The organism is Kroppenstedtia sanguinis (assembly GCF_050433445.1).
In the GTDB taxonomy this organism is placed as follows: domain Bacteria; phylum Bacillota; class Bacilli; order Thermoactinomycetales; family DSM-45169; genus Kroppenstedtia; species Kroppenstedtia sanguinis.
This window is the reverse complement of the sequence record NZ_JBNPXF010000009.1, coordinates 1-57,671: the sequence shown is the minus strand read 5'-3', so window position 1 is coordinate 57,671 and position 57,671 is coordinate 1. Positions and strand designations below refer to the sequence as shown.

Annotated in this window: 52 protein-coding genes and 2 pseudogenes; 36 read left to right on the top strand and 18 right to left on the bottom strand. The window is 49.8% G+C overall.

Annotated elements, in window-relative coordinates; all coding sequences use genetic code 11:
• Positions 1-349: 349 nt before the first annotated feature.
• Together JOD24_RS07390 and JOD24_RS07385 are read left to right on the top strand one after the other, a co-directional pair.
• On the top strand, positions 350-2,407 hold the full coding sequence (locus tag JOD24_RS07390) for a catalase (RefSeq protein WP_429246660.1): 2,058 nt from the start codon (positions 350-352) through the stop codon (positions 2,405-2,407).
• Between the two features lie 399 nt (positions 2,408-2,806).
• Complete coding sequence (locus tag JOD24_RS07385) at positions 2,807-4,867, top strand: catalase (protein WP_380162756.1); 2,061 nt, start codon at positions 2,807-2,809, stop codon at positions 4,865-4,867.
• Between the two features lie 237 nt (positions 4,868-5,104).
• Here JOD24_RS07385 and JOD24_RS07380 read toward each other — a convergent pair whose 3' ends face one another.
• The 3 genes from JOD24_RS07380 to JOD24_RS07370 all read right to left on the bottom strand — a co-directional run bounded on the left by JOD24_RS07380 (position 5,105) and on the right by JOD24_RS07370 (position 9,064).
• Positions 5,105-6,178: an acyl-CoA dehydrogenase family protein gene (locus tag JOD24_RS07380; RefSeq protein ID WP_429246659.1), complete on the bottom strand. Its 1,074-nt coding sequence runs from the start codon at positions 6,176-6,178 to the stop codon at positions 5,105-5,107.
• Between the two features lie 286 nt (positions 6,179-6,464).
• A complete protein-coding gene (gene recQ / locus JOD24_RS07375; RefSeq protein ID WP_429246658.1) occupies positions 6,465-8,594 on the bottom strand; it encodes a DNA helicase RecQ in 2,130 nt (709 codons plus the stop codon).
• Between the two features lie 128 nt (positions 8,595-8,722).
• A complete protein-coding gene (locus tag JOD24_RS07370) occupies positions 8,723-9,064 on the bottom strand; it encodes an ASCH domain-containing protein (RefSeq protein WP_380162762.1) in 342 nt (113 codons plus the stop codon).
• A 403-nt stretch (positions 9,065-9,467) separates the two neighbouring features.
• Here JOD24_RS07370 and JOD24_RS07365 point away from each other — a divergent pair, with 403 nt between their 5' ends.
• On the top strand, positions 9,468-10,604 hold the full coding sequence (locus JOD24_RS07365; RefSeq protein ID WP_429246657.1) for a zinc-dependent alcohol dehydrogenase: 1,137 nt from the start codon (positions 9,468-9,470) through the stop codon (positions 10,602-10,604).
• Positions 10,605-10,799: 195 nt separating this feature from the next.
• Positions 10,800-11,495 (top strand): DNA/RNA nuclease SfsA, encoded by a 696-nt coding sequence (gene sfsA, locus JOD24_RS07360; protein WP_429246656.1) that lies wholly within the window; start codon positions 10,800-10,802, stop codon positions 11,493-11,495.
• 279 nt (positions 11,496-11,774) lie between these two features.
• Here the strand turns inward: sfsA and JOD24_RS07355 are convergent, their stop codons facing one another.
• Positions 11,775-12,653: a CPBP family intramembrane glutamic endopeptidase gene (locus JOD24_RS07355; RefSeq protein ID WP_429246655.1), complete on the bottom strand. Its 879-nt coding sequence runs from the start codon at positions 12,651-12,653 to the stop codon at positions 11,775-11,777.
• A gap of 603 nt (positions 12,654-13,256) precedes the next feature.
• Between JOD24_RS07355 and JOD24_RS07350 the strand changes: the two genes are divergently transcribed.
• The 6 genes from JOD24_RS07350 to JOD24_RS07325 all read left to right on the top strand — a co-directional run bounded on the left by JOD24_RS07350 (position 13,257) and on the right by JOD24_RS07325 (position 19,946).
• A complete protein-coding gene (locus tag JOD24_RS07350) occupies positions 13,257-14,021 on the top strand; it encodes an IclR family transcriptional regulator (protein WP_429246654.1) in 765 nt (254 codons plus the stop codon).
• A gap of 620 nt (positions 14,022-14,641) precedes the next feature.
• Entirely contained in the window at positions 14,642-16,207 is a 1,566-nt protein-coding gene (locus JOD24_RS07345) for an OPT/YSL family transporter (RefSeq protein WP_429246653.1), read from the top strand.
• A 20-nt stretch (positions 16,208-16,227) separates the two neighbouring features.
• The gene (locus JOD24_RS07340) at positions 16,228-17,289 is read left to right on the top strand and encodes an S-methyl thiohydantoin desulfurase family protein (protein WP_429246652.1); all 1,062 of its coding nucleotides are present in this window, start codon (positions 16,228-16,230) and stop codon (positions 17,287-17,289) included.
• A 14-nt stretch (positions 17,290-17,303) separates the two neighbouring features.
• Complete coding sequence (locus JOD24_RS07335) at positions 17,304-18,242, top strand: DUF1177 domain-containing protein (protein ID WP_429246651.1); 939 nt, start codon at positions 17,304-17,306, stop codon at positions 18,240-18,242.
• A 21-nt stretch (positions 18,243-18,263) separates the two neighbouring features.
• Positions 18,264-18,941: an AroM family protein gene (locus JOD24_RS07330; protein ID WP_380162778.1), complete on the top strand. Its 678-nt coding sequence runs from the start codon at positions 18,264-18,266 to the stop codon at positions 18,939-18,941.
• 57 nt (positions 18,942-18,998) lie between these two features.
• Positions 18,999-19,946, top strand: coding sequence for an aminopeptidase (locus JOD24_RS07325; protein WP_380162780.1), 948 nt, complete (start codon positions 18,999-19,001; stop codon positions 19,944-19,946).
• Positions 19,947-20,135: 189 nt separating this feature from the next.
• Here JOD24_RS07325 and JOD24_RS07320 read toward each other — a convergent pair.
• Positions 20,136-20,282 (bottom strand): annotated as a pseudogene (locus JOD24_RS07320) (DivIVA domain-containing protein); the annotation flags it as partial.
• Positions 20,283-20,324: 42 nt separating this feature from the next.
• Positions 20,325-20,435 (bottom strand): annotated as a pseudogene (locus tag JOD24_RS07315) (DivIVA domain-containing protein); the annotation flags it as partial.
• A 396-nt stretch (positions 20,436-20,831) separates the two neighbouring features.
• Here JOD24_RS07315 and abc-f point away from each other — a divergent pair.
• Positions 20,832-22,472: a ribosomal protection-like ABC-F family protein gene (gene abc-f / locus JOD24_RS07310; RefSeq protein ID WP_429246650.1), complete on the top strand. Its 1,641-nt coding sequence runs from the start codon at positions 20,832-20,834 to the stop codon at positions 22,470-22,472.
• 126 nt (positions 22,473-22,598) lie between these two features.
• Complete coding sequence (locus JOD24_RS07305) at positions 22,599-23,690, top strand: PQQ-dependent sugar dehydrogenase (protein WP_429246649.1); 1,092 nt, start codon at positions 22,599-22,601, stop codon at positions 23,688-23,690.
• 221 nt (positions 23,691-23,911) lie between these two features.
• On the opposite strand, the gene JOD24_RS07300 is transcribed toward JOD24_RS07305, so the two are convergent.
• Positions 23,912-25,267, bottom strand: a complete 1,356-nt coding sequence (locus tag JOD24_RS07300) for a (Fe-S)-binding protein (protein ID WP_380162786.1) — start codon at positions 25,265-25,267, stop codon at positions 23,912-23,914.
• Positions 25,267-26,676 (bottom strand): FAD-binding oxidoreductase, encoded by a 1,410-nt coding sequence (locus JOD24_RS07295; protein ID WP_429246648.1) that lies wholly within the window; start codon positions 26,674-26,676, stop codon positions 25,267-25,269. The genes JOD24_RS07300 and JOD24_RS07295 overlap by 1 nt, the downstream gene beginning before the upstream one ends.
• Before the next feature lie 436 nt (positions 26,677-27,112).
• Here JOD24_RS07295 and JOD24_RS07290 point away from each other — a divergent pair, with 436 nt between their 5' ends.
• The 3 genes from JOD24_RS07290 (at position 27,113) to JOD24_RS07280 (ending at position 31,463) form a co-directional block, all read left to right on the top strand.
• Entirely contained in the window at positions 27,113-28,477 is a 1,365-nt protein-coding gene (locus JOD24_RS07290) for a dipeptidase (protein ID WP_429246647.1), read from the top strand.
• Between the two features lie 696 nt (positions 28,478-29,173).
• Positions 29,174-31,075 carry an OPT family oligopeptide transporter gene (locus JOD24_RS07285; RefSeq protein WP_380162792.1) on the top strand — a complete coding sequence of 634 codons (1,902 nt, stop codon included), beginning with the start codon at positions 29,174-29,176 and terminating at the stop codon, positions 31,073-31,075.
• Positions 31,076-31,088: 13 nt separating this feature from the next.
• Entirely contained in the window at positions 31,089-31,463 is a 375-nt protein-coding gene (locus JOD24_RS07280; RefSeq protein ID WP_380162794.1) for a PqqD family protein, read from the top strand.
• A gap of 47 nt (positions 31,464-31,510) precedes the next feature.
• On the opposite strand, the gene JOD24_RS07275 is transcribed toward JOD24_RS07280, so the two are convergent.
• On the bottom strand, positions 31,511-31,879 hold the full coding sequence (locus JOD24_RS07275) for a DUF3899 domain-containing protein (protein WP_380162796.1): 369 nt from the start codon (positions 31,877-31,879) through the stop codon (positions 31,511-31,513).
• A 237-nt stretch (positions 31,880-32,116) separates the two neighbouring features.
• Here JOD24_RS07275 and JOD24_RS07270 point away from each other — a divergent pair, with 237 nt between their 5' ends.
• The 6 genes from JOD24_RS07270 (at position 32,117) to JOD24_RS07245 (ending at position 39,854) form a co-directional block, all read left to right on the top strand.
• On the top strand, positions 32,117-33,754 hold the full coding sequence (locus JOD24_RS07270) for a peptide ABC transporter substrate-binding protein (RefSeq protein ID WP_380162798.1): 1,638 nt from the start codon (positions 32,117-32,119) through the stop codon (positions 33,752-33,754).
• Positions 33,755-34,182: 428 nt separating this feature from the next.
• Positions 34,183-35,799, top strand: coding sequence for a peptide ABC transporter substrate-binding protein (locus JOD24_RS07265; RefSeq protein ID WP_380162800.1), 1,617 nt, complete (start codon positions 34,183-34,185; stop codon positions 35,797-35,799).
• 129 nt (positions 35,800-35,928) lie between these two features.
• Complete coding sequence (locus JOD24_RS07260; protein WP_380162802.1) at positions 35,929-36,858, top strand: ABC transporter permease; 930 nt, start codon at positions 35,929-35,931, stop codon at positions 36,856-36,858.
• Positions 36,859-36,863: 5 nt separating this feature from the next.
• Positions 36,864-37,790, top strand: coding sequence for an ABC transporter permease (locus tag JOD24_RS07255; protein WP_380162804.1), 927 nt, complete (start codon positions 36,864-36,866; stop codon positions 37,788-37,790).
• A gap of 19 nt (positions 37,791-37,809) precedes the next feature.
• Positions 37,810-38,844, top strand: coding sequence for an ABC transporter ATP-binding protein (locus JOD24_RS07250; protein WP_380162806.1), 1,035 nt, complete (start codon positions 37,810-37,812; stop codon positions 38,842-38,844).
• Complete coding sequence (locus tag JOD24_RS07245; protein ID WP_380162808.1) at positions 38,841-39,854, top strand: ABC transporter ATP-binding protein; 1,014 nt, start codon at positions 38,841-38,843, stop codon at positions 39,852-39,854. Before JOD24_RS07250 ends, JOD24_RS07245 begins: the two co-directional genes overlap by 4 nt.
• 127 nt (positions 39,855-39,981) lie before the next feature.
• Here the strand turns inward: JOD24_RS07245 and JOD24_RS07240 are convergent, their stop codons facing one another.
• Complete coding sequence (locus tag JOD24_RS07240; RefSeq protein ID WP_380162810.1) at positions 39,982-40,203, bottom strand: NifU family protein; 222 nt, start codon at positions 40,201-40,203, stop codon at positions 39,982-39,984.
• A gap of 421 nt (positions 40,204-40,624) precedes the next feature.
• On the opposite strand from JOD24_RS07240, the gene JOD24_RS07235 reads away from it, so the two are divergent.
• The 3 genes from JOD24_RS07235 to JOD24_RS07225 are packed head-to-tail and all read left to right on the top strand — an operon-like array spanning position 40,625 to position 43,035.
• Positions 40,625-41,551, top strand: coding sequence for a PLP-dependent cysteine synthase family protein (locus JOD24_RS07235; protein WP_380162811.1), 927 nt, complete (start codon positions 40,625-40,627; stop codon positions 41,549-41,551).
• Positions 41,552-41,556: 5 nt separating this feature from the next.
• Complete coding sequence (locus JOD24_RS07230; RefSeq protein WP_429246646.1) at positions 41,557-42,690, top strand: bifunctional cystathionine gamma-lyase/homocysteine desulfhydrase; 1,134 nt, start codon at positions 41,557-41,559, stop codon at positions 42,688-42,690.
• 18 nt (positions 42,691-42,708) lie between these two features.
• Positions 42,709-43,035: a DUF1462 family protein gene (locus JOD24_RS07225; RefSeq protein WP_429246645.1), complete on the top strand. Its 327-nt coding sequence runs from the start codon at positions 42,709-42,711 to the stop codon at positions 43,033-43,035.
• Positions 43,036-43,142: 107 nt separating this feature from the next.
• Here JOD24_RS07225 and JOD24_RS07220 read toward each other — a convergent pair whose 3' ends face one another.
• Positions 43,143-43,751, bottom strand: a complete 609-nt coding sequence (locus tag JOD24_RS07220) for a class D sortase (RefSeq protein WP_429246644.1) — start codon at positions 43,749-43,751, stop codon at positions 43,143-43,145.
• Between the two features lie 430 nt (positions 43,752-44,181).
• On the opposite strand from JOD24_RS07220, the gene JOD24_RS07215 reads away from it, so the two are divergent.
• The 4 genes from JOD24_RS07215 to JOD24_RS07200 all read left to right on the top strand — a co-directional run bounded on the left by JOD24_RS07215 (position 44,182) and on the right by JOD24_RS07200 (position 45,862).
• Positions 44,182-44,442 carry a YuzB family protein gene (locus JOD24_RS07215; RefSeq protein ID WP_380162819.1) on the top strand — a complete coding sequence of 87 codons (261 nt, stop codon included), beginning with the start codon at positions 44,182-44,184 and terminating at the stop codon, positions 44,440-44,442.
• 225 nt (positions 44,443-44,667) lie between these two features.
• On the top strand, positions 44,668-44,910 hold the full coding sequence (locus JOD24_RS07210; protein WP_429246643.1) for a Spo0E family sporulation regulatory protein-aspartic acid phosphatase: 243 nt from the start codon (positions 44,668-44,670) through the stop codon (positions 44,908-44,910).
• A gap of 118 nt (positions 44,911-45,028) precedes the next feature.
• Positions 45,029-45,385, top strand: a complete 357-nt coding sequence (locus JOD24_RS07205) for a HesB/IscA family protein (protein WP_429246642.1) — start codon at positions 45,029-45,031, stop codon at positions 45,383-45,385.
• Positions 45,386-45,619: 234 nt separating this feature from the next.
• Positions 45,620-45,862, top strand: coding sequence for a hypothetical protein (locus JOD24_RS07200; RefSeq protein WP_380162825.1), 243 nt, complete (start codon positions 45,620-45,622; stop codon positions 45,860-45,862).
• Between the two features lie 70 nt (positions 45,863-45,932).
• Here JOD24_RS07200 and JOD24_RS07195 read toward each other — a convergent pair whose 3' ends face one another.
• The 3 genes from JOD24_RS07195 to JOD24_RS07185 all read right to left on the bottom strand — a co-directional run bounded on the left by JOD24_RS07195 (position 45,933) and on the right by JOD24_RS07185 (position 47,492).
• The gene (locus tag JOD24_RS07195) at positions 45,933-46,190 is read right to left on the bottom strand and encodes a hypothetical protein (RefSeq protein ID WP_380162827.1); all 258 of its coding nucleotides are present in this window, start codon (positions 46,188-46,190) and stop codon (positions 45,933-45,935) included.
• A 3-nt stretch (positions 46,191-46,193) separates the two neighbouring features.
• Positions 46,194-46,385 carry a hypothetical protein gene (locus JOD24_RS07190; RefSeq protein WP_429246641.1) on the bottom strand — a complete coding sequence of 64 codons (192 nt, stop codon included), beginning with the start codon at positions 46,383-46,385 and terminating at the stop codon, positions 46,194-46,196.
• 102 nt (positions 46,386-46,487) lie between these two features.
• Positions 46,488-47,492, bottom strand: coding sequence for an NAD(P)/FAD-dependent oxidoreductase (locus tag JOD24_RS07185; protein WP_429246640.1), 1,005 nt, complete (start codon positions 47,490-47,492; stop codon positions 46,488-46,490).
• 405 nt (positions 47,493-47,897) lie between these two features.
• Here JOD24_RS07185 and JOD24_RS07180 point away from each other — a divergent pair, with 405 nt between their 5' ends.
• The gene (locus JOD24_RS07180) at positions 47,898-49,094 is read left to right on the top strand and encodes an NAD(P)/FAD-dependent oxidoreductase (RefSeq protein WP_380162832.1); all 1,197 of its coding nucleotides are present in this window, start codon (positions 47,898-47,900) and stop codon (positions 49,092-49,094) included.
• Between the two features lie 123 nt (positions 49,095-49,217).
• On the opposite strand, the gene JOD24_RS07175 is transcribed toward JOD24_RS07180, so the two are convergent.
• The gene (locus tag JOD24_RS07175) at positions 49,218-49,988 is read right to left on the bottom strand and encodes a chlorite dismutase family protein (protein WP_380162834.1); all 771 of its coding nucleotides are present in this window, start codon (positions 49,986-49,988) and stop codon (positions 49,218-49,220) included.
• A gap of 200 nt (positions 49,989-50,188) precedes the next feature.
• Between JOD24_RS07175 and JOD24_RS07170 the strand changes: the two genes are divergently transcribed.
• Positions 50,189-50,443: a YuiB family protein gene (locus JOD24_RS07170; protein ID WP_380162836.1), complete on the top strand. Its 255-nt coding sequence runs from the start codon at positions 50,189-50,191 to the stop codon at positions 50,441-50,443.
• A 66-nt stretch (positions 50,444-50,509) separates the two neighbouring features.
• Here JOD24_RS07170 and JOD24_RS07165 read toward each other — a convergent pair whose 3' ends face one another.
• Entirely contained in the window at positions 50,510-51,316 is an 807-nt protein-coding gene (locus tag JOD24_RS07165) for a cobalamin-binding protein (protein WP_429246639.1), read from the bottom strand.
• 67 nt (positions 51,317-51,383) lie between these two features.
• Here JOD24_RS07165 and JOD24_RS07160 point away from each other — a divergent pair, with 67 nt between their 5' ends.
• Entirely contained in the window at positions 51,384-51,941 is a 558-nt protein-coding gene (locus JOD24_RS07160; protein WP_429246638.1) for a GNAT family N-acetyltransferase, read from the top strand.
• A 15-nt stretch (positions 51,942-51,956) separates the two neighbouring features.
• On the opposite strand, the gene JOD24_RS07155 is transcribed toward JOD24_RS07160, so the two are convergent.
• Positions 51,957-52,445: a divergent PAP2 family protein gene (locus JOD24_RS07155; RefSeq protein WP_380162839.1), complete on the bottom strand. Its 489-nt coding sequence runs from the start codon at positions 52,443-52,445 to the stop codon at positions 51,957-51,959.
• A gap of 261 nt (positions 52,446-52,706) precedes the next feature.
• On the opposite strand from JOD24_RS07155, the gene JOD24_RS07150 reads away from it, so the two are divergent.
• The 3 genes from JOD24_RS07150 (at position 52,707) to JOD24_RS07140 (ending at position 55,652) form a co-directional block, all read left to right on the top strand.
• Positions 52,707-53,732, top strand: coding sequence for an asparaginase (locus tag JOD24_RS07150; RefSeq protein ID WP_380162840.1), 1,026 nt, complete (start codon positions 52,707-52,709; stop codon positions 53,730-53,732).
• Positions 53,733-53,882: 150 nt separating this feature from the next.
• Positions 53,883-54,032 carry an adenylyl-sulfate kinase gene (locus JOD24_RS07145; protein WP_380162841.1) on the top strand — a complete coding sequence of 50 codons (150 nt, stop codon included), beginning with the start codon at positions 53,883-53,885 and terminating at the stop codon, positions 54,030-54,032.
• 507 nt (positions 54,033-54,539) lie between these two features.
• Positions 54,540-55,652 (top strand): hypothetical protein, encoded by a 1,113-nt coding sequence (locus JOD24_RS07140; RefSeq protein ID WP_380162842.1) that lies wholly within the window; start codon positions 54,540-54,542, stop codon positions 55,650-55,652.
• Between the two features lie 92 nt (positions 55,653-55,744).
• Here JOD24_RS07140 and JOD24_RS07135 read toward each other — a convergent pair whose 3' ends face one another.
• Entirely contained in the window at positions 55,745-56,599 is an 855-nt protein-coding gene (locus JOD24_RS07135) for a YitT family protein (RefSeq protein WP_429246637.1), read from the bottom strand.
• A gap of 643 nt (positions 56,600-57,242) precedes the next feature.
• On the opposite strand from JOD24_RS07135, the gene JOD24_RS07130 reads away from it, so the two are divergent.
• Together JOD24_RS07130 and JOD24_RS07125 are read left to right on the top strand one after the other, a co-directional pair.
• On the top strand, positions 57,243-57,389 hold the full coding sequence (locus JOD24_RS07130) for a hypothetical protein (RefSeq protein ID WP_380162844.1): 147 nt from the start codon (positions 57,243-57,245) through the stop codon (positions 57,387-57,389).
• A gap of 133 nt (positions 57,390-57,522) precedes the next feature.
• Positions 57,523-57,671, top strand: a 149-nt coding sequence (locus JOD24_RS07125; RefSeq protein ID WP_429246696.1) for a helix-turn-helix domain-containing protein, incomplete at its 3' end; no start/stop codon positions are given.

Below are 57,671 nucleotides of genomic sequence, written 5' to 3'. Positions count from 1 at the left end.
GGCAGCACACGACTCCCTTCCGCCGACCATTTTCTGGTTAATCAACAGCCCTGGCTTTATATCTTAGTTCAGGCGTGTTGATTCGCCATATTTTGGGTAGGAAATCAGGTCGGAATAGTGGACGGTGAAGAGCCTTTACGTTCCTTGCAGGAGATCGTACCCACCATCCCCGTCCCCGCAAGCGATATTTTACGATGGGGGCAATGGGAAGAGCAAAGGGATCGTTTCGTTCCTATCGTCTACTTTATGGTTTATAAATAGCCCTGACATAAATTGAATAAGATTGAAATATTCATTCGTTAATTCACATTATTTGTAAGAATAACAAATTATAGTGAAGGTGATATACATGGATGAGAAAAGAAAGAAAAATCCAGATGATAGCAAGGATAAACAACTAGAACAATATCGTAGAAAAAATACCGGCCCAGGAAAGAAGATGACGGATGATACCGGAGTAAAAGTTTCAAATGATACTTTTACACTAAGGGCAGGAAAACGCGGACCATTATTATTCCAGGATTTTCACTTCTATAAAAAACAGTCTCATTTTAGCCGGGAACGAATACCGGAAAAAGTCGTTCATGCCAGAGGTTTCGGGGTTTACGGTGAATTTGAGTCCTGCAAATCCATGCGACACCTCACAAAAGCGCACTTTCTGGGAGAGGCTGGTCGGAAAACACCTGTATTTACACGGTTTTCTAACTTCACTGGAAATAAGGGTTCGAAGGATACAGCGGTAGATATTCGGGGATTTGCGGTCAAGTTTTATACTCAAGAAGGAAATTATGATTCGTTGTCACTGCAGTTTCCTGTTTTCATTTTGGCAGATGCTATGAAGTTTATGGATTTGGCGCATGCAGCTAAACAGAACCCTGTTACGGATATCCCCCAAGCGACTGTCGCACACGATAATTTTTGGGATTATGTCGTGAACAACCAGGAATCCGCACATATGGTCATGTGGCTGATGTCTATGCGGGGTCGTCCTAGAAGCTGGCGTATGATGGAAGCCTGGCCTATCAATACGTTCCGATTTATTAATGAACAAGGAAAATCGACCTTTGTCAGATTTAAATGGGTGCCTAAACTCGGTGTTCATTCATTGTTGCTTGATGAAGCGAATATTATCGGAGGAGTTGATCCGGATTTCCATCGGCGAGACATCATTGAAGCGATTCAAAAAGGAGCATTTCCAGAATATGAACTCGGTGTGCAGCTTATTGCCGAGGGAGATGAATTTAAATATGATTTTGATATTTTAGATGACACAAAACTTTGGCCAGAGGAAGAAATTCCTGTTCATGTCATCGGTAAAATGACATTGAATCGGCTTGTAGATAATTTCTTTGCAGAGGAAGAACAGTCCGTATTTGATCCTGCCAGTGTTGTTCCAGGAATCGACTTTACGAACGATCCTGTTTTACAGGGTAGGGCATTTGCGTACAGGGATACAGAATTATATCGACAACATTCAGCAAATATTGAAGACCTCCCAGTGAATAAACCTATCGTAGAAAGAAACTTTAACCTTCGGGATAGCTATCAGAGACATCGAATTGATGTTGATTCTGTACATTACCACAATAATTCGTTAGCCAGAAATACTCCTGCTGAGGCTTCGTTTGAAGAAGGTGGATACGTCAATTATCCTGAGAAAGTCAAAGGACGCGTGACGAGGGAAGTTCCAAGCGATTCGTTCTATGATTTTTTTTCCCAGGCAAGACTTTTTTGGAACAGCCTATCCCCTGTTGAAAAGAAGGATCTTATCGATACATTTAGTTTTCACATTGGATATGTAAAAAGCAAATCCGTACGCCAGAAAAATGTAGATATGTGGGTAAACGTTGATAGGGAAATGGCATGCAGCATTGCCGACAATATTGGTGTTAAACGGCCAAAAGGTTCTCATATTCCAGTAACCAAAAGTTCTCCTTCTCTGAGTCAGGCTAATACACCGCATTATGCCTATACGCAAAAAGTGGGTATCTTAATTGGCAATGGATTTAATGACAAAGAAGTAAATCATGTTCTTCATACACTAGAGAAAAATGGTGTGTTTATGGACATTATTAGTGAAAAACTTGGTACTGTCAAAGGAGCAGGTGGCACAAAAATGAAAGCCAACAAGTCATTTCTTACAACATATTCTGTCTTGTATGATTCCCTTTATGTTGTTGGAGGAAGTGCTAGTAATCAAGTCAAATTCAACCAAGACATTATGACCTTCGTAAATAAAGCATACCAATACTATAAACCAATTGGCGTGGCGACGACTGCTCAGTCTTATTTTCAACCATCAGAAAAAAATAACTTGGCCGGCGTTGTCTTTGCCGCAAATAATCCGAATTTCGGAAAGGAGTTTGTCTCGGCCATCGCGCAGCAACGCTTTTGGAATAGAAGATAGAGAGTTATAGCAGGATCATTCATAACAGGATTATTTTCCGCCATGTTTGATCCTTTCCTTATTCATCGCTTGATAAAAATCTGGACTCAATTACGCTTCAGCGTAATTGAGTATGATCCAGGCCAGGGCTGTTGATGAACCATAAAGTGGAGGATGGGGACGAAAATGATCCTTTCACTCTTCCCATTGCCCCCATCAAAAATATTGCTTGCGGGGACGGGGATGGTGGAACGACTACTGTCCCTTGCAAAGTGCGCAAAGGCGAATCAAAGTCCCGCCATCCCCACCTTATTTCCTACCTGAAATATGGCGAATCAACACACCTGGATCCAGGTATATAACTAATTTCATAGGCATATGAATGGGATTGAAAAATCTTACGTTAGGATGGGTGATGACATGGGTAAAAAGCCATCAAAAAACCGAAGGCCTGTTGGAAATAATGCTAAACAGGAGCAATTGGATCAGTATCGTGTACAAAATACAGGAAAGCCAATGACGACACAGGAAGGGAAAAAAAAATCACAGGATCAAGATCAATTAAAAGCCGGTATCCGCGGTCCTGCACTACGGCAAGATTATGAGTTTTTTGAAAAAATGTCACACTTTGTCCATGAAGAGATACCGGAAAGAGTGGTTCATGCAAGAGGTTACAGTGCGCATGGAGAGTTTGAATGTTATCAGTCCATGAAACATGTTACCAAAGCAGGATTCTTACAGGAAGCGGGTAAAAAGACGCCATTAACTGTCCGTTTTTCTACTGTACAGGGGGCTAAAGGGTCTTATGATACGGCAAGAGATTTACGCTGTAAGGGCGTGAAGTTGTATACAGAGGAAGGAAATGTCGATCTGACCACGATTGCAATGCCCGTATTAATTAATCAAGACGCGATGAAGTTTCCAGATGCGATGCATGCGTACCAATCTAAGCAAGATGATGATATACCAACGGCTACCGGCGCACACGACAGGTTTTGGGATTATGTAGCCAATAATCCTGAAGCACTTCATATGGTGGAGTGGATTATGTCCGATCGGGGCATCCTAAGAAGCTATCGAATGATGGAATCGTGGTCAATTAATACGTACCTTTTTGTTAACGAACAAGGGGTAGCAACCTTTATGAGGTATGTTTGGAAGCCTGTTCTTGGTGTTCATTCCCTACTTCAAGATGAGGCGCAGAAAATCGGCGGTCTCGATCCAGACTTTCACCGGAGAGATCTCCGAGAGGCAATAGACTGTGGTGCTTATCCTGAATACGAATTAGGTGTTCAGCTCATTCCGATGGAGGATGAATTCAAATATGATTTTGATATTCTAGATGCTTCGAAATTTTGGCCAGAAGAGCTCATCCCTGTTCAAATGATTGGTAAGATGACATTAAATAGAAATATTGATAATTATTTTACAGAGTCTGAACAAGTCGCATTTAACCCTGCAAATGTCGTTCCGGGAATTGATTTTTCCAATGATCCTGTCTTGCAGGGAAGGTTAATGGCGTATAGAGATGCACAACAACATCGACTTGGTAGCGCCAATTACGTTGAGTTACCAATTAACAAGCCAATCTGTCCGTTTCATAATAATCAGCGAAGGGGTTATATGAGGCAGCGAATCGATGTCGATCAGGTAAACTATCATGAAAATTCACTAGCAAATAATACCCCTTACACGACACCCCCGGAAGAAGGCGGCTATGTTAGTTATCCAAAAAGAGTAGAAGGTCACGTCATACGAGCCCGAAGCGAATCGTTCACAGATTACTTTTCGCAACCGAGGATATTTTGGAATAGCCTGACACCTGTTGAAAAACAGCATACGATTGAGGGATTTAGCTATCAACTCGGAAAAGTAAAAAGCAAATCTGTTCGCCAGCAAAACGTCAATTTATTGGCCAATGTGGATGAGGAAATGGCTTGCATCGTTGCTGATAATATTGGTGTTGATCGCCCAAGCGGATTCCAGGTTCCTGTTGGAGAAAGTTACCCTTCCCTTAGTCAGGCCAATTCGCCCCGTTATGCATATACGCAAAAAGTGGGTGTACTGATTGGGGATCATTTTAATGATACAGAGGTAACCCATGTTCTAACCACATTAAAGCAAAATGGAGTTTTTATTGTCATCGTAAGTGAAACACTTGGTTTTGTCAGAGGTTCTAATGGTACAAAGATCAAGGTTGATGAAACATTTCTTACAACAAGTCCTTATTTGCTTGACTCGCTTTATGTAGTTGGGGGACGTTCTAAAGGACAGGAAAAATTTAATGATGATGTTACCCATTTCGTACATGTTGCATATAAACATTATAAACCGATTGGTGTTGCCTCAACTGGGAAGTATTTTATTCAACCATCTAAGAAAAGTAATTTAGCCGGAGTGGTTTTTGCTGCGAATAATCCAAACTTTGGAAATGAATTTGTCTCTGCAATTGCCTGGCAGCGTTTTTGGAATAGAAAATAATACAGACGTGTTCAGGCGTGAGGGGACGGGGATGGTGGGACGGTGATGAGCGCAAAGGCTCTTCACCGTCCCACCATCCCGACTTATTTACTACCTTAAATATGGCTAATCAACACGCCTGAGCCATCTGTACTTTTGGGATGACTGTAATCTTGAAACCGATTCGGCCTAGGTTACCTCTGTTTTTTTGATTCCAGAATAAAAAAAGGGCCTGCATGCAGGTCCTTGTAAATGGCGTCATTCCTGATTTGTGATGTCCACGTCCCGATACGGGACCAGCAGGGTGTGTTGACAGGCGGTTTGCAAATCCCGCCAGATGCGATTGATGGGGGCTTCCTCCATCACGGCTTGGATTCCAAGCAAGGGGAAGATGGCTCCGGCGCATCGTAGGGCAGTCTGGGCAGCCTTCTGACACTGAAGGCTGATCCGTTGTTGCTCCTCTTCAGTGAGAGGGTGTTGGCGGAGTTGTTGAGCCCAGGAGTCGTCTACGATTTGATGAAAGTCATTTACACTGCGGTTGAAGACTTGTTCCATCTCCTCGATCTGATCTTTTACAAAGGTGACCCGATCCGGGGAAGAGGCTGTCCAGGCGGTTCTGTTTTTTTCTAGGAGTTGGTTTGCTTCCTCCAGAAAGTGTTGGCCGATCCCGATGGCCGTTGCGGCAAAAGAAGCCTGGGCAAAAGGCACGAAGGGGTAGTAAAAGATTGGATCCTGGAAGTGATAGGGAGAGTGAATGAGATCGAAGGTCATCTCTTCGGGTACGAACACTTCTTTCACGATGATGGAGTGGCTGGACGTCGCTTTCAGGCCGAAAGCATTCCAATCTGGCAGGATCTGTACCTGTTCCGGCAGAAAGATGAAGGAGCGGATTGGGTCGTTGTCGATGACAGCGTTGGCAGTGAAGATCGTGGCATGGGTGGAGCCGCTACAAAACTTCCATTGCCCGCTGACCACAAACCCACCTTCGACGGGCTTAGCCTTGCCCGCGGGAAAGCCGCTACCGGCGATCACAGCTTCTCGGTTTGCAAACAGTCTTGGGGAGACTTCCGGCGAGATAGATGAAGTGAAGAATCCCCCGCCGGATCCGATATTGACCAACCAGCCCAGACTCCCGTCGATCCAGGCGGTCTCTTCAAATATTCGCAGGGCCTCGGGCAAGGGAGTCATATTGCCACCCAGTTCTTTGGGGACAAACAGTTTGAACAGCTGGTGGTCATAGATGAGTTCTAAGGCTTGGGAGGTCAAGCGTCCGGTTTGTTCCATTTCGTGGGATTGTTCCCGGATGGTACGTATCGTATCCTCATTGAACATGATTGAATCATCCTTTGGTTTTTTGCGTGTAGATTTACTGCGTCTAAGTCTCTGCTCCATCTAGTGCTCCTTAAGGCAACTTTGATCTTGTTTTTCAGCAAGGCGGAGGCAGGATGGTGGGGCGGCTCCGATCTCTTGCAAAGAGCGCAAAGGCGAATCAAATCCCCACCATCCTTACCTTTCTGTGATTTTCCACACAATGTTCTCTGAGGGAGCACTAGGATATGGCGGGCTTGAAGGCTTGAGGGGGGCCCTTTCCTGGTGGATCCACAGCCCAGACTTAAGATCAATCCGACATTTTGGCCAGGACCGCTTTGATTGCGGTGTAGGTGATTTGCTCAGGCAATGCCTCTTTGATCGGTTTAAGCAGGGTGCCTCCCACTTTCTCGATGGCTTGCCGGATCTGAACTTCATCTCCGGGGGGGATGAGTCGGTCCCAGTCTACGGGGTGACCTTCCCCGGCGGCGCGAAGGAGGTGGTTTTCCAACGTGGTGGGAGAGAGCCCCCGTTCCTGACTGATTTCATCCAGCGTTTTTCCCTCTTGCCACAAGCTCCAGGTAGTCAGGTGACTGGGTGGAGAATCGGATTTTTTCTCCGAGGAGACCGTAACGGCGACCACCTGTTCGGCATCGGGAGAGATTCCTTGTTTTTCTGCATACTCCCGAATGGTGGTGAGGAAAGGGTCACCGTACTTGGCCAGTTTCTTTTCTCCCACCCCTTTCACCCTCCGCATATGTTCTCGGTCTATGGGAAGGACTCGAGCCAAGTCGGTCAGGGTACTGTCCGGGAAGATCATGTAGGGAGGGACTTGTTCCGTTTCGGAGAGGGATTTCCGCAAGGCGCGCAACTCTTCGAACAGGTCTTCCCGACGGGGAGTGGTCCGCTCCTTCGGCTTCTTCAATCGGAGCAACACCTGTCGTTTCCCCTTCAACACTTCGACGGCGGCGGGAGTGAGGGATAAGGTGGGGTACTCATCTTCGCTGAGGCGCAGATACCCTTCCGCCGCCAAAATCCGGATCCGATGGGTGATCTCCTTTTCGGAGTAGGAGCGGAGCAGGCCATAGGTGGGAAGGGTATCGAATCCCAAATCCAACACCCGTTTGGCTTTGGAACCTTTTAGCACCTGGGCGGTCAGAGTGACTCCGAACCGTTCCCGCATGCGGCGGACACAGGAGAAAATTTTTTGTGCTTCCACGGATACATCGGTCTGTTCCTCTTCTGCGGTACAGTTACTGCAGGTGCCACAGGGTTCCTTCGCTTTCTCCCCGAAGTAGCGAACGAAGGTTTGTTGCAGACATCCTTGGGTATGGGCGTAGCGATAGATTTCCTGCAGTTTTTGATGTTCCTTGCTCTTCAACTCCGGTGTCAGCTCAGACTGTTCGATCAGGTATTGTTGGGTGCGGATATCCGCAGGATTGAACAGCAGAATGCAGTCGCTCTCTTCCCCGTCTCGGCCGGCTCGCCCTGCTTCCTGATAGTAGGATTCCAGATTACGGGGGACCTGACAATGGATGACGAAGCGGACATTGGATTTATCGATACCCATTCCAAAGGCATTGGTGGCGACAATGGCTTGTACCCGGTCATAGGAGAAGTCCTCCTGGACTTGCCATCGCTCTTCCTCTGACAGCCCGGCATGGTAGCGACCCACCGCAAATCCCCGTTGTGTCAAGAAGCGATGCAGCGCCTCCACATCCTTGCGGGTGGAGCAGTAGAAGATCCCTGGTTGACTTGGATGCTCCTTCAGGTATTTCACAGCAAAATCCCGCACATTTTCTCCATGAAGAACAGAGAAGGCAAGATTTTTTCGCTCCAACCCAGTGGCAAAGACACAGGGGGGCGTGATGGAGAGAAGCCGGGCGATATCCTCCCGCACTTCCTGGGTGGCAGTCGCTGTGAAAGCGGCGATTACTGGCCGGTGGGGCAGCTCTTGGAGCCAATGGCTCATGGACCGGTAACTGGGCCGGAAGTCATGTCCCCACTGGGAGATGCAGTGGGCCTCATCCACGGTGACCAGAGAGAGGGGCACGTCCCGCAACAGAGACTGAAAACGGGGAGACTCCAGTCGTTCCGGTGCTATGTAGACAAGCTTATAAGCGCCCCGGGCCGCATCCTGCAAATGTTGTTGCATCTGTGCAACGGAGAGGGTGCTGTTAATATAGGCGGCGGGAATGCCCAGCTGATTTAAATGATCCACCTGGTCTTTCATCAAGGAGATCAGGGGGGAGACCACCAAGGTCAATCCTTTCATCATCAAGGCGGGAATCTGATAACAGATCGATTTCCCGCCGCCGGTGGGCATGATGGCAAAGGTGTTATGCCCGTCCAGGATACTCGCGATGATCTGTTCTTGTCCCGGACGGAAAGAAGAGTAGCCGTAATACCGTTCCAACAACTCCAGCGGTTTCAAAAACATGCTCCTTCCATGAAATGTTCCATCGTGATTCCTATGAAACCATTATATCGGAGGAGGAGCTGAGAGGAACAGGGGGAGTCATTGGGAGGGCGGGTGGCGTAGTTACAGTGAAAACGGGTTCAGCTGAATCAAGAAGAGGGGAGGCGGCGGAACTCGTGTACCCACATGGACAGATCGGGGGGCCAGGAAAATCCGGGATGGATTCCATCCAGATAACGAAGGTAAGCCATCCGGTCCGCCTGTCCCTCAGATTGTGCGTCTGCGTCAGTCATCTCCCCCAAGGTTTGTCGATAGACCCGGACCACTTCAAATTGAATTCCATCCAATTCCATCCGTTCGCCAGGAACAGCATACAGACCGTTTCGCCTTTGGGATGTCTTTTTTCCCGCCAAGACACGATTTACATCCTCTTCTTTCGTTACCAGCCGATCAATGGAACAAGTTTTTTCGGGATAAGGAGTTGAATCCATAATTGGCATTCCTCCTGTAAGGTTTGTCAGTTTCAGTATAACCGACTGCAATGCAGGTGTGTTGATTAGCCATATTTTATGTGGGGAGATCGTGTTTTACTTTACCACGCGACCTTATCCTTCCACAGGGAAGTGGAGACGTCCGCTCCGAATAGGGCTTCGCCTTCGGCCTTCGTTGTCTTGAACCTTCCCTGTATATCGTGGGGAGTAAACTCCTGGCTCCCTCATCAGTGGATGATAGGAACGAAACAATCTTTACGCTCTTCCCATTGCCCCCATCGTAAAATATTGCTCTTGAGGGGACGGGAAGGGTGGGAGGGTGTGGAGAAACACCATTTCATGATAAATCACATCGTATATGGAAACCATAACCTTCGTTGAATGGTAACGGAGGTGTTTTTTGTTGAAGGCGGTCACTTTTCAAGGAATCAAGGATGTCAAAGTGAAAAAAGTGAAGGAACCGCAGATTGAGAAGCCGGATGATTTGATCCTCCGGGTTACCAGCACAGCCATCTGTGGTTCCGATCTTCATCTGATCCATGGGATGGTACCCAATATGCCCGAGGACTACATTATCGGACATGAGCCAATGGGAATCGTGGAGGAGACGGGGCCTGAGGTAACCCGGGTCAAGCGGGGAGACCGGGTGGTGGTGCCCTTCACCGTCTCCTGTGGAGAGTGCTTTTATTGTCGGAATCACTTGGAAAGCCAGTGTAGTCAATCCAATCCCCACGGAGAGACGGGTGGATACTTCGGTTATTCTGAAACCTTTGGAGGTTACGCCGGGGGGCAGGCGGAGTACCTGCGCATCCCCTTCGGGAATTTTACACCCTTTGTGGTACCGAAGGAGAGTGAACTGGAAGATGAGAAACTTCTATTTCTGTCGGATATTGTTCCCACCGCTTGGTGGGGAGTGGATAAGGCGGGAGTCAAAGGGGGGGACACGGTCATTGTCCTCGGGTGTGGCCCGGTTGGTCTTCTCACCCAGCGTTTTGCCTGGCTGAAGGGAGCAGAGCGGGTGATTGCAGTGGATTATATCGGGTATCGCCTAGAGTATGCCCGCAAAATCAACAGGACGGAGACGGTGGATTTCACCAAGAAGGAGAATGTTGGGTCTTATTTGAAGGAGATGACTCAGGGTGGAGCCGATGTAGTGATCGATTGTGTCGGGATGGACGGAAAAATGACCGGTTTGGAGCTGGTTCAAACAGCGTTAAAACTGCAGGGTGGTTCTATGGGGGCGATTCAGATCGCCAGCCAGGCGGTACGAAAGGGAGGGGTAGTTCAACTCGTGGGGGTCTACGGAACCCGGTACAACGCTTTCCCTTTGGGGGACTTCTTCTCTCGCAACATTACCCTCCGAATGGGGCAAGCTCCGGTGATCCATTACATGCCGCAACTTTATCGGATGATCGAGCAGGGGGTCTTTGATCCTTCCGAGATCATCACCCACTCCTTGCCTTTGGAAAAAGCGGAACACGCTTATGAGATTTTTGACAAAAAAGAGGACGGCTGTATCAAAGTGGTACTAAAGCCCTGACAGTCTAGGATTGGAATTGAGAAAACCATAGGGATCGCGGATAATCGATGTATCACGTCAGGCGTGTGGGGGCAATAGGAAGAGCGAAAGGGTCAATTTTGTTTCCTCCACCCACTTTATTGTTAATCAACACGCCTGGTATCACGTGTCTCATCCGGGAGATGTTCATACCTGACTTCCGAGAATGAAAACGAGGTGAGCCGATTGTCCGTTGTTTTACCAGGTGATCCTGTCCCAGCATTCTTTGTGGAGCGCCCCAATCGTTTTCAGGCCGTAGTGGAGATGGGAGGAAAGCGGGAGCTGGTTCATGTCCCCAATACCGGGCGGATGGACGAGATGTTGTTTCCCGGCACCCCAGTGATGCTGGAGAAATCCGATAATCCCCGGCGCAAACACCCGTACAGTCTGAAGTTTGTCAACAAGAAGGGTCACTGGATCTGTATTCACTCTGCCCTTGCTAACCGGGTGTTTGAGGATGCTTTTGATGAAGGGAAGATGGATTGGGTCCAAGGACCGTTGAAACGGGAAGTCCCCTTCGGAAACAGTCGCATGGACTTTTCGATCGGGGTGGATCTATCGACGCTGGTGGAGGTGAAATGCGTTACCTATGAGGAGGACGGAATCGCTATGTTTCCCGACGCCCCGACGGTGCGGGGACAGAAGCATGTGGAAGAATTAATCACTGCTTTGGAACAAGGGTATCAGGCCGCTGTTGTTTTCATGATCTTTATGGACTTTGTTCACCGGTTCACCCCCCATCGTCGAATCGATCCCATCCTGACGGAAAAACTCCGTAAAGCCCATGATCAGGGAGTGTTGATCAAAGCCTACGCTTGCTCCATTCACTTCCGGGAAATAGCAGTGGAGAGGGAACTCCCGGTGGAACTTTAAGAGAGAGCCTTACTGTGTGTTGGTGAATGGTTCTCACTAAGTACAGGAAATAAAAATAAGCCTCTTTCTGATGATATATATAAAGCGTGGATAACCATCAGAAAATGATAAATCGCAAACGCCAAGAGGGTCCGGGTTTGGTGAGGTTGTCAATATATTTTTGTTCCTTATGCTCCCTTCGGTCCGCTACCATAAAAATATATTGACAACCGCCATATGTCGTCATCCTCCCTCGTAAAATGAATTCTTTCTATGTGAAGTATTATACAATTTTTATGATCATTGTCTGTAATCCTCAACAAACGCGCCTAGCCTATTTTTTCTTTTATCAATTAATAACAAAACTGACAACACCACCACACTAAATACCACTATAAACAAAAATGACAAGTATAGCGTCATGAATCCTCCAAATTTCTCATCAAACTCTAAAAGAGCGACATCTGGGTTATATATGCCACCCATGGAAATATATCTAGCCACTTCAAGATAAACAATATGGAAGATAATACTCATCCATAGTGATCCTGTATACTTTCTATATAGCTGTAGAGCAATTCCAAAAGTGAAGAGCAGTATAAAATAATCTATAGTTATTGCAAATGGCTCGCTAAAGAATATTGACGCCAATGCAGTCACCATAATTGGCACACAGATGAAGATTAACGGTTGCAAAATCAATGAGATGATAAAGCGGAAATTCTTATGCAACTCTTCAAATATTAGTCCACGGATAAAGACTTCTTCTGGAAATGCCTCATACATAAATGCTGTCACTGCATTGATTAAAATGGCAATTATAACACTTGTTGACAAGTTCAAGCTAACATTTTCAATGCCACCAAATAAATAAGCTGTTAAAATTCCTGATATGAGTAAAATAAAAGGCAACGCAATCCCGACGATCAACTTAGATGGTGAATTTACACCCTTCAAGCCAATATTTTCAAACACGTCTGAATTTTTCCTTTTAAGTATATAAAGTACAAAAAGCGTTAACCCAGTAAAAATCACTCCTTGTAAAAGCATGCCTATTTGTTGATCCACACCTTGAGTTTCTATCAAATATCGTCCAATATTCCCCGATACAAAGAGAAATAATGATACAAGTACAAAGTACAAAAGTAACCGACTAATATTGAATTTCGGCGAATCCAATAGAATTCTCTCCTTTCTTTTTGAAGCAAAAATCCGCAGTATGAGTCCATTATACCAATCTTAGCATTTGAGAGGGGAAAATCACCCGCTACAAGTTTTCGTGGACAGAATCGATCCCTTACGGATCTATCCATAGGGGGAACGTGTACTTCGATCAAATGGTTGGGTATTGGGAAAAAGCTAATATGATTCATGAATTTGCCGCACAGGGGATTCGTATGCCCTTTTTAGCCATTTGAATCGAAGGATATGCACGTAAGGATTCCCTTCACCGGCTGTTTTCTGGTTCATCAACCACTTCAGTAACACAGAGTGTGGAGAAAATGCGTTCTCATTTTCTCCACACTCCTTTTTTATACAAAAATTAGCTTGGAAGATAGAGGGGTCATATTTTGGTGAATTAGCTTTCACTTTTTTGCCTATCGTGATTCTGTCCGGATTTCGTGGCGGTTTGGCAGGATTCTATGGGTCTTCTTCATGCCATCTTTTTTCCCGGATGATCTCCAGTCCTGACAGAATGATACATTGACCGATATTGTGTGTTTCATTATAATTGTCACAAAAGGAAACAATGGTTCTAATATAGGTACAGGGGTGTGCGAATTGAGTTTAAAAACTTTGGACAACTCTCTTGAGCTCCTGAAGTACTTTACAGAGAAAAAGACCGCTTGGGGTGTACGGGAACTGGCTAAAGAGATGAATATGAGCCACTCTATTGTCTATCGCATCCTATCCACTTTCGAAAAACACGGATTTTTGATTCAAAACCACGATACAAAAAAATATGAGTTGGGGCTTAAGTTTTGGGAATACGGCCAATTGGTTCAAGAGAAGTTTCGCCTGCTGGATTTCATCCATCCCATCATGAAGAGAATCTCTGAGAAAACCGGTGAATCGATTTTTCTGACCCGGCTGGATGGAATGGAAGGGGTGTGCGCGGATATCGCCGAAAGCTCGCAAATGATCAAATATGCAGTGTCTGTGGGGACTCGGACCCCTCTGTACGCAGGTGCCTCCAACAAGACGATCATGGCATATCTCCCCAAGGAAAAGCAGGAAGCGATCATTCAAGAGGGGTTAAACCCGATGACGGATAAGACGATCGTGGATACCGACAAGCTGGTTTCCGAATTGGAGGAGATCAGGGAAAAGGGTTGGTGTTTTTCCATTGGGGAATACTCCGAGTCTGTATTTGCTTTGACCGTCCCGCTTTTTAACTGGAAACAGGAGATTGTTGCCTCGCTGGCTATAGCTGGGCCTGAATACCGTGTCAAAGACTTGAATGTCTCGGAGATGTTGAAAATCCTGCAACAGGAATGTTCAGAGATCCAAAATTATTTTGATCGGTATCGGATTACCCATATATAAAAAGTCAGGCGTGTTGATTAGCCATATTTTGGGTGGGGAGATCGTGTTCACCCACGCGACCGTTGCCATCCAGCAAGGAAGTGAAAACTGGCCGCTCCAAATCTGACCATCGGGCAGGGGCAAAGCCTTACGGAAGCAACACACGGAAGAGGTTGCCCCTAAACGCCCTCCCTCCAGATTCTCCGCTGGGTAGGATGGCAACCCTTAATCTAGAGCTTCAGCTCCTTTGGATTGTAGTGCCTGTGGCGCAAAGGTCGCTTTGGCAGCACACGACTCCCTTCCGCCGCCCATTTTCTGGTTAATCAACAGCCCTGATAAAAAGTGACAGGTGTGTTGATTAGCCATATTTTAGGTAGGGAATCAGGTCGGTATGGTAGAGCCTTTGCGCTCTTTGCAAGGGATCGTAGCCGTCCCACCATCCCCGTCCCCTCAAGCGATATTTTGTGATGGGGCACAATGGGAAGAGCGAAAGGACCGTTTCGTTCCCATCATCCATTTTGTGGTTAATCAACAGTCCTGAAGTGAATATTAGGGGGTGATAGTTAAAAAGTACCGTTGAAACTTGATGTATTTGAAATATTCAATCATTTAATAGAGAGAGATGAGGAGGGAATTCGAGCATGAAGAAACATCCAAAAGCTTTGGAACCATTTACTCTTTTCTTAACTGTGGTGACAGCTGTGTTGGGAGCCATCATCGGGATGCAGATCCTGGTGACCTTAGGGATCACACCTACTACGTCGATTATCGGTGCTCTCATCGCCGTGGTCGTGTCTCGGATTCCAATCCAGATATTTAAAAAATACCGATCGGTTCATCGGCAAAACCTGATTCAAACCTCGATCTCTTCCGCTACCTTCGGTGCAGCGAACAGTTTGTTAATTCCCATCGGTATCCCATTTCTCATGGGAAAAACGGAGTTGATCCTTCCCATGTTGATTGGCGCTACCCTCGCCATGTTTGTTGATGCCATGATGCTATATAAACTGTTTGATTCAAAAATCTTTCCCGCATCAGGAACATGGCCTTTGGGAGTTGCTACGGCGGAGTCGATCGTTGCCGGGGATCAGGGAGGGAAACGAGCGGGTCTGTTGGGAGTCGGTGTGACCGGCGGATTGCTCGGCTCTTTTCTAGGTGTTCCGATGTCTGCTTTTGGTGTCGCTTTTATTGGGAACATCTGGGCGTTGACGATGTTTGGAGTGGGGATGCTGGTCAGCGGTTATTCGACTCCTTTATTTGGAATCGATTTAAACGAACTGTATATCCCCCACGGATTTATGATCGGAGCAGGGGTGGTCGCCTTCATCCAAGTTTTCCGGGTAATCTTCAAGAAAAAGGAGACCTCAGGTGAAAACGAGGAGGCCACGACGACGAAGTCGGATCAGGACATGTCCCGTACTTTAAAGTTCGGTTTCTTGGCATATTTGATTGTGATCCTGATCATATCTGTCATCAGTGGCTTGATCACTCATATGTCTTTGGGGATGTTTATAGCTTATTTGCTGTTCGCAACCCTTGCGGCATTTGCCCATGAATTGATTGTGGGGATCGCGGCGATGCACTCGGGATGGTTCCCCGCTTTTGCTGTCGCTCTCATCACCTTGGTCGTCGGTGTATTGATTGGATTTCCTCCGCTGGCCTTGGGGCTTTTGGCTGGATTTAGTGCATCCACTGGAGCCGCTTTTGCCGATATGGGATATGACCTGAAAACGGGATACCAGCTCCGTGGAAATGGAAAAGATCCCAAGTTTGAGTTGGAAGGTAGAAAGCAGCAACTGATCACGGGCATGATCGCCTTCGGTGTTGCAGTGCTTGCCGTTCTTTTTACTTATCAAGGGTTCTTTGCCCAAGGCTTGGTGCCGCCTGTGGACAAGGTATATGTGGCGACGATCGATGCCGGGGTGTCGGGAGATACGGCGTGGACCTTGCTGATGTGGGCGATTCCGGGAGCCTTGCTCCAATGGATCGGCGGTCCAGGACGCCAACTGGGAGTGCTATTTGCCACCGGGATGTTATTGGTAAATCCGGCAGCCGGTTGGGCAGTATTGGCTGGGATCTTGATTCGATTTATCGTCCTGAAATGGAAAGGCAAGAAAGCCGAGTCTTCGATGAGCGTGATGGCTGCCGGATTTATTGCCGGGGATGCTTTGTACAGCTTCTTCAGCTCCTTATTTAAAATGAAGTAATGAAGCGAGGTCAGGCAATCATGGCTGGATGGGTTTTAAATGAGCGTATGGTGGAAGCGGCTGTTTACGGCGGAGCCGTTTTGGGTGGAGGAGGGGGAGGTTGGATTCAGGAAGGATTGAAGGTGGGACGTCTGGCCCTCGAGATTGGCACTCCTCGTCTGATCACGATAGAAGATATGGAGGATGATGACGTCATCGTAACCGTTGCTCTGGTGGGGGCTCCTGCTGCTGTCGACCAATACGTGAAGCCGATACACTACATTCGCGCATTGGAATTGTTATCCGACAAACTGGATGTGAGAATTCGGGGAATCATAACCAATGAAAACGGAGCTGGCACCACGGTGAACGGATGGCTTCAATCGGCTATGGCAGGAATCCCTGTTTTGGATGCCCCTTCCAATGGAAGAGCGCATCCCACCGGCAGCATGGGGGCGATGAATTTATCGGAGGATGCAGAATATGTGTCGATCCAGGCAGCTGCTGGAGGCAAGGGGGATCGTTATATGGAGATCTCTACGTCGGGCTCTCTAGACAAAACATCCTCCCTTATTAGAAATGCATCGATCCAAGCAGGCGGTTTGCTGGCGGTGGCCAGAAATCCGGTGAAAGTCGGATACGTGAAACAAAATGGAGCTCCGGGAGCGATTCAACAAGCGATTGAAGTGGGGACCACCCTCCTGGATCACAGTGGTGAACAGGCGGTGGAAGCTGTGACTTCCCAATTGGGAGGGAGAGTGATCACTCAGGGAGAGGTGACTGATTTCCAATTGCAGACCTCTGGCGGGTTTGATGTAGGAAAAGTGACGGTCAACTCCCATGAACTCACCTTCTGGAACGAATATATGACCTTGGAGCGAAAGGGTGAACGACTGGCCACCTTCCCGGATCTGATCATGACATTTGACGCTGAAACCGGCAGGCCCATCGTATCAGCGGAGATTTCCAAGGGGCAATCCATAGCTGTCATCGCTGTCCCCAAAGAAAATCTTAAATTGGGTGCCACGATGCGAAACCCTAAGCTCTTGAAGCCAATTGAAGACATCATCGAGCAATCGATCATTCCATACGCTATGTCGTGAAAGGAGACTTAACCATGTCCTTGCAACAGACACTCACTGTATATGAAACTGTAGACGACGCTCATGCGTCTGGACAAAAAGTGAAACAACTGTTTGAGCAGTATCCTGATGTGACGGTCACCATTCAGACGGTGGAAGGGGAAAAAGGAAATACCGACTTCATCAAAATCCTCATTCCTGGGGAAAAGGGGAAAACAGTCGGGGGAACCGCCCCCACCTTTGGTATCGTGGGGCGATTAGGTGGTTTGGGGGCACGCCCCAGCCGGATCGGTCTCGTCTCTGACGGCGACGGGGCGATTGCAGCGGTGGCCAGTGCTCTCAAGTTGGCTGAGATGAAGGCCAAGGGAGATCATCTGCCAGGGGATGTCATCATCACTACTCATATCTGCCCCGATGCACCGACCCAACCCCATGAGCCGGTGGATTTCATGGGTTCTCCGGTGGATATTCTGACTATGAACCGACATGAGGTGGTTCTAGAGGTAGATGCCATTCTCTCCATCGATACGACGAAGGGCAACCGAGCGATCAACCATAAGGGAATCGCCATCTCGCCGACGGTTAAAGAGGGTTACATCCTGCGGATCAGTGATGACCTCTTGCGGATAATGGAGATGTGTACAGGACAATTGCCGGTCACATTTCCGATTACGATGCAGGATATCACTCCCTACGGAAATGATGTGTACCATATCAATAGCATTTTACAACCTGCTGTCGCCACTTCCTCCCCAGTCGTCGGTTTGGCCATTACCGCTCAGTCGGCAGTACCCGGATGCGGGACAGGAGCCAGCCATGAGGTGGATATCGCCCTCGCGGTAAAGATGGCGGTTGAAGTGGCGAAGGAGTATACCCGGGGAATCTGCTCCTTCTATGATGAACAAGAATTTACACACCTGAACAAGCTGTACGGTTCGATGAAAATTTTGCAAACGATGGGTCAAACTCAGTAAAGAAAAAGGTGGGAGGAGAACATGAACTCTCCATTAGGTGTTGTTACTATTGGACAAGCTCCTCGTTCCGATGTGGGCCCGATCTTGGAAAAATACCTGGGTAAGCAGGTGAAAATGATCCAGGTAGGTGCCTTGGATGGACTGACCAAAGCAGAGATCGACGATACTCTTTTCCCTGAAACAGGCGATTATGTGCTGACCTCCCGCTTATTGACCGCCGAATCGGTGGTGATGTCCCGGGAGAAGCTCCAGCCACTTTTGCAAAAGCGGATCGATGAATTGGAGAACCAGGGATGCAAACAGATCCTGGTTCTGTGTACCGGGGTTTTTCGTGGATTGCAGACGAAGTCGGCTTTCCTGATTGAACCAGATCAAATCATCCCTCCTGCCGTATCGGGGATGGTGAAAAACCGGCAACTGGGCGTGATTACCCCCCTCGATGAACAACGGGATACGATGGCGGAAAAGTGGGAGGCGTTTGGTTTGTCTCCTCTCGTTTCCACAGCCTCTCCCTATCGCTCCGATGAACAATCCTTTAAAAAAGCGGCGCAATCCCTGGTCGAACAAGGTGCGGATGTGATTTTGCTGGATTGCATGGGGTATGTGGAAGAGATGAGGGATCTAATTCGCAGGCAATCCGACGTGCCGGTGATCCTCTCCAACTCCTTGATGGCCAAATTGGTTTCTGAAATGATTTGAAGAGGTGGTATCGTTCTGGATCACTAATGTTTCCGATGAGAGAAGGAGGATGTAGCTATGTCAGAGCGTTCAGTGGAGGTCAGTTCCCAGTTGTTGCAACAATGTCTGGGATTGAAGAGTGGCGAATCTTTCCTGATCGTGACAGACGATCGCAAGCTGGAGCTGGCTCGTGCACTCTATCGAGCAGGTCAACAGCTCGGTGCGGAATCGGTCCTCACCGTGATGAAAGAAAGGCAGAAATCAGGGGAGGAACCTCCTGCGGCTATCAGTGAAGCGATGAAACAGGCGAATGTGGTCGTCTGTATTACGGAGCACTCCTTGACTCACACTCGTGCGAAAAAAGAAGCTGCAGCGGCGGGGGTCAGGGTGGCTACGATGCCGGGAATCACCTCCGACATGTTTTTAGAGGGAGCGATTACCGCCGACTATCTGAAAGTGAAGGAACTGACAGAAAGAGTGACGGATGTCCTCAGCAAAGGAAAGCAGGTGAAGATCGTCAAAGACGGGGAAGAGCTCATTTTCTCGGTGGAGGGGAGGAAGGGGGTTGCCAGTACAGGGATGTATCTCAACCCTGGCGAGTCGGGAAATCTCCCTTCTGGTGAAGGATATGTAGCCCCTGTCGAGGGCTCGGCTTCAGGTCGAATCAAGATCGATGGCTCCGTGGCCGGGCTGGGTAAATTGGACTCTCCCTTGTATCTGACCGTTGAAGAGGGGCGTCTCGTCCAGGTGGAAGGGGAGGCCGCCGCCAAGCTACTTGAAATGTTGGGAGACGGTCCAGGTCGCATGTTGGGGGAATTTGGAATTGGAACCAATGATAAGGCCAGGATCACCGGGGTGGTTCTCGAAGATGAGAAGGTGTATGGGACGATCCATGTGGCTTTCGGTAGTAACCATACCTTTGGCGGTGTGGTGGAAGCGGGAGTCCATATCGATTTGGTAGTCAGAGAGCCGGATGTCTATATCGATGGTGTGAAAGTGATGGAGAAGGGGGTTCCAAATTTTTGACTTACAGATCGAGTTGGAAAGGGATCTCCCGGTAAAACTGTGACAAAGAAGCCCTTCTGCAATTCATGCAAAAGGGCTTCTTTTGCCACAGAGGGTTGTCAAGCGGTAAGCATTTTTAGAAGAGTCCCAAAAACGGCCCCCTGTCCCAAGCGATCGCATACGGTGATCGAGTGTGGTCGGCTGTTAGGCCTTTTCTTTTATCACCTGTTCCATGCTCTGAATCACCCGATCGAGGAAATCATTCACGTGACCTCTATCGTAACCTATCAAAGTTATCCTGAACTCCTTATTGTGCATCTCCAGAGGAGAGAGTAATCGTTTGCCCCCAGCGGTCACTGGCACTCCTTGCTCCAATGACCAGTCTGTTCTCCGAGTGATCGCTTCGAAACTTTCGATTACTTGAATCATGTAAGCATCTACCTCTTCACGATCATAACCGCGAAAAGCCCGACGAAACTTCTGATTTTTAAGATCCAGCAGTGTCAACATCTGATCCTCTCCCCATCTTTTTTACGCAAAACTCTGTAGTATGAGTCTATTATACCAATTTCAGCATTTGAGAGGAGGAAATCACCTTTCACAAGTTTCCGTGGCCAGAATCGATCCCTTGCAGATCACAGGTGAATCGAGTAGAATAAAATTATCTATCTATAGGAGGTGAGGGGAACGTGTATTTCGATCAAATGGCTGGGTATTGGGAAAAAGCCAATATGATTCATGGATTTGCCGCACAGGGGATTCGTATGCCCTTTTTTAGCCATTTGAATCGAAGGATATGCACGTAAGGATTCCCTTCATTCGGATTTTGCGGAGGAAAGATCATCACCGCAGGCGAGGGAGAACCTTGCCTGCGGTTTTTTGTGTGCAAAAAAGGAGGAAAAAATCATGATCTGTGCGGCAAAACAAGTGGGCAAAATGATGGGCGGAAACCAGATATTAAATTGTATCAGCTTTGAAATCACCTCCGGTGACCGGGTGGGACTGACCGGTCCCAACGGGTGTGGCAAAACCACCCTGTTACAACTGTTGGCGGGTGTGGAGACAGTGGATGAGGGGGAAATTTTCATCAAGAAAGGGGCCCAAGTGGGTTATTTGGAACAGATCCCGGATGCGGATCCGGAAGCGACGGTCTCTGATGCGTTGCGGGTTCCTTTTCGCCAGGTGTTCCAGCTGGAAAAGAAGATGGAGAAGTTGACGGAGCAGATGGCCGCTCCCGACCTGGGGGAAAAGGAATTGGAACGGGTATTGGAGCGCTATCAGTCCTGCCAGGAGGAGTATGAGGAGCGAGGCGGATATGAGGTGGAAGCCAAGATCCGGCAGGTGGCCCATGGGCTGAATCTGTCGGAAGAGATGCTGGCCCGGCCCTTCGGTTCATTGAGTGGCGGGGAAAAGACCAAGGTGGGCCTGGCCCGGATTCTGCTCACCGAACCGGATCTACTCCTGCTGGATGAACCGACCAACCACCTGGACCTGACAGCGATCGAGTGGCTGGAGAATGTTCTCTCCTCCTACCCAGGGGCGGTGCTGATCGTTTCCCATGACCGGTATTTCCTGGACCGGGTCGTCACCCGAATGATCGATCTGGAGGGAGGGGAAGCCGTTCTCTATTCGGGGAACTATTCCCGCTTTCTGCAGGAGAAGGAAGAGCGGCTGTTGGCAGAATTTCAGGCGTATCAAGAGCAACAGAAGAAAATCAAGAAAATGAAGGAGACCATCAAACGGTTGCGGGAATGGGCCAACCAAGCGAATCCACCCAATGCTGGACTCCATCGTCGGGCCGCCAGCATGGAGAAAGCCCTGGAACGGATGGTGAAACTGGAGCGTCCGGTGCTGGAGCGGAAAAAGATCGATCTTTCCTTTGAACAGGATCAACGCAGTGGGCGGGAAGTGTTCCGGTGTGATGAGGTGTTCAAGGAGTATGGACAGCAGTTGGTTCTCGACGGAGTTCACCTGCAGGTCCGCTCCGGGGAGCGGGTGGCCATCGTCGGAAGCAATGGCTCAGGCAAATCCACGCTGCTTCGAATTCTGCTAGGGGAAGAATCGGCAGACCTGGGGGAAGTGGCTGTGGGACCTTCAGTCCAGGTGGGCTACCTTTCTCAACAGGGATGGGAGGGAGACCCTGACCAAACCGTGTTGGAAGCCTTCCGGGAAGAGGTGTCAGTGGAAGAAGGGAAGGCTCGCCACTTGCTGGCCCAGTTTCTTTTTTACGGATATGCGGTTTTTCGCAAGGTCAAAGATCTGAGCGGCGGGGAGCGGATGCGGCTTCGCCTGGCCCAGTTGATGCATCAGGATTTAAACGCTCTGATCTTGGATGAACCGACCAACCACCTGGATATTGACTCCAGGGAAGCTCTGGAGGATGCCCTGGAGCGCTTTCCCGGAACGATCCTAGCTGTCTCCCACGATCGCTGGTTTCTCAACAAATTGTTTGCTCCGATTTATTGGCTGGAAGCAGGCAAACTGACTCGCTTTGAAGGGAATTATGATGAAGCCAAGGAGAAACGGCGGCAACTGAAAGGGGTTTGATGCTATTGAAGGAGGCTGTGTGGGGGATTTTTCCTGACGGAAAATTGGAAGGGTGGCTTTTTTGAGAGGAATCTGCTTCCCGAAAGGGAAATGGATAGCAGAGAGCCTTTTCAGGAGGGAAAGCAGATGAAATGGTTCGCAGTCCTGTTGGTGATGCTGTTGATGGTTTCCTGTAGCGCTCCCCCCTCCTCTCAGGGAGAACCGGAGGACAAAGAGAAACCGCAATCCGTGGAATCCCAGAAGGAAAAAGCAAGGGCGAAGGATGTTGTGACCGGACTACGTGTTCCGTGGTCGCTAATGGCGACCCAACAGCATTTTTATATCAGTGAACGCGGTGGGGCGATCGTTGAAGTGGACCGCCCCAAGGGGAAGCCGGTCCGACAAAAGTTGAAACTGAACAAAAAGGTTCATCATGAAGGGGAGGGTGGATTCCTTGGGATTGCGACACATGCGGATTTTGAAAACAACGGCCTGTTATACGCCTATCATACCTACCAGGAGGGAGAGAATCGGAAAAACCGCGTGATCTTGTTGAAACGGGAGGACGGGGTTTGGAAGGAGCAGAAAGCTTTATTGGAGGGGATTCCAGGCGGATTTATCCACAACGGAGGAAGATTGGCCATCGGTCCCGACGAGAAATTATACATTACAACGGGGGATGGGGGAGAGGAGAAGAACGCCCAGAATTTGGACAGTCTCGGGGGCAAAATTCTGCGCATGAACCCGGATGGCTCTGTTCCGAAGGATAATCCGTTTCCCGGCTCCCTCGTCTACAGCTATGGACATCGAAATCCCCAGGGTTTGTCCTGGACGGAGGATGGGGTTCTCTACAGTGCAGAACATGGCCCATCGGGAGACGAATCCGGTCGGGATGAGATCAATCGGATTGAAGCGGGAAAAAACTATGGATGGCCGCTGATCACCGGAGATGAAAAAAAGAAAGGGATGGTCTCCCCTCAGTACCAATCAGGGGAACGCACCTGGGCTCCTTCGGGACTGGCCTCCCTGGATGGTAAGCTGTACATCGCCGGGCTTCGCGGGGAACAGATTCGCTTTTTTGCCACGAAAAAACAGCGGACAGGGCAGCTCTTCACCGGAAAAGGGCGCCTGCGGGACATTGTGGCTGTGGAGGGAGATTTGTATGTGCTGACCAACAATACAGATGGAAGAGGAACTCCCAAAAAGGAAGACGACCGACTGTTCAAGTGGTCGCCGTGATTCGAAAACCGGCTCTCCCTTGGCAATGAGGAGGCTGAATGGGGAGTGTCGGTGTCAATGGCAGGATGCCCTTCACGACCAACCTCCTTCGGCGGAGTGAGGTAAAGCGGCCTCGGGAGGCCGCTGGGGGATCGATGAGTATCTGGAGATGAAATATATTTCTGTTGGATTAAAGTGAATAGATCTTGCTAAAAGTGACCTGGTTAGGGTCACTTTTATCGTCAGCCCGTCCCTTTGCGGACCGACTCTGCCAGGAGGTCGACCAGGTGGACGGCCTGCATGCGATTTTCCAATCCGGAGCGTTGGATGCCCAGCTTCATCTGCAGGAGACAGCCGGGGTTGGTGGTGACGAGGAGATCAGCTGAAGTGGATTCTACATGTTCCATCTTCTCATCGAGAATCCTCATCGATGTCTCTGGATGTGTGAGGTTGTAGATGCCAGCGGAGCCACAACAACGGTCCGCTTCGACGAGGTTTACATACCGGGTTCCCGGTATGGATGAGAGCAGTTGTCGCGGCTCCTGAGAGACTTGCATCCCGTTTCGCAGGTGGCAGGAATCTTGATAAGTGACGGAAGCATCCACTTTACCCAGAGGCAGGGGATTGCCTATTGCCAACAGTTGGCTGATGTCACGAACCCGATCGCCAAACTGGCGCGCTTCTTCGGCGTATTCAGGTTCATCTCGCAATAGGTAGGGAACCTCGACCAACTGGGCGCCGCATCCGCCAGCATTGGAGGCGATCCAATCGACTTTTGCTTCTTTGAAAGCATGCAGATTGGCTCGGGCTTGCTCTTTGGCTTGTTTTTCATCGCCACCGTGAGCCTGGAGAGCGCCACAACAGGTCTGGTTTTCAGGGATCACCACCTCATAACCGGCAGCGGCCAACAATTCGGCTGTGTTGCGATTGGTCTCGGCAAAAGCCACATCCATGATGCAACCCCGAAACAGGCCGACTCGGCCCCGGAATTCCCCTTGGGCAGGAATAAAGGTACCAGAACGTTCCACCACGCCTCTGGAACTGGCATCAGGCAATACTTCATCCATCTGACGTAGGTGTTCAGGGAGGAACACTTTGGCCAGACCGGTTCGATGGAAGAGCCAGCGGAGTCCGGATTTTTGATAGAAAGCCATCAGCATCCCAGCGAGCTGAAGACGCCGCCGATGAGGAAAGAAATGACGAAAGAAAAAGTTTTCCATCCAGTGGGTGTGACGAGGACGGGGGGAATGCTCATGGATGGCAGCCCGAGACTGTTCCAGGAGGTGGCCGAACTTCACATCCGCCGGGCAGGCCGTTTCACAGGCACGACAACCGAGACAGTAGCTCATCTGGTCCGCAAAGGTTTTATCCGGAGTCATCAAACCGTCATTTACCGCTTTCATCAGGGCGATCCTTCCCCGAGGCGAAGCCGCTTCCTGGCCTGTTTCCCTGTAAGTGGGACAGGAAGGCAGGCAAAATCCGCAGCGCATACACTGGGTCAATTGGTCTGGATCCAAGGTCAATTTCAGTCTTTCTTCCATGGCTCCCCAGGGGGAATCAGTGGGGGTCCTGGGTTCCTTCTTCGGAACTGTGGCCATCAGGCTTTCCCCCTTTCTCTGGAAGGGGTGTCAGTGAAGATTTTGCCGGGATTAAGGATTCCCTGGGGATCAAAGGCTTTTTTGATGCCTTTCATCACCTCGAGGGCGATGCGGCCTGTTTTCCACTCCAGATAAGGAGCTTTGGCCAAGCCCACTCCATGTTCGCCGGTGATGGTCCCGCCGAGGCGGATGGCCGCGGCAAAAATATCTGCAAAGGCCTGTTCCCCCCGCTGGATCTCATTGGGATCTCGGGCGTCTGTCAGCAGAGTGGGATGCAGATTGCCATCCCCGGCGTGGCCGAAGGTGCAGATGTTCAGTTGATATTGGTCGGCAATGCGGTTGATCTCCCGCACCATGGATGCAATTTCCGAACGAGGAACGGTGGTATCCTCCAGGATCAAGGTGGGGCGGAGACGGGCCAAGGCGGCCAAAGCGTTGCGGCGGGCGGCCATCACTCGAGTTCCCTCCGCTTCCGTTTGAGCCACATCCAGATGAGTAGCTCCATTTTCGTGACAGATCTCTCGGATTCGTCGGAGATCCTGTTCCACTACTACAGGGGGGCCGTCCTGCTCAATCAGCAGAATCGCTGCCATCTCTTTGGGTAGCCCGATATGGGCATACTCTTCCACGACCTGAATCGTTTTCTGATCCATAAATTCAAGGGTGCAAGGGATGATTCCCTCGGAAAGAATATGGGAGACAGTGCGGGCGGCTGTATCCAGATCGGTGTAATGGGCTACCAGCGCTCGTCGACTCTCCGGCAGGGGGATCAACTTCAGTGTGGCTTCCGTGATGATGGCCAGGGTTCCTTCCGACCCCACCAGTAACTTGGTCAGGTCATAGCCAGCCACATCCTTGTATAGTTTGCCCCCAGTTTGGATTCTCTCGCCGTTGGCTAAGACGGCTTCCAAACCGAGCACATAATCCTTGGTCGTCCCATATTTGAGGCCTCGCAAACCACCGGAGCACTCGGCGATATTGCCACCAATGGTGGAAATCGCCATGCTACTGGGATCTGGGGGATAGAAGAGCCCTTCCTTCTCCACCGTGTCGTGGATCTTTTGCGTGTAGACGCCGGGCTGGACAGTGATCGTGTGGTTTTCCCGATCCAGCTCGAGGATCCGGTTCATATGGGTCATCACCATGACCAGCCCGTCCTCGGGAGGCACCGTATCTGCACTCAGATTGCTTCCCGAACCGCGCCCGACTATGGGCATGGAATGTTTGGAAGCGATACGCAGGATGTCCTGCACCTCCTCGGTGGAAGTGGGATAGATCACCCCGGCGGGAAGGGTTTGGTACAGGGGGGTGGCGTCGTAGGAATGGCTGATCCGACTTTCGGGATCTGTCCGAAACCGCTCCTCTCCCACGATCGCCGTCAGCTCTGCCTGGATTTCAGGAGATATCATGAGAGGTCCCTTCCTTTCGTTCAAAACAGAAGATGATGGATTACAGAAAATTTCCCTGACAAGTATAGGTGCCGGTCGCTCCGATGTCGTCCCTTAAAACTTGATTGGATTTGCCACATTCCAAATGTTCTCTCAGCAGACTTTTCCCCTGAGCGGGATAAATTCCTTAACGTTGGGCTTCAGCCCCTTAAGATTGTAGTGCCTGTGGTGCTTCCTTAATTTCGGGCTTCAGCCCGTCAAGATTGTAGTGCCTGTGGTGCTTCCTTAATTTCGGGCTTCAGCCCGTCAAGATTGTAGTGCCTATGGTGCTTCCTTAACTTTGGGTTTTAGAATGACATCGATTGGTGAGCAGGATCCCGCCTGTCTATATTGAAAGTTTAACATTGGAAGGAAAGGGTTCATAGGATCAAAGATCGCAAAAGGAGTGATCGTTGGGATGGAACTCATCCATCTCTATTTCAGTGGTAAACGGGCCAAGCTCCTGGAAGAGCTGAAAGATTTTATCCGCATTCCCAGTGTGAGTACCGGCTCGGATGGCCGCAAGGAGATGTTCCATTGTGCTGAACATGTCGCCAGGCTTCTGCACCAGGCGGGTTTGGAACATGTGCAAGAGTTTGCGGCGGGAGGTTACCCGATCGTGTACGGCGACTGGTTACATGCTCCCGATGGCCCGACGGTTCTGGTTTACGGCCATTATGATGTTCAACCCGCTGAACCCATGGAACTTTGGAAAAGTCCTCCTTTCCAGCCTGAGATTCGGGAGGGAAAACTGTTCGGACGTGGGGCCAGCGACAATAAAGGGCAGATTTTTCTGCATATCAAAGCGATCGAAGCATTATTGGAGTTAAAAGGCCGTCTCCCTTTCAACATTAAATTTTGCATCGAAGGGGAGGAGGAGATTGGCAGCCCCAGTTTCTCGCCTTTTCTGCAAGCCAATCCAGATCTTTTGCAGGCGGATTGGGTGGTGATATCAGACACGGCGATGCTTGGTGAAAATCAACCGGCTGTCTGTTACGGGTTGAGAGGCCTGCTCGGTGTTCAAATCGATGTACAGGGTCCGGCAATGGGTCTGCCGTCGGGCTCCATTTATGGGGGTGCCGTGCAGAATCCCCTTCATGCACTGGTACATCTGTTGTCCAGCATGAGGAAAGACAACGGAAGAATCGCTGTGGAAGGTTTTTACGATGAAGTATTGCCGGTGACAAAGGAGGAGCGTGAAGCATGGGCCGGGCTTCCTTTTAGAGATACTGAGTGGGCCCAACGTCTGAACGTACCGGAATTGTTCGGAGAGGAAGGGTATACCATGTTGGAGCGGGCTTGGGCTCGCCCTACTTTGGAGATCCATGGAGTCCGTGGGGGAGGCGAGCAGACGATCATTCCCAGCACTGCACATGCCCATGTGACTTGTCGCTTGGTTCCTGAGCAAGATCCTCAAGTCATCTTCCGCCGATTGGAAAAGCATATTCTAGCGCACGCCCTTCCAGGTGTAAAAGTGACGGTGACAGCAGAGGACTCCGGATATAAACCGTACATGACTCCTATCAATCATCCTGCCATTCGGCTTGCAGCTGAAGCTTATGAACATGTATATGGGGTTCCATGTCATTGGATCCGTGCCGGTGGCTCGATTCCAGTGGTGGAAACGCTGGCTCGCCAGTTTGAGATTCCTGTCGTTCTAATGGGATTTGGCCTTCCTGACGGAAATGTACACGGGCCCAATGAGTATTTTTCTCTTCGAAATTTTGATAAAGGGCTGCTTACCCTTTGCTATTACTGGCTCCAGTTGAAAGAGAGTCTTTAGTATTGCTAAGAGGGCGGATGTCTCTCATGTTTGGGATGTTGATGAACCATCAAGTGGATGGTGGGAGCGAAACGACCTTTTCGCTCTTCCCAATGCCCCCATCGTAAAATATGGCTTGAGAGGACGGGGATGGTGGGCCGCTCCGATCTCTTGCAAAGAGCGCAAAGGCTTTTCACCGTCCCACCATCCCGACCTAATCTCCTTCCTAAATATGGCTAATCGACACGCCTGCTCTCATGGGTATTTACTGGAGTCGGAGTCTGTTCATCAGTCGACTCTGTTGGACTCCCTTGAATCCGCTCCAATCCATCTATAGCCGTACTAGAAGCGTGGTGTTACATGGATCTTGGATGGTCGGGATGGGGTTTCACCTATTGTTTCGTTTGTTCTGGCGAGCCAACGTTATATGGGAAACTCCACCCTCCTTGTGAAGGTTTTTTTCACTTGAAAAAATCGTCCAAGATCGAGGTAAATTACTACTCTTCTAGGCGTTTCGCCACAACCCGTTCCTTCATGGGAACGGGTTTTTGATAGGGAAGTTTTCCTAATTGTGCTAATGGAAGCATTTTGCCATTTCTCTTGTATACGAAGGATTTGGGGTGGTATCCTTTTTATTAATCCAATTTTTATATTATAGATATCTATATCTGTAATTATTGAGAAATTTATCAATTTAAAAAGAAGAAGGGGTTATGGATGAGTCGCGATCATAATAAGCAGTCTTCCACGGGATTTGTTCCCTATGTGCCATCTTCCAAATCTTTGCCGGAATTAACTCTGCTCGCGGTTCTGCTGGGGATCGTGCTAGCAGTGGTGTTTGGAGCCGCTAACGCCTATCTGGGGCTGAAAGTGGGCTTGACAGTGAGTGCTTCGATTCCGGCTGCAGTGATTTCGATGGCCATCCTGCGTGGAATTTTCCGCCGGGAATCGATCCTGGAGAATAACATTGTTCAGACCATGACCACCGCAGGTGAAGCGATCGGAGCAGGGGCGGTCTTCACACTTCCTGCCCTGTTTCTGTGGGATTTGCAGCCCAGCCAGGCGATGATCGCATTTATTGTGTTGACTGGTGGATTTCTGGGCGTGTTTATGATGGTGCCCCTGCGACGCATGTTGATTGTCAATGAACATCAAAACCTGCCTTATCCAGAAGGGACAGCCTGTGCAGAGGTTTTGAAATCCGGGGAAACTGGAGGGAAAAATGCGCGGCTGGTTCTGTCCGGCTTTTTGGTGGGAGGTTTAGTCAAAGCCCTCGGCGATGGCTGGTTTCTCTTCAAGACGGAGATTGAGACTTCCATCGCCAAGGTGAAGAACGCGGTGGTGGGGATGGATACGCTCCCTTCCCTGCTGGGCGTTGGATTTATCATCGGTCCCCGGATCGCTGGTCAAATGATCGCCGGCGGCTTACTGGCCTGGATTGTATTTATTCCGATGATATCTTTCTTCGGGGGCGGGTCGACTCAGACGCTCTTTCCTGCGGATCAGCCGATCTCCAAATTGGATGCTTGGGGGATCTGGAGTGGATATATTAATTACATCGGTGCGGGTGCCGTCGCTGTCGCTGGTCTAATCACGCTGGTAAAGACCCTTCCCACCTTGGTTCGTTCCATTGGAGATACTGCTCGTGGCCTTCGGGGCTCCTCAGTGGGAGGACAGGGATTGGTGGAGCGTACAGATCGGGACATCCCTTTTACCTCGGTGATCCTGGGTGTGTTAGCCCTGGTCTTGATCATCGCTTTTGCTCCTGTAACGAATGTAGGCATCATCGGGGCGATCTCCATCGCGATCTTCGGCTTTCTCTTTGTCGCAGTGGCTTCCCGAATCGTGGGGATTGTAGGGAGCTCCTCCTCTCCTGTATCCGGTATGACCATTGCGACGATACTGATCGTAACCGTCATCTTCAAGATGACGGGCCTGACCGGTACCGGCGGAATGATCGCCTCCTTGACCGTGGGTGCAATCATCTGTACGGCCTTAGCTGTTGCCGGTGATATTTCCCAAGATCTGAAGACCGGTTATCTGGTGGGGGGGACTCCCTGGAAACAACAAGTAGCGATGATGATCGGTGTCGTTGCCTCCAGTTTGGTCATCGGCTTTGTGCTGGTAGTGATGGACGCTTCCTTTGGGATGGGTTCTAAGGAGCTGCCAGCTCCCAAAGGGGTACTGATGAAGATTATCATTGAAGGGTTGATGGCGGGGAATCTGCCCTGGGACCTGATCTTCTTGGGTGCGGCCACAGCGGTTGTGATTGAGTTTCTTGGCATGAATTCGCTGGTGGTGGCCGTGGGCCTGTATCTTCCCGTTCATATCAGCGCCCCGGTGATGATCGGCGGGCTGATTCGCTGGCTGATCGACTGGTCCAGCAAGGAGGAACCCTTGCGCAAAGCGCGGCAAAACACTGGGACCCTGTTCGCCTCCGGGCTGATCGCTGGGGAATCCCTGGTAGGAGTCATCATCGCCGCCCTGATTTTCTTCGAATGGATGAGTCCGGAAGGCCAAGTGGCCACGGAAAATCAGCTGGTTTCCCTTGCTGTTTTCCTAGTTGTTACCCTCCTGCTGTGGGTTGTGTCCCGCAGGGCCAAAACTATGGACTCGTGAATGGAAGGATCCCATGTTTTTGAAGAAGAAAAAGCGGAGTAATCTGTTGAAAATGAAGCCGTTGTTAAAGGACCGTTATACTCTTGAACCTTTGAAGAGCGACTCAGAGGCCGGAGTTTTTCGCTGCCGTCTGCTCATTCCCCGGGATAGCTGGTTGGAACGTCTATCTGTGCGTTGGTTGAAACAACCGCAGACGATCAAGGTGAAGCTAGATCCGTTGGGTAGTTTTGTTCTGTCCCGATGTGACGGAGATCAGACTGTAGAAGAGATTGCCCAAGGGTTGACGGATACCTTCGGGGAAGAGGCTGAGCCGGTTCTGCCCCGGCTGGTGAAGTATCTTCAAATTGCAGAAGCCAACGGTTGGGTCTGGATGAAAACAGAGTCCTGACAGCAAACCCCCGTACCCAAATGGGACGGGGGTTTTGGTTGTGTTGTTTAAATCAAGGGAATCAGCAGAAAGGAAAGGGATGTGTCAATCAACCCCACCCCAAAAGCGACCGTGGCGATCCAGCTATAGATGCGGGCACGTTTTTCCTGTTCTGCCTCGCTACCAGAACCATCGAGGGGCTCTTCAAAGCCGAAATCCTTTCGATAACGATTAGGCATCAGTATTTTAAATCCTTTTGAAACCAGATTGAAAAACCCGCCGTTCCATACATAATATCCCCCGGCCAGCATCAACAGCACCAGCCCGGTCATGAACAGGATATTGATCATTCCGGTCAGATGGCCCCCGGCGGCGTAGGAGATGGTCACACTGATGAAAGCGAGAATGACCGTCCAAAATATACGGCTTCGGATCATTTTGGGGTTCCTCCTTGAGTAGTGAAGGGCTTTCGTTCTATCTATTATAGCAAAGGAAGTACTTCCTTTGTTTGATGTCTTCCGAAGTTCCTGATGATTGAATACGGAAATATTCCTATTTTTCAACAACCCTTTTCTGTCCCTGTGAATTGCTTTATAATGAACGGGTCAAGTATGCCCGCTGTAATCATATCCCTGCTTTATTGGGCGACAATAAAATCCAAGGGAGGAAGAATATTGAGGAGGAGATGGTTTTTCCCTCTGTTGGCAGTGGTTATGTCCAGCTCTCTTCTGTTAACAGGCTGTGGACTGACCGGAGGTGCCATGGGGACGGGAGAAAAGGCGGGGGACAAGGAACAGGTTTTGGATATGACTCTGGAGGCGGAGCCGCCAGGGTTAGATAGTGCAGTGACGACGGATGTCATTTCCTTTGATGTGTTGAACAATGTGATGGAAGGGTTATATCGACTGGACAAGGATAATCGTCCGGAACCGGGGATCGCCTCCGGAGTGGAGATTTCCGAGGATAAAAAGACGTATACTTTTCGCCTGCGGGATTCCAAATGGAGTGACGATGAACCAGTGAAAGCCCAGGATTTCGAATACGCTTGGAAACGGGCCCTCGATCCGAAAACCAAAGGGGAATACGCTTATATCCTGTATCCGATCAAAAATGCAGAGGCCTACAACTCTGGACAAGTTTCCATTGACGAAGTAGGAATCAAATCAGTGGATGAGCACACTCTGCAAGTGGAGCTAGAATACCCAATTCCCTATTTTCTCGGTTTGACCACCTTTGCCACCTATTTGCCGCAACGCAAGGATATTGTGGAAAAGTTCGGTACAAAATACGCCACCGAGCCGGAAAATATGGTTTACAACGGCCCTTTCCAACTGAAGGAATGGCAGCATGAACAGAAGATTCAGCTACAGAAGAGTGATACCTACTGGGATCGGAACTCGGTCCGTTTGGAGACGGTCAATCAATTTATTGTCAAAGATACAGCAACAGGAGTCAATCTTTATACTTCGGATCAGACCGACATCACCCACCTGGACTCCGAACTGTCAGAGGCTTTCAAAAAAAGTCCTGAATATATGCCGGTGACCCAATCCACGGTTCAGTATCTGCAATTCAATACGAATAATGAGTTTCTGTCCAATGCGAATATCCGAAAAGCGATTAGTTATGCGATTGACCGAGAGTCGCTGGTCAAGGTTTTGAAGGATGGATCCGAGCCTGCCTATGGTTTTGTTTCGCCGACGATCATCAACAGTGATAACAAAAACTTCCGTAAAGAGGCGGGAGACGGACACCAGTTCAACCCTCCGGAAGCCCAACGCCTTCTCAAATTGGGAATGGAAGAGCTGGGCATTACCGAGAAACCGAAACTGACCATGCTGATCTATGATGACAAACGCAAAAGAGCTGCGGAAGTGATGCAGGAAGAATTGAGAAACAACCTGGGGTTGGATGTTCGCCTAGATCCCCGACCGTTGAAACAAAAACTGGATGAAGAGTCCAAAGGGAATTTTGAAATCACCTTTGCCGGTTGGTCCGCGGATTATAATGATCCGATGTCCTATTTGGATATGTTCCTTACCGATGGTCCCTTCAACCGTGGAAAGTGGAGTCACAAGACCTATGATCAGCTGATCAAAAAGTCGGCTGGTAATCCCGATAACAAGAAACGGGCCAAAGATTTGATCCAAGCGGAAAAGATTCTGGATCAGTCCGCACCGATTGCTCCAATGTACTTTGGCGGAGAGATCTATCTGCAAAAACAGTACGTGAAAAATATTGTTCGCCATCCGATCGGCACCAGTATCAGTCTGAAGTGGGCTTACATGGACGGAAAAGAAAAGAAGAAGTAATCCTTTGGATTCAAGGGTTTGCAGTGAGTTCGGCGGAAAATATGAGGGTATCTGTCCACCATAGACAGATACCCCTCCTCCCCGCCGACACCTTTGCCTCCTAGTTTTACCCAACAATTTCTTGTTTGATATCCTGTTCACTTGTTCATTTATCTGGTATGATAATACTAGTTTAATTACATTAAACACAATTGTGGGAAAGTTACTTTCATTCCTACTAAAATTTCATAAAAAATCTTGGATAACGTTTTCCAAATCATCTCAAGAACTTGGGGCGTTATACAAAAAATCGGATACACTTGTCTGCCAGTCATGGACAAAACAGACGAAAATGGCCGATAATTCCGTAGTCCATTCGTGTTATCGGTCCCCATCGGACCATAACAATAGAATTTTTTTCATATTTTCAAGGGGGGAAATCTGATAACATGGGCAAAAAGTTGCATGTAGGGCTGGCTCTGTTGCTGGTCGCCAGTTTGGCTCTGACCGCTTGCGGTGGAGTGGATCAAAGCCAGGGAGACGGCGGGAAACAAGTGCTCAACCTGACCGAAGCTCAGGAACCGCCAGGGCTGGACAGCTCCACGACGACTGACCAAGTCTCTTTTATCGTTCTAAACAACGTCATGGAAGGCTTGTACCGTCTCGACAAGAACAATGAACCCGTCGAGGGTATGGCGAAGAGTGTGGACATCAGCAAAGACAAATTGTCCTACACCTTTAAACTCCGGGATGCCAAGTGGAGTGACGGTAAACCGGTGAAGGCTCAGGACTTTGAATACTCCTGGAAGCGGGCTCTCGACCCGAAAACCAAATCCGAATATGCCTATATGTTGTACCCTGTCAAAGGGGCCGAGAAATTCAACACCAAAAAAGGTAAAGCTGAAGATGTGGGTGTGAAGGCTCTCGATGATAAAACCCTGGAAGTGAAACTGGAGCAACCGGTTCCCTACTTCCTCGGTCTGACGGCTTTCTCCACTTTCAACCCGCTCCGTAAGGACGTTGTGGAAAAGCATGGCGAACAATACGCCACCGAGCCGGACAAGATGATCTACAACGGTCCCTTCGTCCTGTCCAAGTGGAACCACAATAAAGACTTCCAGTACAAAAAGAACGACAACTATTGGGAAAAAGATGTCGTCAAGCTGGATGAGATCAATGTCAGCATCGTGAAAGACATGAACCAAAAGATGAACTTGTATTCCACCAATAAAGTTGATTTCAGTGCTTTGGGTGAAGATTTTACAGATAAGTACGAGGGTAAGCCGGATGTGTTCCAACACCAGGAAGCTAGCACATTCTATCTGCAATTCAACACCAATGACAAATTTTTAAAAAATGACAAAATCCGGAAAGCCATCTCAACGGCGATCGACCGTAAAACTCTAACAGAAAAAATCAACAAGAACGGTTCTAAACCCGCCGGTGCTTTGGTTCCCCCGGTGGTGCAAGGTCCCGAAGGTAAATCTTTCCGCGATATTGCCGGGAAAGAGTATGTCAAGTACGACACCAAGGAAGCAAAAAAACTCTTGAAAGAAGGCATGAAAGAAGCCGGTATCAAGGAGATCCCGAAGATCGAACTCCTCGGTTATGACACCAGCAATGCTAAGAAAGATCAGGAGTTTATCAAAGAACAGCTGAACAAGACGCTGGGGATCGATGTGGATCTGCGTCCCTTGTCCTTTGACCAGAAGTTGAAATTGGAAAGCGATGGGGACTTCCAGCTGAGTTATGCCGGTTGGGGTGCCGACTACAACGATCCGATGACCTTCCTGGACCTGTGGATCACTGGTGGTTCCTTCAATCGTGGTGATTGGAGCAACAAAGAATACGACAAACTGATCGAGAAATCTCAGACTAACCCGGACTTCAACAAACGGATCCAAGATTTGGTCAAAGCTGAAGAGCTCCTGATCGATGAAGGGGCGATCGCTCCTCTTTTCTACCGCTCCCAGCTGTATCTGAAACGTCCGACTATAAAAGACATGTATGCACATCCTTTCGGTGCTGACTTCTCCTATAAGTGGGCTCATGTCGAAGGTAAATAAAACGGATCGACACTGGCAGATCCCATAGATAGCGCGAGAAGGTATATGCCAGCCTGGCATATACCTTCTGTGCGCTAATCCAAACAATTTTGGTTGATTTTAAGTTTTTTGAGAAAGGGGAGTGGAACAATGGGGCGTTATATTTTGCAACGATTGGCCTATATGCTGATTACGCTTTGGGTTATTATCACCTTTACCTTTTTCCTCATGCACTCCATGCCGGGGTCTCCCTTGCAAAATGTGGAGAAAATTCCGGAGGAACTCCAGGAGGCGATCCTGCAGGAATACGGGCTGGATCAACCCCTGCCAGTGCAATATGCTCAATTTCTGGGTAACCTTGCCCAAGGAAGTCTGGGTTACTCCTTTAAATATGATGGACGTAGTGTGACAGATCTCTTGATGCAAGGGTTCCCGGCTTCCGCTCAATTGGGAGTTCAATCCATTGTTTTCGGCAGTCTGGTCGGCGTGTTGTTGGGCTCCATCGCCGCCCTTCGCCGCGGTACTTGGGTGGATAACACCGCCAATGTGATTTCCGTTCTCGGGTACTCCGTACCCAGCTTTGTGATTGCCACACTCCTTTCCTATTATGTGGGGGTGAAATGGGGGATCTTACCCACGGGTTTATGGGGTTCCTTTGAACATACCATTTTGCCGACGCTTTCCCTTTCCTTCCTGGTGATTGCCACGATTGCCCGCTATATTCGGACCGAGATGCTGGAGGTATTGGGGCAGGATTATATGAAGACGGCCAAAGCCAAGGGCTTGACCTGGACCGCCTCCCTGGGACGCCATGCTTTGCGCAACGCGTTGATTCCGGCGGTGACCGTGATGGGCCCCTTGGTGATCGGATTGATCACCGGTTCGTTGGTGGTAGAGCAAATCTTCGCCGTACCGGGGATGGGCTGGATGTTCGTGGAATCGATTCAGGTAAAGGATTATACGGTAATCATGGGGGTTACTATCTTCTACAGCGCCTTGTTGATCGTCAGTATCTTCCTGATCGATGTGCTGTATGGTGTGATTGATCCTCGGATCCGTATTTCGGGAGCGAAGGAGTGATCAGGATGGAGACGACCAAAAATCTGACACCGGACCTGTTTGAACCGGCAGAACAAGATGTGAAGGAACAGGAGCAAATCGCTCATAAGAAACTTACTTTCTGGGGAGATGTCTGGCGTCGGTTCCGCTCTAACAAAGGGGCGCTGATCGGAGGCATCCTGTTGCTGATCATTGCCCTCATGGCGATCATTGGACCGGAATTGAACCCATACTCTTTTCGGGCACAAGACTACAATGTCATTAACAAAGAACCCTTTGGGGATCACTGGCTCGGGACGGACAGTCTGGGGCGGGACCTTTGGACACGGATCTGGTATGGAGCGAAGATTTCCCTGCTAATCGCCTTTCTGGCGACCGCTTTTGACCTGTTCATCGGGGTTCCCTACGGGTGTATCTCCGGCTATTACGGCGGCCGGGTGGATAACTGGATGCAGCGCATCATCGAAGTGCTCTATGGAATTCCCAACCTGGTTGTCATTATTTTGCTGTTGTTGTGGTTGGATCCGGGGATATTTGCCATCGCTTTGGCGATGGGGATTACCGGTTGGATCACTATGGCCCGGGTGGTACGGGGTGAGATGCTGAAGCTGAAGTCCCAGGAGTATGTATTGGCGGCACGGACCCTAGGGGCCAGCACTCCTCGGATGTTGGTCAAGCATATGCTACCCAATGTAATGGGACCTGTTATCATTACCGTTATGTTTTCCATTCCGACAGCTATATTTTTTGAAGCGTTCCTCGCCTTCATCGGGCTGGGGATCCGGCCGCCAGAAGCCAGTCTCGGTGTGCTGATTGAAGAAGGATATAAACAGTTGCAATTGTATCCCTATCAGTTGTTTTATCCAGCTATTGTCCTGTCATTGATCATGTTTGCTTTCAACCTGGTGGGTGACGGACTGCGCGATGCTTTAGATCCGAAACTGCGACAATAAGAAAGGAGGGACGGATCAGATGGAAAAGAAAAATCTATTGGAAGTACGGGATTTGCATGTTTCCTTTAAAACCTACAATGGTGAAGTGCAGGCGGTTCGTGGTGTTAGCTTCGATGTGAAAAAAGGGGAAACCGTGGCGATCGTTGGAGAGTCCGGTTGTGGAAAGAGTGTCACCTCACAAAGTATTATGAGATTGATTCCGCAACCCCCGGGCTGGATTAAATCCGGTGAAGTCCTGTTTGACGATCAGGACTTGACCAAGTTGTCGGAAAAGCAGATGGAGGCGATTCGAGGCAAAGAGATCGCGATGATTTTCCAGGATCCGATGACTTCTCTCAACCCGACCATGACTGTGGGTAAGCAAATCATGGAAGGTTTGATCAAGCACCAAAACTTAGGAAAAGCCCAAGCGAGGGAACGGGCGCTGGAAATGTTGCGGCTGGTGGGGATTCCCAGCCCGGAAAACCGGATTAACCAATATCCGCACCAGTTTAGTGGTGGGATGCGGCAACGGGCCATGATCGCTATTGCGTTGGCTTGTGCTCCCAAACTGCTGATTGCCGATGAGCCGACAACGGCTTTGGATGTGACGATTCAGGCCCAAATCCTGGACTTGATGAATGCTTTGAAAGAAAAATTGGAAACATCCACCATTCTAATCACTCACGATTTGGGTGTGGTGGCGGAAACCGCCGATCGTGTGGTGGTGATGTACGCAGGGAAAGTGGTGGAGACCGGGACGGTGGATGAGATCTTCTATCGACCGCGTCATCCTTACACTTGGGGGCTGATGGGGTCGATGCCGCGACTGGATCTTTCCCGGGAAAAGCAGCTGACCCCGATTTTCGGAACGCCGCCAGATCTTCTTTCTCCGCCCAAAGGTTGTCCCTTTGCGAGCCGCTGTAAACATGCGATGAAAATTTGCAAACAGCAAATGCCTGAGACCACCCACATCCAGGAGGATGGAACTCATCAAGTGGCCTGCTGGTTGGATCACCCCATGGCACCTGCAGTAGAATCGCCAGTTGAAATCGTAGGAGGGGGTTCAAAATGAGTACAGCGGAGTCCAAAGCGGAAAAAATTCTCGAGGTGAAGCAAGTCAAGAAGCACTTTAATATGGGTCGCAATCAAGTGGTTCAGGCAGTGGATGATGTCACCTTTGATGTGTACAAAGGGGAGACCTTGGGTCTCGTCGGGGAATCCGGCTGCGGCAAGTCCACCATCGGCCGTACGATCATTCGCCTGTATGAAGCGACCGAAGGGGAGATTCGGTTTAAAGGGAATACTACCAAGGATCTCAAAGGCAAGAATCTGAAGGAATTCAACCGAGAGATGCAGATGATCTTCCAAGATCCTTATGCTTCCCTGAACCCTCGCATGACGGTGGGGGATATTATCGCCGAAGGATTGGATATCCACGGATTGGCCCAAGGGGAAGAGCGGCGGCAAAAAGTGGTTGATCTCCTGAAGACTGTCGGTCTCAACGAAGAGCACGCCGATCGCTTCCCCCATGAGTTCAGTGGCGGACAGCGGCAACGGATCGGGATTGCGCGCGCACTTGCAGTGGATCCTGATTTCATCATCGCGGATGAGCCGATTTCTGCACTGGATGTGTCCATTCAGGCTCAAGTGGTCAATCTGATGAAAAAACTGCAACGGGAAAAGGAATTAACTTATCTGTTTATCGCTCATGATCTGTCGATGGTGAAATATATCAGTGACCGGGTCGGAGTGATGTACCTTGGGAATCTGGTCGAGCTAGCTGACAGTCACGAACTGTATGAGACGCCTCTGCATCCGTACACGGAAGCGTTGCTGTCTGCGGTCCCGATCGCTGATCCCGATGTGGGTAAACAGCGAGAGCGTATCATCTTGAAGGGGGACGTCCCCAGTCCGATCGATCCCCCCAGCGGGTGCCGTTTCCGAACCCGTTGCCCAAAGGCGATGGATGTTTGCGCCCAAGCCGTTCCTAAATGGCAGGAAGTCCGTCCGATGCACTGGGTTGCTTGTCATTTATATGAGGAGGAATCCCTCAAAAAAGAACAAGCGAAAAAAGAAGACTGAGTGATCTCCCCTGAACCGATCCGGTTCAGGGTATTTTTTTGTTATGATCCGAATGTACGTTCTTTATTTTTGATAAAAACAACCACCGGCTCGATCCCAGCGGTTGTTGAGTTCCATTCTCGAGTTTTTACAGGACTTGCTCTACTTCAGAGACCCCAGGGATTTCCTCCATCAAGGCCCGCTCAATTCCCGCCTTCAGAGTGATGGTGGAGCTGGGGCAGCTACCACAGGCTCCAAGGAGGCGAACTTTGACCACTCCTTCTTCGACGTTCACCAATTCCACATCGCCGCCGTCCCGTTGGATGAAGGGGCGAAGTTTATCTAGAACTTCCTGCACTTGTTCTTTCATAATGGCCTGCTCCTTTCCGATAAAAGAGAGTCACTCGATTCAAGGCTGTTGATTACCCGGAAAATGGGTGGTGAAAACAAAATTGACCTTTCGCTCTTCCCATTGAGGGGACGGGGATGGTGGGAGGGCTACGATCTCTCGCAAAGGGCGCAAAGCTCTCCGCAGTCCCACCATCCCACCTTATTTCCTTCCCCAAATAGGGCTAATCAAACACCTGCACTCGATTCATTTATTGTGGGTGACACCGGCATTTTCAACTCGTTTCTGAGGGGAAACGGTCTTTACCTCATTATACAGGATTACGGAGAATCTGTCTTGGGTGAATCATGCAAGGGATGCAGGTATTTCTCCCATTCCCATCCTCATGATAAGATGAAGGAGGTATCCTGAGAATTGAACGGTGATGGGGAGAGGGATATGGATGAAAAAGGTATATGAGGATATCAAGGAACTGATCGGCTGGACACCAGTGGTGCGAATCAAGGATTTTCCGATTCCTGAGGGAGTTCAGCTTTATGCAAAGTTGGAGTATCTGAATCCAGGAGGCAGCGTGAAGGATCGACTGGGTCTTTCTTTGATCCAAGCGGGGGAAGAAACCGGCCAATTGAAGCCGGGAGGGACGATCATTGAACCGACTGCTGGAAATACGGGAATTGGATTGGCTTTGGCAGCGGTGGGAACCGGTTACCAGGTGATCTTTGTGGTGCCGGAGAAATTTTCCCAGGAGAAGCAGGAGCTGATGCGCGCTCTGGGAGCACAAGTGGTGAATACCCCAGCGGAAGAGGGAGTGCGGGGAGCGATTGCCAAGGCGGAAGAGTTGACGAAAACTATCGGGGGTGCCTACTGCCCCCAGCAGTTTGGCAATCCGGCCAATCCTCGGGCCCATTATGAGACGACGGGACCAGAGATCTGGGAACAGATGGAGGGCCGCTTGGATGTGTTCGTGGCAGGAGCGGGTTCCGGAGGTACCTTTATGGGATGTGCCCGTTACCTGAAGGAGCAGAATCCCCATATGAAAACGGTGATTGTGGAACCAGAGGGTTCCATTCTCGGCGGAGGCGAGCCGGCTCCGCATAAGACAGAAGGGATCGGGATGGAGTTCCTGCCGGAGTATATGGATTCATCCTACTTCGATGCCATCCACACGGTTTTGGATCGGGACGCCTTTCGGAGAACGAAAGAACTGGCCCGACGGGAAGGGATGCTGGTCGCTAGTTCTTCTGGAGCCGCCTTTCATGCCGCTTTGGACGAAGCGAAGCAAGCCGCTCCGGGGACTCGGATCCTGGTGATCTTTCCCGATGGAAGTGATCGTTATCTCAGCCAACAGATCTATGAAGAAGGGGAGTAGAAAAGATGCGAATCGATACCCAATTGATCCACGGTGGCGTATTCGGGGATGAGCGAACCGGTGCTGTCAGTGTACCAATCTACCAAGTCTCCACTTATAAACAGGATGCGATCGGTCAACATCGGGGCTATGAATATTCCCGCACAGGCAATCCCACCAGGGAAGCTTTGGAAAAATTGATCGCTGATCTGGAAAATGGTACCCAAGGATTTGCCTTCGCCTCTGGCATGGCAGCCATATCCACTGTCACTTCCCTGTTTGATCAAGGAGATCATCTGGTGATGGGGGATGATGTTTACGGTGGAACTTACAGGGTGATGAGTCAAGTGTTCAATCGGTTGGGAATTCGAAGCGATTTTGTGGATACCAGCCGTCCGCAGGAAGTGGAGGCGGCCATACGCCCCGAGACGAAAGCCGTTTTCATGGAAACTCCCAGCAATCCTCTGCTGAAGGTAACAGATATTGGGGAAATGGCGGAGATCTGCCGCAAACATGGATTGCTTTTGATCGTGGACAACACCTTCCTCACGCCTTATTGGCAAAACCCCATCGATCTGGGTGCGGATCTCGTCATCCATAGCGCCACCAAATATTTAGGCGGACACAGTGATGTGGTGTCCGGACTGGTAGTGGTGAAGGATGAGGCGTTAGGGGAGCGGATTCACTTTCTGCAGAATTCCATGGGAGGGGTTCTGTCCCCCCATGATTCCTGGTTATTGATCCGGGGGATCAAAACCTTGGGACTTCGGATGAGACAGCATGAGGCTACTAGCCGAAAGCTGGCTGAATGGCTGAAGGGCCGGCCGGAGATCGAGCAGGTTTTTTATCCTGGTCTGAGTGAGCACCCAGGGCATTCCATTGCAGCTAAGCAGGCGAGAGGGTTTGGGGGGATGATCTCCTTTGATGTGGGGGATGGAGCTCGCGCGGAACAGGTGTTATCCAAAACCCGCTTCTTCACCCTGGCGGAAAGTCTGGGGGCGGTGGAAAGTTTGATTTCTGTGCCTGCCCGGATGACCCATGCTTCGATACCCCCGGAACGGCGCCGGGAACTGGGCATCACGGAGGGATTAATCCGAATTTCTGTGGGAGTGGAGGATCCGGAAGATCTTTTGGAAGACTTGGAACAGGCGCTTCGCTGAGAGGGGAGGGGATGGCCGATGAAGGTGAAAGTATGGGTGTATGGAGCGGAGGAGCTTTGTGCGAGCTGTGTCAATCTCCCATCCTCGCAAGAGACGGCCTCTTGGCTGTCGGCGGCTCTGGGACGGAAATACGGGGATCAGGTGTCGATCCATCATGTGGATATTCACCATCCCAGCGGCGAGGAGGAACAGGATTTCTCTCGTCGGGTAGTGGAAGAGGATCTCTGGTACCCGGTGGTGGTTATTGACGGAGAGATTGTCGGGGAAGGAGCTCCCTGTCTAAAAGATATTCAATCCAAACTGGAGAAGCTGGGGATTGCCCCGGTGGTGGCAGGTAAAGAATGAGTCAGATGCCTTTACCTCTTCGAGAATATATGAAATCAACGGGCCTCTTCCCAAGTGGGAAAGGGGCCCGTTGTGGATTGAAATCTTTTGAAAGTGAAGGAAGAGCCTCATTCGTTCTCTTTGCTCTCGATCAGGTCTGCGCGGATAATGTAACGTTGGGGGGCGCTGCCCACCAGGTTGAAAGGGTAGCAGGTGATCAGGGACAGATCGGGCTGATCGTGGGGAACGATGACACTGCGGTCATGCTCATCGACGATGAATGTTTTACGAATTTGGTAAGTATGGGTGTGATGATTCATCTTCACGTAAATTTTGTCACCTGTTTTCAATTCCCCTGCTCGCCGAAAGGTAGTTTCTCGATGGCCTGCGAGAACAGAGTGGCCCGTTTCACCGGGAAGGACCGTCCCGTATCCGATATACTGACCCACTCCCTTGGCCAGTTCCTCAGCTTCTGTTCCATAGATGATGGGCAAAACAGCGCCGATGCGGGGGATGAAGAGTTGTCCGATCTGATCCCCTCTACTGGGTTTGAAATCGGCGTCGTCCCCCTTCTTTTTGGAAGGCTCTTTGTCCAGTTGATCCCAATCGTCGGCGATGGACATCGCCAGTTTGGGATCTTGAACCGCAACGCGGATCTGATCCCACCATTGGTATCCGTTGTAGGCTACGAGGAAAAGGCCGGTAACAATCAGAATGATGGCTATGCCTCGGGACAAGTCGATATTCCTCCTCGCATCGTTACATCGAATCAGCCAAATTATACAAGGACACAGGGCTGTTGATTAACTATAAAGTGGATGATGGGAACGAAACGACCCTTTCGCTCTTCCCATTGCCCTCATCGCAAAAAAATTGCTTGAGGGGACGGGGATGGTGGGACGGCTACGATCTTTTGCAAAGAGCGCATAGCGAGACCGGGAACGGAGTGACCTTGGCGAGACTTGTGCCCTATGGGTACAAAGGCTCTTCACCGTCCCACTATCCCTACCTGATTTCCTGCCTAAAATAGGGCTAATCAACACGCCTGACAAGGACAGTGTACCATGTCCAAAATGAAAGGGAAACAATCCTCGATTTTTGCTTCCATGCCAAACCGGTTACAATAAGACGAGGTCCCGATTCAGGATCCTCAAGGGGTGATTCGAAATGAACCCGATGGTGGAATTCTGCATTAACCGGTTGACACCGGATGTGGAGAAGGTCAAGGAAGAATTGGAGGCGGATCCGGAAGTGGAAGTTTTGGAAACCGCCTGCCTGGGAAACTGTGAGATCTGTGCTCAATCTCCTTATGCTCTGGTGGACGGTGAAATCGTCACAGGAGAGAATGGGGAATCACTTTTGCAAAACATTCGCCGAGCGATAGAGGAACAGCAAAAAAAATGGGATGATCTATTCGATCTGCTGTGATGACGAAAGTGTGCCTTCACCCGAATTCATTTGAAAACCAGTAGGTGGCAGGCTATAATGAAAACGGATGTTCCCATTTCCTCTCGATATTACAAAAGAACGAACGATCTACCATTTTATGCGTAATCGAAACAAAATTGGTTTCATCAACTACTCTCATCGAGTACAATGCGGGTAACATCCTACTATATTTGACAGATGGGGTCGGGTGAAAGGGGTCAGATGATGAACCGATTGGAAGAGGAAATGGAGCGGCTGAGAAGGATGATGCATCAACAGGCCGCTGAACTGGGTCTCAATCACCCAGCGGTGATCCGGATCAGCCAGGAGTTGGACGAGCTTCACAATCAGTGGAATCGGTGTCACGGTTTTTCCACCCGACCTGAAGTGGATCACCGGGTTCCCTACATCATTAGAAGATCCACTTCACAGATCAAGGAGGTGGCCCTCAGCCGCGCGGGAATCTAGGGAAGTTCCTGTTTTATCCGATGAGAGGTCTGTTTCGTGAAAGGGCCTGGTTGTATCCCTTGTGCCTTCCTTGTATAATTTAGGTGAAGCCACGCCAAACGAAGGAGGTAATTTCCACATGATCGAACTTTCCGAACGGGCGTGTCATAAAATCAAAGAGATGCTGAAGGACGAGGAAACTCCCGAAGAACAATTTCTCCGTGTAGGTGTTAAAGGCGGGGGTTGTAGCGGGTTCACCTACAGTATGGGATTTGATGAAAATAAAGCCGACAAGGATACAGAACTGGATCTGAACGGGATTCGCGTATTGATTGATGGGGAGAGTGAGCCTTTGATTCGCGGCCTCCAGATCGATTACAAAGAATCGATGATGGGCGGCGGTTTCACCATTCATAACCCCAACGCGATCGCCACCTGTGGTTGTGGTACATCCTTCAGAACGGCGAAGGATGCAGGTGTTCCCGAAAAATGTTGAAGTAAGATCTCCACTTTGAGTTGCCTCCTGAAAAGGAGGTTTTTTGTGTTTACAATAAAGAGTTCATTTTTGAGATTGGAGCGAACAGCCCGAACCATTCCAAATAATCCTATCTGATCTGGTTCAAACTACCTCAGTAAGTGTAATAACCAGTCGGCACGGAAAGGGCACATGAAGAACGGCGATGAGTACCCGATCCCGACTGAAATCAAGCTTTTGCGGAGGTGTTTGGCTGTGACACAGCAGGATCGGCGGATGGAAGATCTATCATCAGTTTCGGAAAAGAAACAGACTGCTCCGGAAGCCAAAGAAAAGGATCTTCTTCATGAAGGGAAAGACGAAGCTTGGCTCGATGTGGACCGTATGATCAATGAAGGACTCGGAGGGGGGCAAGTCGGAGAAGGGGGCGGTGAAATAGAGGGGAGCCGGCCACTGACAGATGAAGATCCCCCAGGAGAATCTGAGGAGGGGGTATAAAATCTTGAGGCAAACCCACCGTAAATGATAAAGCGCCGACTTTTACCGGTCGGCGCTTTTCATGGGAAGGTCACATCGGCTGTTCCGCTACCCAGCTTACTTCATGACATCCGCAGTGTGGACAATGAAGTCGATGGGAGCATTGATAGATTTCCCAATCTGTCATACCCTCGGTTCTTTTCAGATCATCGATCGGCCGGTAAGGGCTGTACGGAGCCAAGAAATCGAACAATCTGCCCTGGTCCTCCATCCACTCCCCGCAGTTGGGACAGGAGACATCCAATGAACTGAATCCGTTGCAAACTGGGCACCCCGTCCTCGGTTCCATTGGTTATCTCCTCCGTCGGTTGGAAATGACCAGATAGGACAGCAAGACCACAAATGCGAAAACAGCACCGATCGTCCCGTTCCCACTTTCCAATCCTCTTCCCCGAGATGCGAAATAAATCAAGAGTGGGATCAGCAGGGTGAGTAGGACCAGCATCAATTGGTAAGTACCAGCAACCCACCGGGATCGGTTCATCGGGATTCACCATCCTTGTCAGGTTATCCCTAGTTTACCTTCCCCGGTGGGGCTCATTCATTTGAATGAATTCACAGTCTGAGAAAGAGGGCAACCCGTGAGTTAAAAGTTCATATTGGAACTGTGTCCGGGTTGCAGGCGGGCCTTAGGATCGATAAACTGTTTGGCATTGTTGACAGCGGTGGGGGCTTCTCCAAATCCGACGGCGATTAACTTCACTTTGCCTGGATAAGTCGAAATATCTCCTGCAGCATAAATTCCGGCAATGTTGGTCTCCATCCGAGAATTGACCACAATCGACCCTTTCTCAATTTCCAATCCCCAATCCTTGATCGGACCGAGGGAGGAGACAAAACCGAAACTGACGATAACATCATCGACTTCCAGCTCTTCCGTCAGATTTTGTTTGGGGTCGCCGATCACTACTTTTTCAATCCGGTTTTCTCCGTGAATGGCAAGGATCTCCCGGGGTGTCGATACTTGAACGCAGGAATTCATCATTTGGTGCACACTGGATTCATGAGCGCGGAATTTGTCGCGACGATGGATGATAGTTACCTGTTCCGCGATGGGCACTAGCATGTTGGCCCAGTCGACGGCGGAATCACCACCCCCGGCGATCAAGACTTTCTTCCCTTTAAACTGTTGCAAATCCTGAACAAAATAGTGAAGGTTCTTTCCTTCATACTGCTCAGCACCGGGGATTTTCAACTTCCTTGGCTCAAATGCCCCGACTCCGGCGGTGATGATGACGGACTGGGACCGATGTACTCCGCGATCTGTGGTGATTTCAAAGATCCCTTCCCCGTTTTTCTCCAGGCTGAGTACTTTTTCATCCAGACAAAACACCGGGTCAAACAACTTGCATTGCTCTACCAGTTGATCTACCAGTTCCTGTGCCGATACTTTGGGAAAACCGGCGACATCATAGATATATTTTTCCGGGTATAAGGCGGAAAGTTGCCCCCCCAGTTGAGGTAGGCTTTCGATCAGCTTGACAGAGGAATTGCGCATGCCAGCATAAAATGCGGCAAAAAGTCCCGTTGGTCCTCCCCCGATGATGGTGATCTCTGTCACTTCGGGGTTTTGTTGATCTTTCTCGGGCATGGATGCACCTCCAAGTGGTGTAAAGTGGTTTTATGAATAAGTCCGGGGACCCTGCCCAGGATGCGATTGCGTTGACCCTGCCGATTCCGGTCGGTTGTATTCTATCATGAAAACCGATGGCAGACCAACAAACCACAAATGGGAAAAGTGGGGATGGCAGGTGCAAAAAAAGTGATCCATGCTGAAATATGTCGGGAGATGTAATGGAGTAAAAAGGATTTTCTGTGATGAAGTTTACCGACTTTATGCTGGATAAGCAGCAGACCTCAGGGGAGACTTTTTATAAAAGGATCCCCCTTGTCAAATATGGAGATTCGTCTTATCATGGTCTATAGTGTTCGGTGGTTACGGGGACACCGGAGTTGTTTGTGATATTTTTAACATGGATAAATGGATGTGGTACTTATGGCTCTTCCTAAAATTGTAGTTCTGGGTGCAGGCTATGGTGGATTGATGACCACGGTCAGTCTCCAGAAAGAATTGAACCATCAGGAAGCAGAGGTGACTCTGGTCAACCTGAATCCGTATCATTATGTTACCACCAAGCTTCACGAACCGGCGGCGGGAACGTTGGATCCGGATTATGCCCAAGTGGACATTGCAGGTCTTCTCAAACCGGAGAAAGTTCGCTTCGTGCAGGATGAAGTGACCCGGGTAGACCCCGAAAACAAAGAAGTCCATCTGGCCGGTCGTGAACCTCTGAAGTATGATTACTTGGTATTTGGCTTGGGAAGCGCTCCGGAAACCTTTGGGATCAAGGGCTTATTGGAAAACGCTTTCTTAATCCGCAATCTCAACGGTGTACGCCAGATTCGGGAACATATCGAGTATTCGTTCTCCCAGTATCATAACAGTGAGGAAAAGCGGGATGAGTTACTGACGATTGTGGTCGGGGGTGCTGGTTTTACCGGTATCGAATTTGTGGGTGAGCTGGTAGACCGGATTCCTGAGTTGTGCCGTCAATTTGACATTCCCCGTGAAAAAGTTCGTCTGGTCAACGTGGAAGCCGCTCCGACGGTCCTGCCGGGTTTTGACGAAGAACTGGTGAAGTATGGAATGAAGTATCTGGAGGATCATGGTGTCGAGTTCCGGATCAGTACGCCTATCGAAGAATGCAACCCGGATGGTGTGATTCTCAAAGGCGGGGAGAAGATTGATTCCGCTACTGTCGTCTGGACAGGTGGAGTGCGGGGCAACCCGTTGCTGGAGGAAGCTGGCATCGAAACGGCTCGGGGTCGTGTCAAAGTGGACGAATACTTGCGGGCTCCCGGTTACGATGATTTATTTGTCGTGGGAGACAGCTCATTGATTATCAATGAAGAGGCAGGGCGCCCTTTCCCGCCTACGGCACAGATGGCCACTCAGCAAGGGAAACACCTTTCTGGCAATCTGGTGGCTCAGTTGCGGGGAGGTTCCATGAAACCCTTCAAGTTTGAGTCCAAAGGGACATTGGCTTCTTTGGGACGCGGTTCGGCGATCGGTGTGGCTTTCGGCAAGAAGATAACCGGTTCCACCGCTTCCATGATGAAACGGATAAATGACTGGCGCTGGTTCTATCTGATCGGGGGCCTTTCCCTGATGTTCAAGAAAGCGAAGTTCTAAAGATGCGGACTGATTCAACTCCCCGTTCCGATGGACGGGGGCTTCTTATATCCTAATCCCCGTGAAGTCGGTAGAGAAATTTTCGTCGTATCAAGAGGCCCGGCCTAAGCCGGGCTTTTTTTATTAAAGGGTGTTCAATGTCTCCATGATCTCCGAGTGATGGATACATGTGAACATGGGCACATCCCGGAGGGTGTAGCGGCTGGCTTCTGTCTCGCGAAGATCCTGCACGAGCAGAGAAAAATCGGTGACCTCGTCGGTTTCGAAGGCGACCACAAACTCCTGGTCGTCAATGCCGAAACTATAGGTTGTGTTCAGCTTCACCGAGGGATATTTGCTTCCCACTTGAATGTGTTCGTCCATCATCCCTTGGCGGGCTGGATACGACAACTGGTACCAGTCCCGGGTTTTGATGAAGGGGTAAATAAAAAGATATTTCTTCATTCCGGGAATGATGTACATCCGGGGATTTTGGTGCTCCGGATCCATTTTATCCACATACATGCTCCGTTTGGTGAAGGAGAGGTAGGAATAGGTGATCTGGAGATATTTACCGAGCCCAGTGTGAAGGAGCCGGGTCATCATTTCTTGGAACTGCTCCACAGTTTTGGCGATCCGCCATAACATGAAATCAGCGTCGGATCGAATCCCAACCATGGAATAAGAGTGAACCATAACTCCGTTGTCTTGGTATTCCTTCACAACGGAAGCGAATTCTTGTTTTCCCTCTTCCTGCTCTTCGGAGCTCAAACGGCGCCAAGCAGGATCTACTTTAAAGAAAACAAAGTTGACAAATTGGGTCGGCAGTTTTTTCTTCTGACCGCTGGGGGCGGTTTCACCGGCAGCTTGGCCGGGACGACTCATCGGAGGTCTTCCTCCGCTTTGTGGACGCATCTGACAGTCCTCCTTGTCTCTGGTTTCCACTTCTCATTGTATCCAATGGGTTTTCCTGTAGCAAACGGAAGTGGCCTATTGTTGGCGGACTGCCACATCTTGTTCACCACTTCGTCGCATGGAGGTTGGATCTGTGTTAAAATGTCCAGAGAATCAGTCGCGAATACGTGACGATGAGGTTAGCGGAGGCGATGACTGTGATGAGCCTGCCCCAATATATCATCGGGGTCCCCTTGTTCGGGTTCCTGGGGTTTGGGATTTCCTTTATATTGAATATGATCTTAAAAACCACCTGGCTACCTTTCATCCTGTACCTGGGGCTTTTGGGATACTATCTGTTCACTTTTCACCTGAAGAGTGGAGACTATCTGATGCTGACCGTGGGATTGCTCGGCATTGTCGGCGGAGGTTTGACGATCCGGTATTTAAGGAAAAAAGGTTATCGCATGTTTTAGTGTGGAACAACCAAAAACCGCGTTTCCTTCAAGGGAAGCGCGGTTTTTGGTTGGGTCGGAAATTCTTCAAAGTGGGTGGTCAGGGTCCGGCGGGGCGAAGAGGTCTGGGTACAAGAGGTGAGCCAGGTGTTCAATTCCGGTTAAGATGCGGTGAGAGGGTCGGCAGTACCATCCTTCTTCCAGGATATGAACTCGGTCTTCCTGGGCAAAGGGGAGCCCCTTCCACTCCTGTCGGTGAGTAATTTTCTCTTTGCGGACCCGTTCGATGGGAACTCCGGTCCAGACTGCTAGGGTGTAATCAGGCTCTCTGGCGGCTACGCTCTGCCAGTCTGTGCGGACGTTCTGCCCTTCTTCATCTGCAAACACATTGACCGCACCCACGACCTGGCTGACATCTGTCAGCCAATTTTCTTTGGCGGGTGTAAACACTGGTTTGGGCCACCATTCCCAATAGAGGCGAGGGGAGGGGCGATCCCGGGGAACCCGGGAGCGAATCGATTCCAGTTTGGTACGGAAAGCTTTAGCGAGTTCCTCGCCTCTTTTTTCCATCTGTGCCTGCCGGGCCACACGGATAAAATCCTGCGGGATATCCTCCAATCCGCCAGCGTGTAGCACGATGAAGGGAATGCCGGTTCGTTGCAGAGATTCAATGTTTTTTTCCATTCCGGGAACACTGAGAGATGCCAGCACCCAATCCGGTTGCAGGGATTGAAGTTGATCCATATCGATCTGAAGATCCGGGCCCAACCGGGGCAATCGTTTGACCGGCTCGGGCCAATCGGAATAATCATCTACTCCGACGATATTTTCGCCGAGACCGAGTGCCCATAATATTTCAGTGTTGCTCGGACAAATGGATACAATCCGTTGCATTTTAAACACCTCCCTTGAGCTAGGATCGCAACGGTGAGCAAGCAATCATTTGAGGGGAGACAGATACATGATACAGATGCCAGTCGCTTCATTTCAGGAGAAACGAACATTTCAGGTGAACAGACAGAGGGTGGTGATTCGCCAAGCCAGACGGGAGGAGGATGCACCCGAGTTGCGACAACGGCTGGCCCGGGTGATCCGAGAAAGGGTCTACTTGGATGAAACACCGGATTCTTTGCCGGATTCCCAGGAACAGAAAGAAGAGATCAAACAGATTCAGGACGCCGGTGGTATGTACGCCGTGGTGAAGGTGGATGGAATCATCGCAGGGACTGCCCAGTTGAGAAAAGGCTCCCGAGGCGTCAGTGACCATACGGCAACCTTTCGTACCTGGCTCATCCCAGGATATCGTGGGATGGGTTTGGGAAAAAAGTTGATGGAGTATACGATCGACTGGGCCCAAGACAACAACTTGGAAAAAATCAACCTGGACGTCTGGTCCAACAATGAGCGGGCGATTCGGCTATATCGCAAATACGGATTCCGTCTGGAGGGGAATCGCCGTCGACAGGGGATTCTCAATGGAGAATATGTAGATGAAATTTTTATGTCCCGTTTTCTTTGAAGGAGATAAGTTAATTCATCGGATCCATAATCCGTACAGGATCAAGGCGACACCCATTCCAAACCAGGCACCGAAAAACACCTCAATAGGTTGATGTCCCAGGATCTCCTTCAACTTCACGCCTGTCTCGTGGCGGGACTTATATTTGATATGGCGGATCTCCTCCATCATCTGTGTGAAATCTTGAGCCAACCGATTGAGGACTTGTGCTTGCATCCCTGCTTGCCGGCGGACACCGGTGGCATCGTACATTACAATAATCGCAAGAACGGTGGTGACTGCAAACAAAGGGGAACCCCATCCCTCCCAGAGCCCGATGGCGGTGGCGAGAGAGGTGACGGCGGCTGTGTGGCCGCTGGGCATGCCACCGGTATTAAAAACCCAAGTCCAATCCCATCTGCGGGTGACAGTGAAATTCCAGGGTACTTTCAAACATTGGGCCAGTGTGATGGCTGTCAATGCGGCCCAGAGGGGATAGTTGTCCAATACGGAAGTATAATACATGATTCGTTGCCGTCCTTTCAGGGCTAAACCTTAGAAAATGGTTGGTTGTCATTGTCGCGGACATCGAGACACCCAAAAAAGCCGCAGGGTCTCGATGCCTTTTTTCAAGAAAAAAGTTGAAAAGCTGTGGGATATAATGAATTGTACCACAAAAGAACCCGCTTTTTTTTACTTCCTCTTCACCACCCAGTGACGAATGGACGATCCTCCGTTAAGCTGGTAGTGGGACTATTTTCATCATTATTCGAGAGGGGAATTGTGATGGTGGATGGGGTTCGTCTATATCGGGGAGAATGGCTGGAAAGTACACACCGGATTCACGCGGCAGTGGTGGATCACTCAGGGAAGTTGCTATGGCACTTGGGGGATGCCTTCCGTCCCACTTTTGCCAGGTCGGCTTTAAAACCGGTGCAGGCCTTGCCGGTGGTGACCTCGGGGGCGGCACATCGATTTAACTTAGAAGGGGCAGATCTGGCTTTATGTTGTGCTTCCCACAATGGGGAGGAAGTCCATCGACAACGGGTAGCCGCAATTTTACAGGCTGCTGGATTGTCAGAGGAGGACCTGGAATGTGGAACTCACCCACCGCGAGATCAGGAGAGCTATCATGAGTTGATCCGACAGGGGGAATCTCCCACTCCCCTTCATAACAACTGTTCGGGAAAACATGCGGGAATGATGGTGACTGCTGTTCATCTGGGAGAGGATCCCGTCGGTTATTCCCAGGGAGACCATCCGGTACAGCAGAGGATTTTGCAGGAGATCGCCTGCCTGTCCGACATGGCGGCGAATCAGATGGTAGCTGCAGTGGATGGTTGCGGTGTCCCGGCCTATCGATTGCCTTTGGATCGTCTCGCTGCCATCTATGCGCGATTGGCGGATCCCTCCCGTGAAGAAGATCTCTCCCGATGCCAGGCGATGGAACAAGTGACCGATGCGATGGTTCAGTATCCGGAAATGGTTGGCGGAAAAAACCGTTACTGTACAGATTTGATGAAAGCTTTTAATGGCCGGTTGTTGGGAAAACAGGGAGCGGAAGCCGTCTACTGCGTCGCCGACCGGAAAGAGGGACTCGGGATTGCTGTCAAAGTGGAGGATGGGGCGGAACGGGTTCTTTATGAAGCAGTCAATGAAATTCTTCGTCAGCTGGGGATTGGAAAGGATACTGGTGAGTTGGATCAGTTGTCCGCTTATACCCGCCCAGAAGTGAAAAATGCCAAGGGCGACACTGTGGGACGGATTGAATCGGTGTTCACCCTTCGGGTCGGAGAGCCGGTCCGCTGGTGACAGGTGCATGAGATCACAGACTAACTGTGAGTGCAAGGAATTGGATATCTGGAGAAGAAGGAGGGAGATGTCCCTCCTTCTTTTCGTGGACTGCGCAGGCATTTTCGGCACACCGTCATAGGATGAGGATAACATCGGATTCAAAACTGGGTGATTTGGCTGACGGGTCATTCGCGAACAGGGAAAACGACCCTTGCCAGAAGGCTGGAAGAACACTTTCGATCCATGAACCACCGTCTGTTTCGGTTGGACAGCGATACCTTGTCTCCGTCCATCATCAAGCCCCAGGCATCCACCTAGCAGGAAAAGCAGTAACTGAAGATAGAGAATCTAGTGTTTTAGCGAAAAGATTTTTCAGTGTGAAACGTCAGTGGTGATAGCCGGTGTGGGAAGATACCGTCAATGGAGGAATCTGTTGAGGAAGTGAGATCCCCAACTTTTGGGAAATCCTATTGACTTGTCCTCTTCAGGTTCGCCTGAGCCGAGATGACACAGGTAAGTACGAGCGCAATCAGGAATATTTCCATTTTTTTGAGCCATCTAGACCAACTTTGATCCTGGATCCCCACCGCTTGACCCCACAAGAAAGTTTGGATGGGATTGTGAATAAACTCGACAGGCGTGGGGAGGTTCCCCGCCGCTCCTAAACCCCTGATCCCGATCGGTAAGGGGTTTTTTCACGTCTCACTCCGGGATGAGAGATGCATCAGTGGGCCCGCGGTTCCGTCAGAGTGATGGGAAAATACGCAAAAAGGTCTAAAAACGGATGTTGGATGCGAATAAATACTTATGAAGGAGGGGACAAGAATGGGGTTTGGTTTTCGGAAGAATTTCGGTCTCGGCCAGAGAGTCAGACTCAAGATCAGTCAAAGAGGTTTAAGTGTCATTGATGGAAATTCGGTTCTTCGTCCGGGGATCGATGGGGTGGCAGACACAACAAGGGCTACCCATCTGGAGGCGGGACTGCATGATGAGCCGCGATTGAGCTTCCGAAGAGCCCGCAGTTCCCGCCAACAACGAGCTGAAATCCACGATCTGATCAACGAAACACAGTCAGAGAAAGAGCGTAATCGGTTGGAAGTGAAGGAATTTGAAAACCGGATGGAGCTACTCAAGACGGTTCATATGGAATGTACGGAACCCATCGATTGGCAGGCGGAAGCCGTAAAGCTTCCCCCTTTTGAAGCGGGTCTTCCCGGTCCCCATGAGCGCGGGGCTGCAATTGATCTGGATAATTACGAGCCATCCTCTTGGGATCGATTGTTTAGGAAAGAGGATAAGAAAAGGAAAGAATTGGAGAGGAAAGTGGTGGAGGCTCGGCACCGGGATCAACTGGATTTGCAGGAGTGGCAAGATCGAACGGAGCTGGCCAAAAGGGTATTGACGGGGGATCTCCAGGCTTATACGGAAGTGGTGCGAAGGGAGGCTCCCTTCGAAGAGATCATCGATCTCGGTTCCAGTCTGACTCTGGCGATGGGCACCGATCGAACGGAGGTGGTTCTCCACGTCCCATTTGAAAAGGTGGTCCCGGATACGGAAAAGAGACTGACTGCGAAGGGAAATGTATCCATGAACGAGATGACTCAGACGCTAAAGAATCATATTTACCAGGATTTTGTTTGCAGTTGTGTCCTGCGGATTGCACGGGAGCTTTTCGCCCTGATCCCAATGGAACAGGTGTTGATCCATGTGGAGGAAGAATTTTTGGCTCAAGGGACAGGACGAAAAATGAAAGAGACCATCCTGTCGGTACGGATCACCCGATCGGAGTTGGCTCCCATTCCCTTGGAAAGTGTCGACTGCCTCGATGGGATCGCCTCTTTTCCGCATCAGATGAATTTTTTGGAGACGAGAGGTTTTCAACCTGTAAATCGTTTGGATTTCGACCAATTAAATGGCGGAGCTAAACCCGCTTTATAAATAGCGTCAAGGATCAAATAAACCCAGGGTTCCGCATGTTCCCGGAACCCTGGGTTTATTTATAGCAGGCTCTACATCGATCCAACGAAGGTCTAAGAATGAGTCCGTTCAAATGTAAATCCTTCTCCCAAAACATCCCGGACATCATGGACCACCAGAAAGGCAGAGGAGTCTACTTGATGAACCAACTGTTTTAACCGAGGCAGTTCCTGGCGATTGATAACAATGTACAGAACTTCTTTATCTGTCCCGGTATAGCCGCCCCGTCCCTTGAGAAGAGTAACTCCTCGCTCCAGTTCGTGGGTGATCCGATCGGAGATCGTCACAGCGGAATAGGAGATGATGGTGACCGCTTTTCGCGCATCCATCCCCTCGATGACGAAATCCACCACCCGGGCGCCGATGAAGACAGCGACGAGGGTGTACATCACCTTTTCGCGACCGATTACAAAATAGGCCCCCATCAACACCAGCAGATCGATGGCCAACAAGGAACGGCCGATACTCCACCCTAGGTATTTGTGTCCCAGCTGCGCCAGAATGGAGGCACCTCCTGTGGTACCTCCGGCACGAAACACCAGTCCCAGACCGACTCCGACGAAAACCCCCGCATAGAGAGAGGCTAAGAGAGGATCCCCAGAAATCGGGGCGCCCCATGATTCGGTGATGGTCAGGAAAAAGGAAGAGGCGGTCGTCCCGAGAATCGTGTAAATCATGGTTCGCTGATCCAACACTTTAAAACCGAGAAAGAACAAAGGAATATTTAATGCTAGGTTGACCAGTCCCGGTGACCATGCAAATAAATAATAAGTGATAATGGTGACCCCGGCGATCCCCCCTTCGGCCAACTTATTGGGAATGGCAAAATAGTTGATTCCCAAGGCAAAAATAAAAGACCCTGCCAGGATGAGGATCAATTCCTTCGATATATTTTTGGAAAAAGCCACCCAGACTCGCCTCCTTTATATAGTTATGAGATCTGCATACCAGATCAATTATACAAAGGCAGAAGCCGACGGACAACGGGAAAGTTATCATCACCGACAGGGGATAAAAAACATCGAGTAAACTTGCCGATTTAAAGAAAACGTCTGAATCTGGTGCCTCTGAGTTTTCACCTGTGATCTCCTTTCATTGATCTCCATTCAACGATTATTCTACGCTGAAATAGATAGAATCAGGCGTGTTGATTAGCTATATTTTGGATGGGGAGATCGTGTTCACCCACGCGACCGTTGCCATCCGGCAAGGAAGTGAAAACTGGCCGCTCCAAATCTTCCGATCGGGCAGGGGCAAAGCCTTACGGAAGCAACACAGGGAAGAGGTTGCCCCTAAACGCCCTCTCTCCAGATTCTCCGCTGGGTAGGATGGCAACCCTTAATCTAGAGCTTCAGCTCCTTTGGATTGTAGTGCCTGTGGCACAAAGGTCGCTTTGGCAGCACACGACTCCCTTCCGCCGCCCATTTTCTGGTTAATCAACAGCCCTGAGATAGAATGATATTCGATTCGATCGGACGGATGTATAGGTTAAGTCGAGTAGAGGAGGTGAACCACATCGATCAAGAGAAAAATGAAAACAGGGGCAACAAAATGAATGGTGTTGCGATGGGGATGACCTTTGGTGTGGCTTTTGGCCTGATATTTGGACAAGCGATAGACTCCACAGCCCTTGGACTTGCACTGGGAATCTCCTTAGGTGCAGGGATCGGATCCGCCTTTGACAAAAAAGAAGCATAACCAAAGATGACCCTGGATATGAAAAGGCCCACTTCAATGAAGGAAATTGGTATTATCCCCTTGAGGTAGACAGTGAAAAAAGTCCATCTGGTAAGATGGAGAAAAGCACTGATCTACCGGAGGGGATTTTCTTATGGCGAAAAAGGGGCAAACATTCAAACGGTACACATTGAAAACCAAAGCGGAGGCGATTCGCCTTCGTCTGGAAGAAGGCTTGTCCTATCGATCCATTTGTGAGCGTTTGAGCGTCCGGAGCAAGTCCCAAATCCAAGACTGGGTTCA

Bases quoted from the DNA above. Each gene is read 5' to 3' on its own strand.
- abc-f (WP_429246650.1), top strand. From the start codon at position 20,832: ATGATCTGTGCGGCAAAACAAGTGGGCAAAATGATGGGCGGAAACCAG.
- JOD24_RS07160 (WP_429246638.1), top strand. From the start codon at position 51,384: ATGATACAGATGCCAGTCGCTTCATTTCAGGAGAAACGAACATTTCAG.
- recQ (WP_429246658.1), bottom strand. From the start codon at position 8,594: ATGTTTTTGAAACCGCTGGAGTTGTTGGAACGGTATTACGGCTACTCT.
- JOD24_RS07305 (WP_429246649.1), top strand. From the start codon at position 22,599: ATGAAATGGTTCGCAGTCCTGTTGGTGATGCTGTTGATGGTTTCCTGT.
- JOD24_RS07165 (WP_429246639.1), bottom strand. From the start codon at position 51,316: ATGCAACGGATTGTATCCATTTGTCCGAGCAACACTGAAATATTATGG.
- JOD24_RS07345 (WP_429246653.1), top strand. From the start codon at position 14,642: ATGAAGAAACATCCAAAAGCTTTGGAACCATTTACTCTTTTCTTAACT.
- JOD24_RS07265 (WP_380162800.1), top strand. From the start codon at position 34,183: ATGGGCAAAAAGTTGCATGTAGGGCTGGCTCTGTTGCTGGTCGCCAGT.
- JOD24_RS07155 (WP_380162839.1), bottom strand. From the start codon at position 52,445: ATGTATTATACTTCCGTATTGGACAACTATCCCCTCTGGGCCGCATTG.
- JOD24_RS07280 (WP_380162794.1), top strand. From the start codon at position 31,089: ATGTTTTTGAAGAAGAAAAAGCGGAGTAATCTGTTGAAAATGAAGCCG.
- JOD24_RS07205 (WP_429246642.1), top strand. From the start codon at position 45,029: ATGATCGAACTTTCCGAACGGGCGTGTCATAAAATCAAAGAGATGCTG.
- JOD24_RS07255 (WP_380162804.1), top strand. From the start codon at position 36,864: ATGGAGACGACCAAAAATCTGACACCGGACCTGTTTGAACCGGCAGAA.
- JOD24_RS07215 (WP_380162819.1), top strand. From the start codon at position 44,182: ATGAACCCGATGGTGGAATTCTGCATTAACCGGTTGACACCGGATGTG.
- JOD24_RS07370 (WP_380162762.1), bottom strand. From the start codon at position 9,064: ATGGATTCAACTCCTTATCCCGAAAAAACTTGTTCCATTGATCGGCTG.
- JOD24_RS07175 (WP_380162834.1), bottom strand. From the start codon at position 49,988: ATGCGTCCACAAAGCGGAGGAAGACCTCCGATGAGTCGTCCCGGCCAA.
- JOD24_RS07225 (WP_429246645.1), top strand. From the start codon at position 42,709: ATGAAGGTGAAAGTATGGGTGTATGGAGCGGAGGAGCTTTGTGCGAGC.
- JOD24_RS07230 (WP_429246646.1), top strand. From the start codon at position 41,557: ATGCGAATCGATACCCAATTGATCCACGGTGGCGTATTCGGGGATGAG.
- JOD24_RS07330 (WP_380162778.1), top strand. From the start codon at position 18,264: ATGAACTCTCCATTAGGTGTTGTTACTATTGGACAAGCTCCTCGTTCC.
- JOD24_RS07285 (WP_380162792.1), top strand. From the start codon at position 29,174: ATGAGTCGCGATCATAATAAGCAGTCTTCCACGGGATTTGTTCCCTAT.
- JOD24_RS07190 (WP_429246641.1), bottom strand. From the start codon at position 46,385: ATGAACCGATCCCGGTGGGTTGCTGGTACTTACCAATTGATGCTGGTC.
- JOD24_RS07290 (WP_429246647.1), top strand. From the start codon at position 27,113: ATGGAACTCATCCATCTCTATTTCAGTGGTAAACGGGCCAAGCTCCTG.
- JOD24_RS07210 (WP_429246643.1), top strand. From the start codon at position 44,668: ATGAACCGATTGGAAGAGGAAATGGAGCGGCTGAGAAGGATGATGCAT.
- JOD24_RS07170 (WP_380162836.1), top strand. From the start codon at position 50,189: ATGAGCCTGCCCCAATATATCATCGGGGTCCCCTTGTTCGGGTTCCTG.
- JOD24_RS07245 (WP_380162808.1), top strand. From the start codon at position 38,841: ATGAGTACAGCGGAGTCCAAAGCGGAAAAAATTCTCGAGGTGAAGCAA.
- JOD24_RS07235 (WP_380162811.1), top strand. From the start codon at position 40,625: ATGAAAAAGGTATATGAGGATATCAAGGAACTGATCGGCTGGACACCA.
- JOD24_RS07180 (WP_380162832.1), top strand. From the start codon at position 47,898: ATGGCTCTTCCTAAAATTGTAGTTCTGGGTGCAGGCTATGGTGGATTG.
- JOD24_RS07335 (WP_429246651.1), top strand. From the start codon at position 17,304: ATGTCCTTGCAACAGACACTCACTGTATATGAAACTGTAGACGACGCT.
- JOD24_RS07185 (WP_429246640.1), bottom strand. From the start codon at position 47,492: ATGCCCGAGAAAGATCAACAAAACCCCGAAGTGACAGAGATCACCATC.
- JOD24_RS07295 (WP_429246648.1), bottom strand. From the start codon at position 26,676: ATGATATCTCCTGAAATCCAGGCAGAGCTGACGGCGATCGTGGGAGAG.
- JOD24_RS07250 (WP_380162806.1), top strand. From the start codon at position 37,810: ATGGAAAAGAAAAATCTATTGGAAGTACGGGATTTGCATGTTTCCTTT.
- JOD24_RS07340 (WP_429246652.1), top strand. From the start codon at position 16,228: ATGGCTGGATGGGTTTTAAATGAGCGTATGGTGGAAGCGGCTGTTTAC.
- JOD24_RS07380 (WP_429246659.1), bottom strand. From the start codon at position 6,178: ATGTTCAATGAGGATACGATACGTACCATCCGGGAACAATCCCACGAA.
- JOD24_RS07260 (WP_380162802.1), top strand. From the start codon at position 35,929: ATGGGGCGTTATATTTTGCAACGATTGGCCTATATGCTGATTACGCTT.
- JOD24_RS07240 (WP_380162810.1), bottom strand. From the start codon at position 40,203: ATGAAAGAACAAGTGCAGGAAGTTCTAGATAAACTTCGCCCCTTCATC.
- JOD24_RS07390 (WP_429246660.1), top strand. From the start codon at position 350: ATGGATGAGAAAAGAAAGAAAAATCCAGATGATAGCAAGGATAAACAA.
- JOD24_RS07150 (WP_380162840.1), top strand. From the start codon at position 52,707: ATGGTGGATGGGGTTCGTCTATATCGGGGAGAATGGCTGGAAAGTACA.
- JOD24_RS07325 (WP_380162780.1), top strand. From the start codon at position 18,999: ATGTCAGAGCGTTCAGTGGAGGTCAGTTCCCAGTTGTTGCAACAATGT.
- JOD24_RS07130 (WP_380162844.1), top strand. From the start codon at position 57,243: ATGAATGGTGTTGCGATGGGGATGACCTTTGGTGTGGCTTTTGGCCTG.
- JOD24_RS07195 (WP_380162827.1), bottom strand. From the start codon at position 46,190: ATGGAACCGAGGACGGGGTGCCCAGTTTGCAACGGATTCAGTTCATTG.
- JOD24_RS07385 (WP_380162756.1), top strand. From the start codon at position 2,807: ATGGGTAAAAAGCCATCAAAAAACCGAAGGCCTGTTGGAAATAATGCT.
- JOD24_RS07275 (WP_380162796.1), bottom strand. From the start codon at position 31,879: ATGATCCGAAGCCGTATATTTTGGACGGTCATTCTCGCTTTCATCAGT.
- JOD24_RS07300 (WP_380162786.1), bottom strand. From the start codon at position 25,267: ATGGCCACAGTTCCGAAGAAGGAACCCAGGACCCCCACTGATTCCCCC.
- JOD24_RS07140 (WP_380162842.1), top strand. From the start codon at position 54,540: ATGGGGTTTGGTTTTCGGAAGAATTTCGGTCTCGGCCAGAGAGTCAGA.